The following is a 55,937-nucleotide window of genomic DNA, read 5'->3' as shown; positions in this document are numbered from 1 at the left end:
GAAGGCTCAAGCAAGGCTAGAACCCGCGCCCTGTCCCTTGCCGAGTTCCAAGCCTATTGGACGCGCGTTAAGGAACTGCCGGAGCCGGGCCGCTCGGTAATGATGCTGCACGTTCTGACCGGCGGCCAACGCATTCAACAGCTATCCCGCGCCACCCTGCACGACATAGACCACGACACCGGAACGCTGACCCTGCTGGACTACAAGGGCCGTAGAAGCGAACCCCGCCGCCATGCTATCCCGTTGCTGCCGGAAGCCCTGGCCTGCATTGAACGGATAACCGGCGCTGGTGAATACGTATTCACTTGTGATGGCGGAAAGAGCCCGATTAATGGCCGGTACATATCCGAGCGCGTGGACAAGATCCGCGACGCCATGGCAAAAGCGGAAGAACTACCCGGCGGGCACTTCACCCCCGGCACCATACGGGCAACGATTGAAACCCGGCTGGCTGCAAAGCCTTACCGCGTGAGTTCTGACGTTCTGGGCCAATTACTTAGCCACGGCTTGGGTGGAGTTCAGGCCCGGCACTATCAGCACCACAATTTTAATGATGAAAAGCTGGAAGCCCTGCAAATGCTCTACCGCATGGTAGAAGGCCAGCCGGAGCCAGTGGCCCAGGTTATACCGTTCAACAGGGAGGCCAGCGCATGAACCCCCATGAACGGCTAACCATGGATCTGAACCTGACCGACTGCAAGAAAATCGAAGCCCTGGCGTTTGGCCTTGAGGATGCCAGCGGGTATCAGACCAGGCTGAATGCAGTACATAACCACGGGGTAACGCTAAAGGAGTTCCGGGAAACAGTGACTCGCCTGCATAACAGCCTAGCCAAGCTGGGGAGAGGCACCGCCGGGACAACCGCCAACCTGAAAAACGTAAAGCACTATCTGACGATGATCCCGGAGGACTACCGGGCACTACTGGACACCATCGACCGGGATTTGTATTTCAGTGTGCCATGGCACCCCGACAGAAGCCGTTTTGAGGGCATAGCGTTAGCCCTTGGGGATATGTCAGACGATGAGAGAAAGGCGCAAGCGGAGCGGCTCAGGGCTATAGCCGGGGCTGTTCTGGATGACATACGGGAGCCGGGACAAGGGGGCGCAAGAATGCAGGCCCGGCGGTACATGCTGGGCATTCAATGCCTGGCTAACCATTTTCAGGAAGCCATGCCGGAGCACCCCGTAACAGCAAAGCGGGACAGCCTGTTTTACCGTTACGTGCTGATCTGGATGGAATCAGCCGGTTACGCCACTGACCAGAGGCCAACGCCGGAGCGGCATATTCAAAACGCTATAGAGGATCTGGGCAACTGGGAAAAACTCTCCCTTTAACGTAGCCCTATGAAAACACTAGGAAAACGCATTCTGGCCCTGTCAACTATGAAGGAGCCAGAAAAATGCAGAGCCAAACCACCTTACCCCCGCAGCACACCGTAACCCTTCCCCAGCTATGGGATCAGAAAACCCTGGCCGCCTACCTTGGCAAGTCTACCGCCTGGTGTGAACGCGCCCGCTGGTGTGGTGATGGCCCCCGTTTCGTAAAGCTGGGCCGCCACGTCCGTTACCGCGCTGATGATGTGCTGGCGTGGATCGAAGAAAACGCCCGCACCTGTTCCGGGGAGGCTTGAACCATGAGAATCCCCGGCCGCTTCTACAACCACGCCGACCAAGCCGAATACGTGGCCCTCAGCCGCGTGGCTGACGTTGTTGGCGTCCCTGCTCACATTATCACCAACGCAATCAGCAACGGCACGTTGCCAGTCCGTGAGATATGCGGCTGTAAATGCGTGGCGGTAACGGATCTGTTCGAGTTTAAGGAGGGCGGGAACGATGGACGATAAAAGCAACGCCCTCGCCAGCGGGGAACTGGCAAAGGGCGCTAATCAGAGCGGGCAAGCTCAAACAGAGTATAACCCAACTGCTCACAAAACGAACAGCCGCACATTCAACCCTGAAACCGCCTTCCTGATCCCGGAGGATCTGAAAAGCCGCCCTCAGTGGATTCTATGGCGTTACGTTCTCCGGCCTGGTGAAAGCAAGCCCGACAAGGTGCCAACGACGCGGAACGGCCAAAACCTGACCGGCTACACCGAAGGCAAGGGCCACATGGCCTTTCAGGAGGCCGTGAAGGCGTACCAGAGCAACCGGCAGGCCGCTGGTATCGGTTTTGTTGTCATGCCCTCAGATGGCCTTATAGGCGTTGATATGGACAACTGCCTGAACCCGGAAACCGGCGAGATGGCAGACTGGGCAAGCCAGCACGTTGAAGCCCTCAGCACCTACACCGAAATCAGCCCTTCCGGGACTGGTGTCCGCATGTTCGTGCGTGGCGAGTTGCCGCCCAACCATATCAAGAAACAAGGCAGTCGGGAGATATACACCCAGGGCCGTTTCCTGACGATTACCGGTCAGGCTATCGGCGAAGAGTGCCCAAAGTTACCGGAGCGCCGGGAGGCTATCAGCCAATACATTCAGGCAATGGAAAGCGACCGCGGCAATAGTCCGAAGCCTGACGCAACCAAACCCCCAGCGGGGGATGGGGCTATTCTGGACGGAAACCGGGACGTCACCCTGACCAGCTTGGCGGGCACACTACGCCGCGAGGGCTTCAAGGAAAACGAAATTGAAGCGGCCTTGCACGAAATCAACCGCACCCGCTGCAAACCCCCACTTGATGCTGCTCAGGTAAGCAAGATTGCCCGGAGCGTTGCCAGGTACGATGCCGCCAACGATTTCACCGAAGTGGCGGAGCATGATTCCCCGTTCGACCTGCAAGCGGCAAAGGTGGCGGATCTTCTGGCCACTGATCCGCCCCCTCGTCGTTGGCTGGTGTCTGACCGTGTGCCGCTGGGTATTGTCGGACTGCTGGCCGCCGCCGGCGGTACGGGTAAGAGTATGGCGGTTCTGCAATTGGCGGTTAGTGTCTGCACTGGCCTGGAATGGCTGGAAATGCCGATAGGTGAAGCCGGGGCGGTTCTGATGTTTAGTGCCGAGGATGACCGGGAGGAACTGCACCGCCGCCTAAAATCCGTGGTTGATATGTACGCCGATACCTTAGACCCGTTCGACAGTGCCGCCTTTGATCCCCACAAAGCCGCCATTGCCGAGCGCCTGCACGTATTCGACCGTGTGGGGATGGACAACCGCCTGACTGCCCGCATGAATGGCGAATTGCACCGAACCGCCTTTGCCCGCCGTGTGATCGAAGTGGCGGAGCAAGTGCCGGACTGCAAGCTGATCGTATTAGACCCCCTGGCACGTTTTGACGGTGGCGAACCCAACGACAACGCAGACAGCACCCGCCTAATTGAGTGTGCCGAGGAAATCCGCAAGGCCACCGGGGCAACCGTCCTGTTACCGCACCACGTAAGCAAAGCAAGCATGAAGGACAACGCCAGCGGTCAGGAAGCGGTAAGGGGCGGTTCCGGTCTGGTGGATGGCTCCCGCTGGGTAGGTCTGCTATCGACCATGCGCGCCGATACTGCCGAAAAGGAATACGGCATAGACCCAGAGGAAGCGGCCAAGTTGGTCAGGTTCACCACCCCGAAGGCGAACTATTCAGCGCCGTGGGAGGGCGTCTGGTTGCGCCGTATCACTGGCGGGGCGTTGGTGCCTACCATCGTTGAAAAGGCCGACAGCAAGCCCGAGAGGAAGTCAGAAGAACGGTATTCCTCATTCCTGATTATTGCGAAGGAGTTGATACGCAAGAAAGAGAAGGAAGGCGAGTATCTGAACGTGACCAAGCTCCGGGGCTATGGAGGCCAGGAAGGTATTTTCAGTATGGGCGTTGGATCCGTCAAAACCTGCATTGCCCGCGCCCTTGAGGAAGGCGAACTATTCAAGCGGGAGGACGGGACGTTAAGACTGTTTTAAGGCCGGACGGTCGGGACGGTGGGACGGTGGGACGCCGTCCCGGTTTTGCCGTCCTGTCCCGGTTCAGCCCTTGGGGCGCAAGGGATACAGCAAAAAGCCGGACGGTATGGGCAACCGTCCCGCCGTCCCGGTCAAACCCTTGGGGGACAAGGCCGGACGCCGGACGGTTTTTTACCCCCTAAAGGGGGGATGGACTGACCGTCCCGCCCCCTTACGGGTGGCGGTTTAATGCCGCCAGAGCCGTTGGAGCTATCAAAACGAGGCAACACCATGAACAACTTTTCAGGCTCAGTACTGCCCCTTCCGTCCTGGTGGATGGGTAAAGATGCAGAGGAAATCGGCAACCTACTGGTGGCCAATGCATTAAAGATCATTACCGAGGCACACGGGGAGGAATACGCCCGGACGTGGTTAAAGAGTTTCAGCGATACCGTGCAAAGCCAAGCAATCACGCAGGATGTTATCAACCGCCTGTTCAAGTAGGTGTAAGGCCAAGGAAGGCAACGGCAAACCTGCTGGGTTCCAACCCCGATACCCCCTGAAAAAGCCCTATTTTTACCGCCACAAAAGATATTATGTCCCTTGTGTGCCTTATTCAAAGTCCTGTTATATAACGCTTTATGATATCGGTTGATATACTGTGCAGCATGACGTGCATCATATAAGCCGATTACCGAAGGATTACCCGGACATTATGGCCGCAAAGCAGATCCCCGAAAAATACGCCCCCGGCTACCTGACTGAACTGGATGGCCGGTTAGCGGTTGCCCAGGTTATGCGGGAACGCTACCGGGCTTTTACGGATGATCTGGGGGGCGCTGACCGCTTGAGCTATGCCCAGCGTTCGTTAGTTGAGCGCGCCTTGTGGCTGGAATACTGGATGGCACAACAGGAAGAACAGTTGGCGCGTGGTAAGGAGTTCGACGTTGCCCGCTGGACTCAGGCCGCTAACAGCCTGCAAGGGATACTCAGCAAGCTGGGCCTAGACCGCCAGGCTAAGGACGTGCCAAACCTTCACGACTACCTGAAGCGGAAGGCGACAGCATGAACATACGGGAAGTAATGACAGATCCCGCCCTGTTCGGTGGCCAGTTCGGAGGTGACAGCTTCAAGGCATGGCGCGCCCTGCTGGCTGGCTTCTATGGTCTGCCGTTGTCCGATGATGAGCTACCCACATGGCAAGCCCTAACAGGCCGCCAGAGCGCCCCAGAAGCCGCACATGACGAGTTCTGGATGGTGATAGGCCGTAGGGGTGGCAAGTCACAAGCCGCCGCCCTGCTGGCTGTGTATGAAGCTGCATTCAGGGACTACAGCGACCGCCTGGCCCCCGGTGAAGTGGCTACCGTGATGCTGCTGGCCGCCGATCGAAAGCAAGCGCGCTCAGTGTTCCGCTATATATCCGGCCTGATTGAATCTAACCCCATGCTGGCCCGCATGGTGGTACGTGAGGACAAAGAAAGCATAGAGCTATCGAACCGCACGGCTATTGAAGTGCATACCGCCAGCTTCCGGGCCACACGGGGCTACTCAGTGGCCTGCTGCATTGCCGATGAAATAGCGTTCTGGCGGAGTGAGGACAGCGCGAACCCTGATTTTGAGATCCTGAACGCCATACGCCCGGCAATGGCCACCCTGGACGGCAAGCTGATTGCGCTATCCAGTCCCTACAGCCGCCGGGGTGCATTGTGGGACGCATACCGCCGATACCACGGCAAAGAGGGTGAAATTCTGGTAGCCCAGGCACCCAGCCGCACCATGAACCCGACCTTGCCCGCCCGCGTGGTACGGCAAGCGAAGGAACGGGACGCAGCCGCCGCTGCTGCCGAGTATGAAGCGCAATTCAGGACAGACATTGAAGCCTTCTTGCCTCGTGAGACGGTAGAGGCCGCCGCGCGCCTTGACCGGCTAGAGTTGCCGCCCGTTGCCGGTACGACTTACAGCGCGTTCGTTGATCCTGCTGGCGGTGGTGCTGATGAATTCTGTGTAGCCATTGGCCACCGGGAAGAAGAACGGTTGATTGTGGACGTTGTACGCGCCCGCAAAGGCACCCCGGCGGACATTGTGGCGGAGTATGCGAAGTTACTTAAAGAGTATGGCGTAACCCGCTGTCAGTCCGACAAATACGCGGGAAGCTGGCCCGCTGACGAGTTCAAGCGCCACGGCATTACCGTTGAACAATCGGCCAAGCCGAAAAGCGAGCTATACCGGGACGCCTTGGCAGTTTTCAACAGTGGCCAGGTGGAGTTACCCCCCGAAGAACGGCTAATCAGCCAGTTCGCCAGCCTTGAGCGCCGAACCGCCAGAGGTGGCCGGGACAGTATCGACCATGCCCCAGGCGGGCATGATGACCGCGCCAACGTGGTAGCCGGTCTGATGCAGGCCACCAAGGCCGTTACGGAATTCATTTTTGACTGTGGTGGTGACACATCCGAGCCCTTCACCATCTACGGTAACGAGCCCGCGCGAGGCGGGCTTGCCCCCGAATCATCCAACGCGAGGTTGGGCCGATTTGGTTCAGATTCCGGGCTCACTTTTTTTGATTGAACCAGAAAGGTGAACATTATGAGCGTTGAATTGAAGCAGTTGGCTACACAAATGGATGAAGCAAACCAGGGCCTGAAAGAGTTTAAAGGCGAACAGGTAAAGCGGATTGACCAACTTGAGCGCGATTTGAACGACCTGCACGCCTACCAGAAACACCCCGGCGCGGGCGCTGGCGGCGAATCCAAGGCGTATCAGGGTGATCCGCAGTTGAAATCCTTTTTCAATAAGGGCGAATTGCCTGCTGAAACCAAGGAAATCAGCATCGCCAACGATGGCCAGAACGTAACCGTTCGTTCTCAGTGGTCTGACCGGATTTTCTCGCTGATCCGCGAAAGCTCCCCGGTGCGCCAGGTTGCGAACGTGATGCAAACCAACAGCAACGAGCTAGAGGTTTTGATTGACCGCGGCGACGCCGGTTCTGACTGGGTAGGTGAACTGGATGCCCGCGCTAAGACTACAGCCGAGTATCTGACCCGCCAGAAGATCCCGGTATTCGAGCATTACGCCAATCCGGAAGTAACGCTTCACATGCTGGAAGATTCCCAGTTCGACGTTGAAGCATGGCTTCAACAGAAAGTCCGCAACCGCTTTGCCCGCCAGGAAGCCGCCGCGTTTATCGGTGGTGATGGTATCGGCAAGCCGCGCGGCCTGCTGGACTACGGCACCACACCGGAAGCTGATTTTGTTTGGGGCGCTGATCCTGATGCGTACACCATCGGGGCGACCTATTCCGGTGTAGCGGGTGATCTGACTGACCCTGACGTGCTGATGGATCTGGTGGACAGCCTGAAGGCTCCATACCTGCCCGGCGCTGGCTGGATGATGACGCGGGCTTTCCGCAACATTGTCCGCAAGCTGAAAGACACCCAGGATCGCTACCTGTTTGAAGCCAGCCTTCAATCTGGCGTCCCTGATCGTCTGCTCGGTTATCCGGTGTACCTGGCGGAAGATATGGACGCCCCCGCAGCCGATACCGTGGGCGCGTTTTTCGGCAACTTTGGCGAGGCGTACACCATCGTTGATCGCACCGGCATTACCGTACAGCGCGACGCAGTGACCGCCCCAGGCTGGGTGAAGTATTACACCCGCCGCCGTGTGGGTGGTGCGCTCACCAATCCGGAGGCGGTTAAGGCGCTGGTTCTGGGTACAGAGCCGGCGTAACAGAACGGTTCGGTGTCCGCAGATTTGCGGGCACTGTTCTACCGCAGGGTGGGCGGTAATATAAGCCACCACTGGTTTTAGTCGTGAGTCACCAGGTTCAAAAAGCAACCGCGACAGCCCGCAGCATACGTGAGATGCGTGGCGGGCATTCCTTCCCCCAGGAGGTGCAACGATGACCGCAATGACTCCCCACGTTGACCCCGACCTGATAGAAGCCCCGACCGAATCCGACTACCGCCTATTGTGGGTGGCTACGCTGGCTCAGTTGCTCAGGGATGGCCGCTGCTATTGGCGCGCGACGTCAAACAATGACTATGAACTAGAACAGGCGTTCGATGATCTGGTGAGGTGCGGGCCGATGACGCGGCATGTTTGCCGGTGGCTGGATGTTGAGCCGGGAGAGGTGACGCGGACGTTTATCAGGTGGTGTGAATCGAACTAGCCAGGCTAAGTAAGTGGTGCGGGTGGCCGGACTCGAACCGGCACGGCGTTACCGCCTTCAGATTTTAAGTCTGATGTGTCTACCAATTTCACCACACCCGCATTTTTCTCTAACCTGATGCACCAGTGATGCACCAGTTTTTTTGAACCCTTCAACTATCTGTTTTTATTCAGTTTTTCCGACACACCGACTTTATTTTAAGTCTCTTGTGTCTACCAATTTCACCACCGGAGCATCGGGGGAAAACTGAAGGCCGGAATTGTATAAGGCCCGGATGGCTAACGCAATTCCGCTTTCAGAATCGCTCAGTAATTAAACAATTTCCGGCAGGGACCCTGGTTATTCGGGCTTGGTTGCCCTGCCCTTGTAGATATAACCGGCAATTTTCGGTGCATTGGGCATATACAGATTCTCCAGCTCCTGAATCTCAAAGCCGGCGTGTTCAATCAATTCCGCGATGTGCCGGTTCAGGTGGCAGCCGCCGGCCAGCTTTCGCCATCCCGGTGTTATCCGGTGCTGCCATTTGCGCGTGGTGTCGTGTGGGGCTTCTCCGTGTTCCAGAAACAGCAGGTCGCCACCGGGCTTAAGTACCCGCTTCATCTGCAGCAAGGCCGTGTGCCAGTCCGGAATGGTGCACAGGGTAAAGGTAAGCAGAACGGTATCGACCGAATTGTCCTGCAGCGGAATCTTCTCACCCGGCAGATCCAGCCACTCTACCCGCACCGGTGACCGGCCCAGGTTCGGCAAGGCTTTGCGCCGCATGCCTTCCGATGGTTCCAGCCCGTACACCATCTCTACGTGGTCCTTGTTATAGAATTCCAGGTTAATACCCGAGCCCATTCCCACTTCCAGCACACGGCCGCGAGCCCTTGGCACAAGTTGGCTGCGCAGTTTCATTACCTGGCCCATGGAGCAGGCCTTGTCGATAATGTGGGGAAGAATCCGGTCTTCGTAGAAGCTCATAGGTTCACCGTCATTGTTTTATATCAAGGGTGCGACAAACTGCCCTATTTCTTTCTGCTACAATTCCCGTAGCATCATAATTAACTGCCGGTAATAACAACATAACAAAATCGCCTAAGGCAGCGGCCGGGCGGGTTAGCACCTGTCTGTTGTGACTTGTGAAAGTTACCGGAGGTTCCTGTGGAACTAGATCCCCTCATCCTATCGCGAATCCAGTTCGCGTTTGTCGTGTCATTTCACGCCATTTTCCCGGTATTTACCATCGGGCTTGCATCCTACATAGCCGTTCTGGAAGGCCTTGCCTTCAAAACCCGTAACCCGGTATGGACAAAGCTTTCCGGATTCTGGACAAAGGTCTTCGCCGTTGTCTTCGGGATGGGGGTGGTCTCCGGGATCGTGATGTCGTTCCAGTTCGGTACCAACTGGAGTAACTTCTCCCAGGCTTCTGCCAACTTCCTTGGCCCGATTCTGAGCTATGAGGTTATCACGGCCTTCTTCCTGGAAGCGGCGTTCCTCGGGGTTCTGCTATTCGGGCGCAACAAGGTTCCTGCGGGCGTTCACCTGTTTGCGGCCATTATGGTTGCCACCGGCACGTTCATTTCCTCGTTCTGGATACTGTCGGCCAACAGCTGGATGCAAACTCCGGCGGGCACTGAGCTGCGTGACGGCGTGTTCCATGTGGTGTCATGGAGCGAAGCCATCTTCAACCCGTCATTCCCCTACCGCTTCATGCACATGGGGCTGGCTTCATTCCTGACCGGCAGCTTTGTGGTAGCCGGTGTGAGTGCCTGGTACCTTCTCAAGGGCCGGGAGGTAGAAGCCAACCGCAAGGCGCTGTCCATGTGCCTGTGGCTGCTGCTGTTTATTGCCCCGGCCCAGTTGGTGGTCGGTGACTTCCATGGCCTGAACACACTGGAACACCAGCCTGCGAAAGTGGCTGCGATGGAGGGCAACTGGGAAACCTCTTCCAATGTGCCACTGTTGCTGTTCGCCATTCCGGACCAGGAAGCACAAACCAACCATTTTGAAATCGGCATCCCCAGCCTGGCCAGCATGATTCTCACCCACGAGTGGGATGGTGTGGTACCTGGCCTGAAGGATGTTCCCAGAGAAGAGCAGCCTCCGGTGGCGATTGTGTTCTGGTCGTTCCGGGTGATGGTTGGCCTGGGTATGCTGATGATCCTGTTCGCGGTAACCGGGCTGGTGCTTCGGGCCGGCGGCCGCTACTACAAGGCCCGCTGGTTCCTGCAGGGGCTGCGCGCCATGAGCATTGCGCCCTTCTTCGCGGTACTGACCGGCTGGTTCGTAACCGAAGTTGGCCGGGCTCCCTGGCTTGTATACGGCATTATGAACCAGGCTGATTCGGTAACACCCTCGCTGACCGGGGGCATGGCGCTGTTCACCCTCATCGGTTACATCCTGGTGTACGCAGCGGTATTCTCCGCCGGTGTTTACTACCTGATGCGGGTGTTGTTCGTCGGCCTGGAAGGCGATGAAGACGATACCGACCATGAAGCCGATCGCCCTGCCCGCCCGCTCTCGGCGGCCCATGTTCCGTTCGAGATCGAATCCGGCAAGGGTTCGGTTAACCACGCAAAACCCGTTAACGAAGGAGGGCAATCCTGATGGAACTGTTTGATCTGGCCCTCATCTGGGCGTTTATTATCGGCTTCGGCATCATCATGTATGTGCTGATGGACGGCTTCGACCTGGGCGTGGGCATTCTCTTTCCCTTCGCCCCCTCTGAAGAAGACCGCGACACCATGATGAACTCGGTGGCACCGGTTTGGGACGGCAACGAAACCTGGCTGGTACTGGGCGGTGCCGGGCTGCTGGCCGCCTTCCCGATGGTGTACACCATCTTCCTGCCTGCGCTCTACATTGGCGTGTTCCTGCTGCTGGCCGGGCTTATTTTCCGGGGTGTGGCGTTCGAATTCCGGTTCAAGGCGCGCACGTCCCGCTACCTGTGGAACTGGTCGTTTGCCGGCGGTTCCACCGTCGCCACCTTCGCCCAGGGGGCGGTGGTTGGTGCCTATATCCAGGGTTTCAACACGGTTGATGGCGTGTATGTGGGTGGCGCGCTGGACTGGCTTACCCCGTTCACTGTATTGACCGGCCTCGGCACTCTGGCAGGCTATGCCCTGCTCGGCTCCACCTGGCTGATCCTGAAAACCGAAGGCCGCCTGCAGGACTGGGCTTACCGGGTAACAACGCCGCTGCTGTTCGCCGTGCTGGCCATCTTCGCCATTATCAGCGTGTGGACACCGTTTGTGGACGACATGGTGCGTGAACGCTGGTTTGACCACATCGGTATCATCTGGATCCTTCCGGCCCTGACACTGTTGTGCGCCTTCCAGATCTGGCGCTCTGTGCGCAACCGCTTCGAAGGTATGCCCTTCGTAGCCACCATGGGACTGTTCATCACCACCTATCTGGGGCTTGTGGTCAGCCGCTGGCCCTATATGGTGCCGCCCAACTACACCCTTTGGGATGCAGCGTCTGCCTATGAATCCCAGCTGTTCCTGCTGCTGGGCCTGTTGTTCGTAATTCCCATTGTGCTGGTATACACCGCCTGGACGTACTGGGTATTCCGCGGCAAGGTGCGGGCCGGCGAAGGGTATCACTGAGTGGCAGAACAGGCCCAGGCTGATGTCAAAGGCTGGCTGGCCGGGCTTGCCCGGACCAGCCAGCACTGGATAAACGCCACAGTAGTCGCCGGTACCCTGGCCGGGCTGGCCACCATCGTGCAGATGGTGTTACTGGCCTGGCTGGTTTATCAGGGGGTAATTGCCGGTGAGCCGGTCTCTGCCCTCACCCCCTGGTTTCTGGTTTTGGTGGGCATGCTCGTTGTGCGGGCAGTTTGCCAGGGCCTGCAAACACGCTTTGCGGCGCGCTGCAGCGAACAGGTACGCCGGCATGCCCGTCGCCAACTGAATGACCACTGGCAAGCTGCCGGCCCCGTAACTCTGTCGGAGGCCTCTGCCGCTTCCCTGGCCCGGGAATGGCTGGACCACGTGGAAGCCTTGCACGGTTATTTCGCCAGGTTCCTGCCCCAGATGATCCTGGCCACCGTTATCCCCCTGATGATTCTTGCGCTGGTGTTCTGGCTCGACTGGCTGGCCGGCATCTTTCTGTTGTTGTCCGCGCCCCTGATCCCTCTGTTCATGGCCCTTGTGGGTATTGGTGCAGAAAAGGTGAACCAGCAGCACTTCGAGACCATCAGCCGGCTGTCCGGGCAGTTTCTGGACAAGGTTCGGGGCCTGACAACCCTGCAGCTGTTCGGCCAGACCGCCCAGGCCAGCGATACCCTGTATCAACGCTCGGATCAGTACCGGCGTATCACCATGAAAACCCTGAAGGTGGCCTTTCTGTCGTCAGCGGTACTGGAGTTCTTTTCCTCCGTCGCCATTGCCGTCATCGCCATCTACATCGGTTTCGGGTTGCTGGGCTACATCACCTTTGGCCCCAGCGATCAGCTCACCCTGTTCTCCGGCCTGCTGATCCTGCTGCTGGCACCGGAGTTCTTTCAGCCATTACGGACGTTATCCCAGCATTATCACGACCGGGCCGCCGCCCTGGGCGCCGGAGCAGAGATTCTTGCCCGGCTTCAGGAGCCCGTTTCCGGCGCCGGAAATGTCCAGGCACAAACCGAACCCACCGCCACGGCGGACACAATCGCCCTGAGCGGCGTATCCCTGCGCTATTCCGATAGCCCTCCAGTGTTTGATCAGTTGAACATGCAGGCAAAGCGCGGTGAAGTGATCGCGCTCACAGGGCCGTCCGGTGGCGGAAAGTCATCGTTACTGCACCTGTTAGCGGGGTTTATCCGCCCCGATGCCGGCACAATATCGGTGTTCGGACAACCTGCGGGCTCATCCCCTTTCGGCTGGCTGGGCCAGAAAGGCTTCTGGATTCAAGGTTCCTGGGCGGACAATCTGAGGCTGACCAGCCCTGACGCATCGGATATAGCCATTGAGAATGCCCTGCGCATGGTCGGCCTTGCCGAGTTGCTCGACAGCCGGGAACAGGGCATCAACAGCCGTATTGGCGAAGATGCCCAGGGCTTGTCCGGCGGCCAGGCCCGACGGCTCAGTCTCGCCCGTATCTTTCTGGCGGATCATGAGCTGGTTCTGCTGGATGAGCCGACCGCCGGCCTGGACGCCACCAGCGAAATCTGTGTTCTGGAAGCTCTGCACAAGCTTTCCGAAGCCGGCAAGACCGTGATTTTCTCTACCCATCACCAGGCCCTGCTGGCACTGGCCAACCGGGTTCTGATCGTCTCCGGCGCAGAGGTGCGCAATGCGTGAACTCCGGCCCTGGTTACAGCTGATTCTTCGCCGCCGGGGTCGGCTGGTGGTGGGCGGTGCCCTGCTGCTGACAACACTGATTTCCGGCATTGCCTTGCTGGCCCTGTCCGGATGGTTCCTGACCGAAACCGCCCTGGTGGGCTTGCTGTTTGCGGCGGGCGTTCAGGCGTACATCAACCTTTATGTGCCCGGCAGCGGGATTCGATTCTTTGCGGTGTCCCGAACAGTTTCCCGATACCTGGAGCGGCTTTACAACCACAATACGGTGCTGAGCCTGCTTACCGATATTCGCGTAGCGCTGTTCAACCGGCTGGCGCAGGCGGGCAAACGCCAGCGAGGCGATAAAACCGGAGCCCAGTGGTTGTCCCGCCTGACTGCCGATGTAGACTCCCTGGACACCCTGTACCTGCGCGTGATTGCCCCTACCGCACTGGCGGCGCTGGTTACCCTGATGATTGTCGGCCTGGCCTGGCTGCTGTTCAGCGGCACCATTGCGCTGATACTGCTGGGTATTCTGGCAACAGCCTTCGGTCTCGCCACCTGGGGGCTGTATGTTCGCACCCGGGCGCTGTCGGGACAGTTAAACGAACGGCAGGAACAACTTCGCGGTCAGGTGATTGAACACCTCGAAGGCTTTGCAGAACTCACCGCAGCCGGCCGTGCGGGCAAACATTCGGGCCGGCTGATGCGCCACGCCTTTGCGCTTTCCCAAAGCCAGGCGGAGGTCGATGCCAGGGTGGGCTGGCACCTCTCGGTAACGGTGTTGCTGGTAAACCTGTCGGCGGTAATTGCCCTGTGGGCCGGCTTTGGCTTGTTTCAACAGGATCTCGTATCCGGGCCGGTTCTGGTGCTGCTGCCCATCGCCCTGCTTGGTCTGGGAGAAGTTTACGGCATGCTGCCTGAAGCCTTTGGAAAGTTTGGTGCAACACTGGCAGCCGCCAGGCGCCTCAATGAAGATGTACAACCCGCAGATGAACAGCCCGGCTTCCTGAAGAAGCCGGCCGGACAGGGCGGAAAAGAAAGCGCGCTGACCGCGAGCGACCTGGCCGTTGGCCACCCGGGGCAGTCTCCGGTTATCACCCACTTCTCGGTAGCGGTTGAACCCGGAGATCGCCTGGGCGTAGTGGGGGTGTCTGGCAGCGGCAAATCGTCCCTGGCAGATACCTTTGCCGGTTTGATTGCTCCCGTTGCAGGCTCTGTGGAGTCCCTGCCCTGCACCTACCTGACTCAAACCACGGTTGTGTTCGACGACACTGTCAAAGCCAACCTGTTGCTGGGTAATCCAGAAGCAACAGACGGCGAACTCTGGCATGTACTGGAGCTGGTGGAATTGGCCGAGCGCTTCAGCCGTGAGGTTGCAGGCCTGGATACCTGGCTGGGGAACGGCGGCAGCCGCTTGTCGGGCGGTGAGGCCCGGCGGCTGGTATTGGCCCGGGTATTGTTGAGTAAAGCACCGCTGGTGATTCTGGATGAACCCTTTACCGGCGTGGATGCCGATACCCGGGGCCGCATAGCCCCCCGGATTGATCAGTGGCTGGACGGGCGCGCAGTGATTTCATTGGGCCACGGGCCGGAGGCATTGCTGCCATCCGGCCACATTCTGCATTTGAACTAGCGGCTCAGCGGGTTTCGAGCAGCTCGAAAGTCAGCCCCGCCGTGGCAGTCAGGCGCTCAAGCAACTTGCCGTTAAGCGCAGAGGCCGGAGTCCAGAAACCACCGGGCACTTCGTCTTTCACATCAAAGGCCAGGCACATACCGGACTCACCCAGCATCTTGCCGGTAGAGCCGTAGCCCGGATCCCGGTCGCCCGTCACCTTGGTGATCAGGGTCTTGCCATCCTCTGTACGTCCGACAAAGCGGATGTCGTAGAAGCCTTTTTCCTGTGATTCCGGGCTTGGCCCCTCACCCGGCTTGGGCACCAGTTTTTCCACCACCCAACGAGTTGGCTTGATGGCCGATGCGGTAAAGAAGGCACCCAGGGCGGCCACAATGCCATAGGCCGTCAGGCGCCCCTTGGTGCCCTTGCCGGTCATGATGGCTTCGTCGTAGGTGAATTCCTTGCCGTAGCGGGCTTGTTGCAGGGCGTTGGAGCGATGAACCACCCGGGTATTGATGGCACCCATCACAAACGGTGCCAGCCAGGCATTGAAGGTTTTATCGAATTCCGCTGTTTTAAGGCTCGGCTGGCGCGTGCTGGAACGATGTTCCGGCGGGCAGATGGAGAACGGGTTAGCCAGCTCTTTCCGGAGCTTCGGGTCTGCCCCGGCCTCTTTGGCTACGTTGATCATGGAGGCTACAGTTCCGCCGGACAGCCCGCCCTTCGCCACTTTCACACGCATACGCACATCGCGACAGGGCTGGCCGAAGGTCTCTTCGGATTTCTGCTGCAGGAACCAGACGCCCATATCGGAAGGAATCGAGTCAAAACCGCAACAATGAACAATCCGGGCTCCGGTCTGCCTGGCCTGGTCTTCATAACGCTCGATCATCCGGCGAATCCACTGAACTTCGCCGGTCAGGTCGCAGTAATCGGTGCCGGTGGACACGCAGGCTTTCACCAGCGGCTCGCCATACAGCGCATAGGGCCCAACGGTAGAAATAATCACCCGGGTCTGTCGGCACATGGCGGCAAGGGCGTCGTCGTCAGAGGCATCTGCCAGAATAACCGGCAATGCAGAGGCGTTATCCCCCAGCTCAGCCTTCAGGCTGGCCAGTTTGCTCTCGGAACGGCCGGCAATGGCCCAACGGACTTCACCACCGGTGCCGTAAGTCTCCATCAGATACCGGGAAAGAATCTGGCCCACAAAGCTGGTGGCGCCAAATACGACCAGATCAAACTCTGCCTGTGTGGTGTTGGTCATTATTTATCCTTATTCAAACGGGTGTTGGGTTACGATGGTAACAGGTTTGAACACAGGTTCTACTTTCCTGTTTACGCTGTCCGGGGCGTCCTCCCGGCCAATCGTTTGTCATGCAGACTGGGGCACACTCTGTACATGCACACAAGACACCCGGGAGGTGCCCTTTGAACACGTTGCTTGCACTCACCAGCCTGATTCTTCTGGTGTTCAGCGCCCTGCTGCTCTGGCAATTCCTCGAGCAGAAGAAGATGATCGCCCAGATGCTGGAGAACGAAGGTATCCCAGAGACCAGCCAGGATCCGGAATTGATACTGACCCTTCGGGTGCTGGACCCGATTTCCCTGGCCAAGCGGGAATCCCGGACCGGCCGGCTGCTTGCGGATCGGTTACCGGTAATGACCCGGAAAATGGTCTATCAGGAAGTCATGAAAGAACTCGAAGTGGAACTCGAAGAGCGTGATATCGATGTCGAAATGCACATTGAATACCGCTGAGGAGACTCGGCCATGATCGCCCAGATTCTTGTTGCCCTGAGCCTTGCCGCCACCGCCGGCTGCCTGTTTGCCGGTTTTCGTGTATCCGGCGATAACCGCCGTGATCTGAGGATTCTTAACACCCACCGCATCAGTGCCCGCAGTGCCGTCCAGAAAAGCCGTATGGAACTGCTGGAAGTGCGTAACCGTGCGAAATTGCTGGAGGATACGGTCTCTGGCGGCGCCATGGCGGTCGAGAAAGTGCACAAGGCCATCGCCAACACCACGTTTGGCCTGATCGACATGTTTTCCAGCGATGAAGAGTTTCGCAACAGTACCAGGAAGGTCCAGCAAACCCATCACGAAAAAACCGAGCAGGTGTACAAGGCGGTCCGTACCACCAACCGGGCCCTGCATATCCTCGCGGATACCCTGATTATCGGTAAAGCCGAAAAACGCATTGTTTCAAAAACAAAAAAGGCACCCTGAGGTGCCTTTTTTGCTAAAGAGATCCGAAAGTTACAGAACTTTCTTCAGCTCTTCTTCGAACTGCGGAACTGCTTCAAACAGGTCCGCAACCAGGCCGTAATCAGCAACCTGGAAGATCGGCGCTTCTTCGTCCTTGTTGATCGCAACGATCACCTTGGAGTCAGACATACCCGCCAGGTGCTGGATGGCACCGGAGATACCAACCGCAACGTACAGCTGCGGAGCAACGATCTTACCGGTCTGACCAACCTGCATGTCGTTCGGTACGAAGCCGGCGTCAACCGCGGCACGGGATGCACCAACAGCGGCACCCATCAGATCAGCAACCTGCTCCAGCATCTTGAAGTTGTCGCCGTTCTGCATGCCACGACCACCGGAAATTACGATACCGGCAGAAGCCAGGTCCGGACGGTCAGACTTGGCCAGCTCTTCGCCCACGAAAGAAGACAGGCCGGCGTCTTTTACAACGTCCAGCTGTTCTACAGAAGCAGAACCGCCTTCAGCAGCAACCGGGTCGAACGCGGTCGGACGCACAGTGATCACCTTGATGCTGTCGCTGGCCTTTACGGTCGCGATGGCGTTACCGGCGTAGATCGGGCGAACGAAGGTGTCGTCAGACTCAACGCGGATAATGTCGGATACCTGGGCAACGTCCAGCAGCGCAGCAACGCGCGGCATGAAGTCTTTACCGGTGGTACCGGCAGAAGTCAGGATGTGGCTGTAGCCCTTACCCACTTCAGCAACCAGGTCACCCAGGTTCTCACCCAGGAAATGACCGTACGCGGCGTTGTCTGCAACCAGTACCTTGTTCACGCCTTCTGCCTTGGCAGCGGCTTCAGCGACGGCGCCTACGTTCTCACCGGCAACCAGCACGTCGATGTCGCCACCGATGGCCTTGGCAGCCGCTACAACGTTCAGAGTAGCCTGCTTCAGGCTGCTGTTGTCGTGTTCAGCAATTACCAGGATGCTCATTTAGATCACCTTCGCTTCGTTCTTCAGTTTATCCACCAGCTCAGCTACGTCTGCCACCTTGATACCAGCCTGGCGTGCAGCCGGGGCTTCGACCTTCAGGGTGGTCAGGCGCGGGGTGATTTCAACACCCAGATCGGCGGGGCTCATGGCGTCCAGCGGCTTCTTCTTGGCCTTCATGATGTTCGGCAGAGAAGCGTAACGCGGCTCGTTCAGACGCAGGTCAGTGGTAACAACCGCCGGCAGGTTCAGGGCAACTGTCATCAGACCGCCGTCTACTTCGCGTGTTACGTTAACCTTTTCACCGTCAACAACCACTTCGGAAGCGAAAGTGCCCTGGCCCATGCCAGTCAGAGCGGCCAGCATCTGGCCAGTCTGGTTGTTGTCGGAATCGATGGACTGTTTGCCCAGAATAACCAGCTTGGGCTCTTCTTTCTCGACAACCGCCTTCAGCAGCTTGGCCGCTTCCAGGGACTGTACTTCTTCGTCAGTCTCGATGTGGATACCACGGTCAGCACCCAGCGCCAGTGCAGTACGAATCTGCTCCTGGGAAGCCTTCGGGCCAATGGATACAACCACGATTTCACTGGCAACGCCCTTTTCCTTCAGACGAACCGCTTCTTCAACTGCGATTTCGCAGAACGGGTTCATTGCCATCTTGACGTTGGCGAGATCAACGCCGGTGTTGTCCGGCTTGACACGCACCTTCACGTTGTAGTCGATAACTCGTTTTACAGCGACCAGAACCTTCATAGATTCCTCGTTCTTCTACGATGGGTTTAATGAGTCTTCACAGTCAAAGGACCGGGTTGACCCGACCTGACAATGAGACGATACTAAAAATCGACTCAAAACACACGATATTTCGGTGTATACGTACAATGCCAAAGGTAAGGGCAGATTTCAAACAAACGTTTGTTTGATTCTTGAAATGCGCTATCCTTCGGGTTAATAACATTCATTAAAAGCTGTTTGAGGAGACCAACGTGGAACGCGAATCGATGGAATTTGATGTTCTGATCGTCGGCGGCGGCCCTGCTGGCCTGTCTGCAGCCTGCCGCGTCATGCAACTGGCGCAGGAAGCTGGCGAAGAACTGACTGTCTGTGTAGTAGAAAAAGGTTCTGAAATCGGGGCGCACATCCTCGCAGGTACCGTATTCGAGCCTACTGCCCTGAATGAACTCTTCCCGGACTGGAAAGAAAAAGGCGCCCCCCTGAATACGCCGGTTACCCGGGACGACATTTTCCTGATGAAGAGCCAGGAAAAAGCCACCAAGGTTCCCAACGCGTTTGTGCCCAAGAACATGCACAACCACGGCAACTACATTATCAGTCTGGGCAACCTGTGCCGCTGGCTGGCCGAACAGGCCGAGCAGCTGGGCGTAGAGGTTTACCCGGGCTTTGCCGCAGCTGAAACCATCGTTGAAGACGGCCAGGTGAAAGGTATCATCACCGGCGACATGGGCGTAGCCCGTGACGGTTCCCAGAAAGACGGCTACATGCCGGGCATGGAACTGCGCGCCAAGTACACCCTGTTCACCGAAGGCTGCCGTGGTCACCTCGGCAAGCAGCTGATCAAGGATTACAAGCTGGACGAAGGCAAGGATCCGCAGCACTACGGCATCGGCATCAAAGAGCTGTGGGACATCGATCCGGCCAAACACGAGCCGGGCCTGGTCGTGCACTCTACCGGCTGGCCGCTGAGCGAATCCGGCACGACGGGCGGTTCCTTCCTGTATCACCTGGAAAACGGCCAGGTCTACGTGGGCCTGATTACCGACCTGTCGTACAGCAACCCGCACGTCAGCCCGTTTGAAGAAATGCAGCGCCTGAAGCACCATCCGGAAATCAAGAAGTACCTGGAAGGCGGCAAGCGCGTAGCCTACGGCGCCCGTGCTATCTCCAAGGGCGGCTACAATGCCCTGCCGAAGATGAGCTTCCCCGGTGGCCTGCTGCTGGGCTGTGACGCCGGCACCCTGAACTTCTCCAAGATCAAGGGCTCCCACACCGCCATGAAGTCCGGCATGCTGGGCGCTGAAGCGGTCTTCGAAGCCCTGAAAGAAGGCAAGGCCGGTGAGGAAATCACCAGCTTCCAGCAGCGTTTTGAAGACAGCTGGCTTTACAAGGAACTGTACGACGAGCGCAACTTTGGCCCGTCTATCCATAAGTTCGGCAGCATGGTGGGTGGCGCAATCGCCTACATCGAGCAGAACATCCTGGGCCGCAGCCTGCCGATCACCTTCCACGACACGGTGCCCGACTACGCCACCATGAAGCCGGCCTCCGAGTGCAAGAAGATCACCTATCCGAAGCCGGACAACAAGCTGACCTTCGACCGCCTGTCCTCGGTGTTTATCTCCAACACCAACCACGAGGAAGACCAGCCGGTTCACCTGAAGCTGACCGATCCGGACATTCCGCTGAAGGACAACCTGCCCAAGTTCGACGAGCCCGCCCAGCGCTACTGCCCGGCCGGCGTGTACGAAGTGGTTGAAGCGGAAGACGGTAGCGGCAAGAAGTTCCAGATCAACGCCCAGAACTGTGTTCACTGCAAGACCTGTGACATCAAGGACCCTGCCCAGAACATCACCTGGGTAACGCCGGAAGGCGGTGGTGGTCCCAACTACCCGAATATGTAAGCGGGTGTACTGACCAGAAAATGCCGGAGCTCGTCTCCGGCTTTTTTGTGTCTTTTTTCGTGTTTTTTCGTGGATTTCGTGGCAAAAAACCAAAAAAAACGGCCCCCGCAGGAGCCGTTCTTTGATCAACCTTTCGGAAGAGATCAGTGCACGTGGCCGTGCTCTTGCTCTTCGTCGGTTGCTTCGCGAGCTTCTACTACTTCAACGTCGAAGTGCAGAGTCTGGCCAGCCAGCGGGTGGTTGGCGTCGATGGTGACGGTCTCGTCACTGACTTCAACAACGCGAACAACCTGGGGGCCGCCCGGAGTCTGGGCCTGGAACTGCATGCCCGGCTCGATGGTGTCGACGCCTTCGAAGGCAGAACGCGGAACCGGCTGGATCAGTTCTTCGTTAACTTCGCCGTAGCCTTCAGCAGGAGCTACAGAGACTTTAACCTGGTCGCCAGCGCTCTTTTCGTTCAGTGCGTTTTCCAGTCCACCGATAATGTTCTGTGCACCTTCCAGGTAAGACAGCGGCTCACGGCCTTCTACGCGGGAGGAATCGAGTTGCTCTCCCTGGTCGTTAGTGAGCGTGTAATGGATGGTGACAACACGAGGTTGGGCCATGTGATCTCCTTGCGTGTCGCAATGACTGTGTATTTAAGATGTAGGTAATCGAAAGTAATCTTGAACAGCCATACTGCACAGAGGGACTAACGACCACCGGGCCTCGTTAGAGAGCCAGGCTCGATAACAAGTAAGAAAAGACAGTTTAACAAGTGACAGACTGCGTTTTCTACCTCATTCATTGGGGTGGTCGGGGTCTTTTCAACCGCCCTGCCCGATTTTCCAGAATTTTCCGTGGCTAAAAACTCCCAGCACGGTTTCGCCGTTTACCGTTTGCTCTTCAACAAACTCTGCCAACTGGTAAAAGGCATTGGTCACCAACCGTGCTTCCACGCCGTGCCTGACGGCGACAACTGGCCGGGGCTCGTCGCTGTCGGGATAGGCCCCCACCTCAAGCGGATGGTCCGGGCCGATTTCCAGGGTTTCGCCCATATTGGTGGTCACCGAAATCACCTGGCTATCACCCTCTCCCGTGGCCTCTGCCGAGTGGGCCAGCAGCGGCGTGTCTTCTACCGCAATCCGCCACTTCTCAACCGGGGTGACCAGGTAGTAGGCGCCGTCCTGCTCTTTTCGCAAAATAGTGGAAAACAATCGCACGATCGCTTCCCGGCCGATGGGTTTGCCCTCGAACAGCCAGGAGCCATCCCGGGTGATCAGCAGGTCCATATCCCCCAGCAGCCCCGGGTTCCATTGGTCTAGCGGCGGTAAGGCCTTGCCACCGGCATTCTGTTCAACAGCGGAGGCCAGTTCATCAGGCTTTCGGGTCATAGTGATCTACTCCGTTTACAGTCCGCGCATCCACTCGGGGCGCAGCGCCGCCGCACCGGGATTGCTGATGGCCAGGTTGACCTGCTCCAGCATTCGCTGTTTGTCCCGGCCCAGAGTGCCCTTGAGCACCAGGTAGTTGGAGGCATGGTCACTGCGGAAAATGGTTTTCTCCAGTTCCAGGTGCTCGAGGAACAGGCGGATTTCCTCAAATAAACCTTGCTGGCTCAGGGGTACGAAATCATCACCAAAACCTTCCCGGAAACGCTCTTCGCCCTGAGGAAAGCTGACAACCAGTGTCGACAGGTAATCCGGCTGGGTTTCGTTGCACAGGGTGGCGGTGTTGATGGCGTGCTGGCGCGACAGGGTTTCACCACCCAGGCCGTTAAGCACCATCACAGAGCTGGTCAGGCCTGCCTCGCGAATCTTGGTCAGGGCGGAACGGGTGGATTCCCAGCTCTCACCCTTGTTGATACGTTTCAACACCTCATCGTCGCCGGATTCCATGCCCACGTACAGGATGCCAAGCCCGGCTTCGCGCAACTGCACCAGGTCTTCAACAGATTTCTTCGCCAGGTTCCGTGGCAGGCAGTAGCTTGAAACACGCTGGATGCCCGGAAAGGCGGCTTTCAGGTCGCTCAGGATTTCCAGCAACCGGCGGGTTGGCAGCACCATGGCATCGCCATCGGCCAGAAACACCCGGCGGACGTCACCGAAGGCCTCGGCAGCCTTTGCGATATCGGCCCGAATGTCCTCAGGCTTCCTGGCCCGGAATTTCTTCTGGGGCTGGGTGTACATTTCGCAAAAAGTACACTGGTTCCAGGAGCAGCCGTTGGTCACCGGCAGGATCAGGGACTTTGCCTCGCTCGGCGGGCGGAAGACGGGTTCGATATACTCGATCGGAAAGCTGTACATGGCGTCTCGAAACTTGCGAAATGGAATGACAGGGTAAAGGTCAGGGCAGAAACTGTTCTTTCAAGTCAGCGCAGCCCGGGCCCACCACCGGCATATCCAGCACCACGGCCTGGGCGGTCATAAAGGGAATGCCCTTGCGATGGCCGTCCACCAGCAAGGTAGACAGGCTGCCCACCAGGGGCATGTGGGACACCAGCATCAAACGGGAAACATCGGTTTCCAGTAAAGCGTCAAGGCAAAGCCCCGGATCATCGTCCGGGGTAATGAACGGCTTTTCGTCTACCGGGCAATTCAGCACTTCAGAGACAATCGCTGCGGTTTGCCGGGCCCTGGTGTAGGGGCTGCACCAGATCCGGTCCGGGCGCCAGGAGGATTTGCCGATTGCCGCGGCCACGACTGCAGCCCCGTGCCGGCCCACATCGGTGAGCTCCCGCTCCTGGTCCAGGGTGTGCCAGCCGGCTTCGCCATGGCGCATGATGATCAGTTGCATAAGCGCTCCTCGTTCGCAGAAGCCTTTACTGGGTGATGGTGCGGGGCAGAATAAATTCTACGTCAGAGTTCTGTACCGCCATCATCAGGCTGCTGATGACCGCGTTGATCGAAGCACCGTTGTACAGAATCTCGTAAAGCCCGCGCACCAGTGGCATGTAAATGCCGATGGATTCCGATTTCTCCCGCACCAGTTTCAGGGTGTAGATGCCCTCGGCCACCTGGCCCAGCTCTTTCACCGCTTCGTCCAGTTGCTTGCCCTTGCCCACCGCATAACCAATCCGGTAGTTCCGGCTTTTGTTCGATGTACAGGTGGCAATCAGGTCGCCAACACCCGCCAGCCCCATAAAGGTCATCGGGTTGGCCCCAAGGCTTACGGCAAAGCGGCTCATTTCCGCCAGCCCTCGGGTAATCAGCATGGCCCGGGCGTTTTCACCCATCTCCAGCGCCGAGGCCAGTCCGGCCACAATGGCGTAAATGTTCTTGAGGGCGCCGGCCAGCTCTACGCCATACACGTCTACGTTGGCGTATACCCGGAAATACTCGCACCCCAGCAGATCCTGCACCGTGCGGCGAACTTCCGGATCCTTGGCGGCAATGACCGTGGCGGTCAGCTCACGATTGACGATCTCGGCCGCCAGGTTCGGGCCGCTGAGCACACCGGAGCGACAGCGTGGAAGCTCCTCCATCAGGATTTCGCTCATCAGCTTGAAGCCGTGTTCTTCAATACCCTTGGTCAGGCTGACTACAATCTGCCCTTCCCGGAATGCGTCGGCATTCTCGCGGATCACAGAGCGGAAAGCCTTGGAAGGGATAGCGACCAATACCACTTCGGCCCTGGCAACCGCTTCGGCCAGGTCTGTGGTGGGCTGCACGTCGCCTTCAATGGTGACATCCGGCATGTAGCGCTTGTTCACACGGGTACGGCGAACTTCCTCCGCCTGGGCTTCATCGCGCATCCAGAAATGGACGGTGTGGCCGTTTTCGCCAAGAACCTTGGCCATGGCGGTACCAAAGCTACCGCCACCCAGCACTGCAACGTCGTAAGACTTCGCCCCGTCTTTCGGGGGAGTGGTGTTTTCAGGCATATCATTTCCGTTTTATTGCGTACGGGCAGCGCACCCGCGGCGTGCTGAAACCTAGCCGGTTTCTTCACACTCGAGGGCACGCACCAGATTCTTGAATTCTTCCCTGTTCTTGCTGTTCATACCCATCAGGATTTTATGGGCGTCCAGAACCTTGTCTCTCACCTGCTGCTCGCTGGCCTTGAGTACGGGAATTTCTTCGAGTTCTTCTATCCGGGAAGCGGGCTCGCGCACAATGATAAAGATCTTGTCGAAACCCATTGAGGTAATAATGCGGGTAATATCAGGGTTGGTCGAGATCAGAGTCGGCAGGAAGCGGCTCTGCTTTCGGGCGGCCAAGGCAATCTTGGCCAGCAGCCCGAGGGTGGTGCTGTCGATAATTTCGGTCTCTGTCAGATCGATAATTACCGTTTTGAATTGCGGGTTACCCGTGATGGTCTCAACCAGATTGTCCAGCGTCGAACACAGGTTCAGCCGGATTTCCCCAATAAACTTCAGGACGTAAATTCCCTGCTTTTCTGCTTGCAGGATCTTATAACCAGCCATTTTTCACACTGCCACTACGTCGACGACGTGTTATCTGGCCCGTCAAGGGCATCAGTTACCGAAACTATCGCGATATCGTCGGGCAACTCGGAGATGGTATCCAATCCCAGAGCCTCACTCAGCGATGCGATAGTGTGACTACCTCCAGACACGAGTTCAAGTAGTGTTCGTTCCTTTTCATCCAGCGATTTCGGAGCAATTACCTCCAGAATGCCGTCTGAAAACATCAACAACCTGAACGGCCGGTCCAGATGAACCTGATACACCTCCCATTCGGGATCTTCGAATAACCCCACCGGCAGGCCATTGCCTTCCAGAAACCGGGTTTCGCCGTCTTCAAACGACAAAATCGGCATCGGGAAATGTGCACCCACCGCATAACTCAGTATACGTTCAGATATGGAAATTATCCCCACAAACACGGTTACGTGTTTACCCAGGCCGGTATCGAGCAGTTCCGAGTTGATCCGCTCAAGAAAGCGCTCCGGGTGAAGGATGTCGTCGCTGGACTGCCGTTTGAGGTTGCGCTGCAAACGATTGGTCAGGTTTTTCAGCAAGACAGTGACAAAGGCAGAGCTGGCGCCGTGGCCGGAAACATCGGCGATGTATACCAGCACCTTGTCTTCGGAGATGCGGAAATAATCGAGAAAATCGCCGCTCAGGTAGAGCGAGGGTTTGATCTTGTGGTCGACCTGCAACCCGGAAATCTGCAAATCGTGGTCCGGAAGCATTCGCAGCTGGACTTTGCGCCCGGCGTTCTGGTCTGCCCTCAGCTCCGCAATACCGCTGCGCAGCTCCCGGTTGGTTTCTTCCAGTTCCTGTCTGTACAACTGGTTCAATCGGTTAACCCGCACCCGGTCGAACAGTTTGCCGATCACATCATCCAGTGCGCCTTTGTCGTCGTTGCAGGGCTTGAGCACCACATCGGCGGCACCGGCCCGCAGCGCCTGGATAACATCGGTACTGGAGTTGCTGGCCGTGCAGGTAACCACCGGAATAAAGCTTTCCGAGTCCGCCAGCCGGGTGGTGAGATCACGGATGGCGTCGGCGGGCAGGTCTGCAAAGATGACGTCCGGGAGTTTATCTTCGAACAAGCCGCGGGCGGACTGGATATCAGGATACCCGGTCACGTAGAAACCCCTCGCTTCAAGGTAGCGTGACAAATCGTTTCGAGCCTGTTCGTCGGCATCGATAATCAGTATGCGCTCGGTGCGCGAGTTCATGTTGATTGCCTTAAACTACCAGCGATAAAAGAGAAATTCGGATCATATCGCCTATTCTGGCATGCCCCTGTGATATAACAAGGTCGCTGTCATCATTTTGGGAGAATTGTAACCATGCGACGTGCCGTCAACGACCTGTTGGGAGCCTACGACAAGCTGATCATGGATCCGGTTCACGGGGGGATTCCCCTGTACCGCCATGAAATACAGGTTATTGACCACCCGCTGTTCCAGCGTTTACGCAACATTTGCCAGAACGACATTCTCAGCCTGGTGTTCCCCGGTGCCACTCACTCCCGGTTTCTGCACAGCATCGGTGTGATGCATGTGGGCACCCGGATGTTCCGCTCGATGATTGATGCCTACCTGCGGGAGCGGCAACTGAGCGAGCGCATGGACCTGAGCCTGAGCCAGCTTGATGCCATCGACTACCTTGCCAAGACCATCCGGCTGGGGTGCCTGCTGCACGACAGCGGCCATTCCAGCTTTTCCCACCAGTTTACCCAGGCCCGGCGCATCCGGGAGCTGATGTCCCGCCCCGGACGGTTTGCCGACCTCTGGCAGGGCGTGGATTACTCCCGCTATCACCAGGGCGAGCCGGACGAACTGGAGCATGAGCATTATTCTGTGCGGGTGGCGCACGAAGTGCTGACCTCGGTCGACCTGGAAAGCGCCGGCCTGGATGCGGTGGATGTGATCGGCATTATGGAGACCACAGACGTCACCCCCAGCGACACCTTCTGCCGCCACGCACGCACCTTCTGGGATTTCATCGCCGGCGACGATGCCGTTGCCGGGGCGATTCCGGAACGCGACGTACCCGGGCTGGTCATGGGACTGTTGTCGTCCATTGTATCGGGCGAGATTGATGCCGACCGGGCCGATTATATGCTGCGTGACGGCTTCCACAGCTCCGTCACCATCGGTGGCTTTAACCTGGACCACCTGCTCAGCAACCTGCGGTTTGGCTGGGACGTAACCGAACCCTGGATGGGGCTCGCCATTACCCAGAAAGGCCTGGGCGCGCTGGAAGACTTTGTGTACAGCCGTTACCAGATGTACCGCAAGGTCTATGCCCACAAGACCGCCCTGGGGTTTGACTGGCTGCTGCGCGAGGCGATTAACGAAGTCCTGGAAGACCCGGAAAGTTTTGAGTGGATCGATACCTGCCTGAGCGATATGAACTACTTCGCCGAACTGACCGACAGTTTCTTCTGGGAGGCGTTCCGGAAAGTGGCGAGACGGCAGCCGAAGAGCTATTCCTTCAGCATTGTGAACCGGGTGAAGCTCAAGCACCTGGACACCCGGGAGAACATGGCCAAGGCAGAGATCACCCAACACGGCAACTGGCTGGCCGGAGAGCTGGGCCTGAACCCGGTGGATGTGGTCACCTGCTCCATGCGGGCCCGGTTTTCCAACATCCAGGACAATTTCAACGGCATCAAGGTACTGGTGAAGAACCCCGTCAGCCGGGAGCGGTCGCTTCGAAAGATCACCGATGTCAGCGCGTTCTTCTCCAAGTTCGGTGATGGCACCATCACCCACTTCTACCACCGGCCGGAAGTCACCACCCGGGCCCCTTCCGACCTGATGGAATAATCAGCCCAGAGCTTCAACCAGGCGAGTGGCGCTCTCCCAGGCGCCCTCTACCCGGCCGCCATTGAGCCAGTCTCCTGCCAGGCCTACGCCCAGCGCGGGCTCCAGCAGATAGCCGGGCTGTTCCTGCTGCACCGAGCGGGCGTAAAGCCACCTGTGCGCTACGGCATCGGTCGCAGCGCCCTGATACCCGGTCAGTTCGTAAAAGGCAGCCAGCAGTTGCTCCGACACATTTTCAGCGGGCTCCTCTACGTGGGCCTGCGTCCATTCCGGCGTGGCATGCAGCACCCACCACTGGCCCTGATCGTTGCGCTCCGGTTTGGAGGAATTGTTAGCCACCCAGTAAAGCACGTCGGAATCCGGCCGCATGGCGTCGAAATCATAGCTGGGAGTTTCTTTAAAGTGTGCGGCCACCGCCCAGCAGGCCAGAATACTGTCTTCAGAATGGCCAAGGTTGCCAGCAAGCTCATTCAGCCCGCTGGCCTCCAGCAGATCCCGGGCCTGGGCCGGAGGCGCTGTGATGATCACCTGGTCGTAGCTGCCGTGGTCGTTGCCTTCGGTGCAGATCAAGCGCCATTGCTCCCCGACCCGCTCCAGTTTCGCAATCCGTACCTGCGCGGTTACCGGAACGTGTTCGGACAACGCCCGGGTAATGGCGGTCATTCGGGGTACGCCTACGTAGCGGGTTTCCTCGGGGAACGCCTGCCACTGTTTATCCTCGCCCTGAAAGCCGAAACGGCCCTGCCAGGGGCCAAAATTGTCGGCTCCGGCAAACGCCTTCAAAAACGCCAGAAACTCCGGGTGACGGGCCGTGAAATACTGGGCTCCGATGTCCGCCGAGCTTCCCGAAACCCGTTTAGACGACATACGGCCACCGGGGCCACGACTTTTCTCGAAGACCCTGACATGATGGCCCTTTCGGCCAAGCAGAATTCCTGCGGTAAGGCCCGCAAGGCCTGAACCAATAATCGCGATACTTCGTATTGATGGGGTGTCTGACGTTACATTGAGCATGGTTATTTATGACCCGAGTGAATTACTGGCTGACAAATATTCTGAGATGGTTCGATTCCGAAGCGGGATCAGATCACCTGGATACCTCGTCCCGAACCTTTAACTGGGTACGGGTACTCCCGTTTATTGCACTGCACCTGGCCTGCCTCCTGGTACTGGTGACCGGCACAAGCACCTTCGCGATGATGTTTGCCCTTGGATTTTTCCTGGTTCGGATGTTCGCTATCACGGGCTTCTATCACCGCTACTTTTCCCACAAATCCTTTAAAACCAGCCGGCCCGCGCAATTCGTGTTTGCCGTTCTGGGCGCCAGTGCCGCGCAGCGCGGCCCTCTCTGGTGGGCGGCGCACCACCGGCACCATCACCAGCATTCAGACCGCGAGGAAGACCTTCACTCCCCCCACCAGGGCGGATTCTGGTGGTCCCACGTGGGATGGTTTACCTGCGATGCCGGTTTTGCCATGAACGAGCGCCGGGTAAAGGACTGGCTCAAGTTCCCGGAACTGCGTTTTATCAATCGCTTCGACTCCCTGGTGCCTGCCGCCTTCGCAGTTGCCATTTACCTGCTGGGCGAAGCCCTGGCTGCCTGGGCGCCCGGGCTGGGCACCAACGGCCTGCAACTACTGGTGTGGGGCTTCTTTATCTCCACCGTGGTGCTGTTTCACGCCACCGTCTCTATTAATTCCCTGTCCCACGTGTGGGGCAAGCGCCGCTTTGAAACCAGCGATGACAGCCGCAACAACTTCTGGCTGGCATTGATCACGCTGGGCGAAGGCTGGCACAACAACCACCATCGCTGGCCGACGGCGGTTCGCCAGGGCTTCCGTTGGTATGAAATAGACATTACCTGGTACGGCCTGTGGGTATTGTCGAAACTGGGCATTATCTGGGACCTGAATCCGATCCCCGACCATATCCGTAAGGAAACCCTCGAACTCGACCGCAACCGTACCGGGAGGGCAAGCCAATGAGCCAACACCTTTCCAGCGTAGACACCAGCACACCGGTTGCTGAACTACCGGAAGTGCTTGAGCGCTTCTGCACACTGTACAACCAGCTCGACAAAGGCAACCTGAGCCAGCTCAAGGACGTGTACAGCCAGGATATCCACTTCCAGGATCCGTTCGGCCAGGTGTCCGGGTTGAACGAGCTTACCGAATACATGGCCGGGGCTTATGGCAACGTACTCCACTGCCAGTTCCGTTTCAGCTCGCCGGTTATCCAGCAGCAATGGTGCACCATCCCCTGGGTAATGGAGCTGCGCCACAAGCGCATCCGTAACGGCAAGACCGTGTTCGTAGACGGCATCAGTCACCTGGAAATCAGCAACGGCAAGGTGCGCTTCCATCGGGACTATTTCGATGCCGGGCAACTGCTTTATGAAAACCTGCCGGTGGTCGGTGGCGCCATCCGCTGGGTGAAGAGGCAGGCAGGATGAACAAACGACTGCAATCCGCATCGAACATCTGGCTTACCGGCGCCTCTTCCGGAATCGGCGAGGCCCTGGTGAATGAACTGGCAAAGCGCGGCCACAACCTGGTTATTACCGGCCGGCGGGCCGAGGCGCTGGACAAGCTGGCCAGCCAGCACCCGAACCGGATCACACCCGCCGTTGCCGACACCACCAGCCTGGACGATTTGTCTGCCATTCAGGGCGATCTCCAGCATTTTGGCGACCTGGACATGGCCATTCTGAACGCCGGCACCTGCGAGTACCTGGAAGTCGCCAACTACAACAGCCAGGTTATCGAGGCCAATATCACTACCAACGTGCTGGGCACCGCCCGCAGCCTGGACATCGCCCTGCCCGCATTGCGGGCCACCCGGGCAAAGGGCAAGCCAGCAACCCTGGTGATTGTCAGCTCCTCGGCCTGGTGGTTTCCGTTTGGCCGGGCCGAAGGTTATGGCGCATCCAAGGCCGCCCTGACCTACTTTGCCCATGCCCTGCGGGCAGACCTGGCTGCCGAAGGCATTGATGTGGTGGTGGTCTCACCGGGCTTTGTAAAAACGCCGTTGACCGATAGGAACGACTTTCCCATGCCGTTTATGGTGACCGCGGACGATGCCGCACAAAGGATTGCCAACGGGCTGGCCAAAGGCCGCAACGAGATTGCCTTCCCGCGGCGGTTTACCTGGCTGCTGAAAGTGCTGGGCGCCTTGCCTCAGGGCGTGGTGGATCGCATGGCAGCATCCATGGCCCGCAAAGCCGACCAGAATTCCTGACCAAACCTATTTTGTGAACAAACCGCTTAAGGAAAACCATCAATGAATCAGGACCGTCAGCGCATTGCAGTTATTGGCGCCGGTGTTTCAGGACTGACCGCCGCCTGGCTGCTCAGTGAACACCACGACGTAGAATTGTTCGAAGCCGCCGACTATGCCGGCGGCCACACCAACACCGAGCTGGTCCAGGCCGGGGGGCGTACCTGGCCGGTCAACACGGGCTTTATCGTCTTCAACGACTGGACCTACCCGAACTTCATCAAACTGATGGACCGGCTGGGCGTGGCCTCGGAAGTCAGCGATATGAGCTTCAGCGTGGACTGCCACACCAGCGGCCTGCAATACAACGGCACCAGCCTGAACACCCTGTTTGCCCAGCGAAAAAACGTCCTGAACCTGCATTTCCTGAAAATGATCCGGGAGATTCTGCGCTTCAACAAGGAAACCCGGGCAGACCTGGCCGCCGGTGACATTCCCGAAGGCGAAACCCTGGGCGAGTACCTGAACCGCAACCATTACAGCCGATACTTCCGCAACAACTACATCGTGCCCATGGGGGCGGCTATCTGGTCCGCGCCGGAAATCGTGCTGGAGCAGTTCCCGATCCGGTTTTTCCTGCAGTTCTTCAACAACCACGGCATGTTGTCGGTAGATGACCGGCCCACCTGGCGGGTCATTTCCGGCGGTTCCGCCAGCTATGTCACCCGTATGATGCAGAGACTGGGCGACAAAACCCACCTGAACAGCCCTGTCTCCGCCATCCAGCGGGATGACGACGGCGTAACGCTGGTTGTTAACGGGAAAAACCACCGCTTCGACCAGGTTATCCTGGCCTGCCACAGCAACCAGGCACTGGCCATGCTGAGCGACGCGAGTGACCAGGAGCGGGACATTCTGGGCGCCATCGGCTACCAGAAGAACGACGTGGTGCTGCACACCGATGCCAGCGTGCTGCCCTCCAACCGTCGGGCCTGGGCGGCCTGGAACTACATGATTCCCGAGCACAGCACCCATCCGGTATCTGTCACCTACAATATGAATATCCTGCAGAACTTCGACGACGCTCCGGAGACATTCTGCGTAACCCTGAACCGCAGCCGGGATATCGATCCGGGCAAAGTGATCAAGCGGTTCGAATACGACCACCCGGTGTTCACCCTGGAGGCTGTTGCCGCCCAGCAGCGCTATGACGAAATCGGCAACCATAACCGCACGCACTTCTGCGGTGCGTACTGGTTTAACGGCTTTCACGAAGACGGCGTGCGCAGCGCCCTGCGGGTGACACAGGCCTTTGGTGTGGAGCTTTGAGCATGGCCAGCCAGTGGCTAGAAGGCACTATAAGACATCGCCGTAAGTTGCCGGTACAGCATGATTTTCTGTACAACATTGGCATGCTGGCACTGGACCTTGAGGAGTGGTCTTCTGTCACTTCCGTCAGCCGCTTTTTTTCACTGGAACGGTTCAACTGGCTGGGGCTTTGCCGGAACGATTACCTGGACCCGCACATCCCGAACCTGCACCAGGCGGTCGTTCAACGGGTTCGGGAGGCCACCGGCTGGCAGCCGGACGGGCCGGTTCAGCTGATCACCCACCCGCGGTATCTGGGCTACGTGTTCAACCCGGTTAGCTTTTACCTGTGCTACGAAAAAGGCCAGGACCCGGCCCGGGGTGACGTGCCCCGGGTGATTCTGGCCCAGATTACCAATACCCCCTGGAAGGAACGCCACGTGTATTGCCTGGAATGCCGAAATCACGGGCCGGGCGATGCAAGCAACTGGCAAACCGAGCGTTTTTCCTTCAGCAAGCGTTTCCACGTGTCGCCGTTTAACGGCATGAACCAGCACTACCAGTGGCTGTTCAGCTTCCGGGGTCCGGAACTGCGGATCCACATGAACGTGGAACAGGAAGATCACAAACATTTTGATGCCACCCTGGTAGTCCAACGGCAGGTACTTGATCGTAAAACCCTGCATCGAAGCCTGCGACGTTTCCCCCTGGAAACTCTCAAAGGCACCGCCGGTATTTACTGGAACGCCCTGAAACTGAAACTCAAGGGCGCCCCCTTCTACACCCACCCGGACAAACTGGAGCCACAGGCACCGGAGTTCCGCCGGGGAGTGGAAGATCAGGGGGTCGATGTCAGTGAACCGGCCATCAACGCGTCAAATGAACAATCTTCAGGAAGGGTAAGCTCATGGAGAACCTGAATACCTCCGTCACCAGCCAGGATTCCAGCGTTGCCAACACCGGCACCATCAGCCGGGTTGCCCGCAAGCTGGTATGCCATCAGTTGTCCATGCTCGGGCACGGCAAACTGGTGGTACGTGAACGCGGTTACGACGACCAGGTATTCGGCGACAACGACCAGCGTTACCCGACCGCAGAACTGGTCATCCACAACCACAGCACCTGGCGGGACCTGGTCACCGGTGGCAGCGTGGGGGCGGCGGAATCCTACGTGGCTGGCGACTGGAGCTCTCCGGACCTGACCGCCCTGTTGCGCTTCTTCACCCGCAACCTGGACACCATGAACGCCTTCGAGGACAAGTTCAGCTGGATCAGCAAACCGGCCCTGAAGGCCCTGCACTGGCTGAACCGCAATACCCCGGAAGGTTCCCGCAAGAACATCAGCGCCCACTACGACCTGGGCAACGACCTGTTCCAGCTGTTCCTGGACCCCACCATGATGTATTCCTCCGCCATTTATCCGGGCGAGGAGTCCACACTGGAACAGGCTGCGGTTCACAAGCTGGATGTTATTTGCCGAAAGCTCGACCTGCAACCCGGCGACAAGGTGATGGAGATCGGTACCGGCTGGGGCGGCTTTGCCATCCACGCTGCCAAACATTACGGCTGCCACGTAACCACCACCACCATCTCGAAGGAACAGCTGGAGCTGGCCCGGGAGCGTGTGAAGGCTGAAGGGCTGGAAGATCGCATTACCCTGCTGTTCGATGATTACCGCGACCTCACCGGCCAGTTCGACAAGCTGGTGTCTATTGAAATGATTGAAGCGGTTGGTCCGCAGTTCCTCGACAGCTACCTGTCCCAGATCAGCAATTTGCTGAAGCCGGATGGCCTGGCCCTGGTGCAGGCGATCAATATGCCGGAACAGCGTTATGAGCGTGCCCTGAAGAACGTGGACTTTATCCAGCGTTATATCTTCCCGGGCAGCTTTATTCCTTCGTTTGGGGCGATCCTGCAGTCGATGGGCCGCGGGTCAGACCTGGTACTCACCCATAACGAAGACTTCGGCTTCCATTATGCCCGCACGCTTCGGGATTGGTGCGAACGCTTCATGGCCAAGCGCAGCGAGCTGGATGCCCTGGGTTACGACACCGCCTTCCAGCGCCTGTGGCACTTCTATTTCGCCTACTGCGAAGCAGGCTTCAGTGAGCGTGCCATTGGTGTGGCCCATTTGCTGATGGCCAAGCCCGCCAACAAGCGCGCCAACATCATCAGCCTATGATCACCTCGGAAACGGTCCGGAATGTCCTGAACTTCGTACTGTTCCAGGCCGGCTGGTTCGCTTGTGTGCTGTACCCGGGGCTGCCGGTGACAGCCCTGGCATTGGGGCTTTTCATGGTCCATATGCTGCTGGTGAGCCAGAAGCGCTTTTCGGAACTGCAGTTTATCGGGGTCGGTGTTGTACTTGGCGGGCTGCTGGACACGCTCTGGTTCCGGCTTGGCATTCTCGGCATCCCGGGTATCGAAGAAATTGCCGTTGTGCCACCCTGGCTGGTGGCTATTTGGGCCCTGTTCATGACCACCCTGTGTCACTCACTGGCGTGGATCGGCCAGCACCGATGGCTGCCGTTTGTGCTGGCACCGTTTGCCGGGGCACTGGCTTACTGGTCTGCCGCCAAGCTAGGCGCAGTCACACTGCCGGACACTGCCCTGTCGGTAGCGGCCATCGCGCTGGGCTGGCTGGTGATCTTCCCGCTGCTGCTGTTTATCCGGAAAAGTTTGTACACGGAGCTTGAGCCATGAAAGTGACAACAGCGCTTGTTGGCGCCCTGCTCGGTTGCAGCCATGCCGGTGCCGCTGTCTTCGAGTTCCATGGCAGCGCCCGGAGCCTTGATGACGACAGGCCGATCTACCAGGAACACCATGCCGTCAGCGGCACTTGTGAATCCGGCGTATTCGTTCCGGAGCAACACCAGGTCGATTACCTGAGGGCCAGCGACGACACGCCCTTTGCCAGCAAGCAACTGACTTACCGGCAATCTGTCCAGCTGCCGGAGGTGGATTTTCACCAGCCGGAGTTCAACGAGCGCCTGGAGATCAGCTACCCCGAAGCCAACACCCTGGACATCACCTGGCAGAAGCCTTCCAGCGAAACCGCCATGGTCGAGCTGCGCTTTGGCAGCAAACTGGTGGTGGATGCCGGCTTTGACCAGTTCGTACGCGCCAACTGGGCCGCGGTAACCAGCGGTCAGTCTGTGGAATTCGATTTCCTGGCACCCACACGGGGCGATTACTACGGCTTTGTGCTGGACCCCGGCCCGAAAAACCGGGTAGATGCCGACATTGTGGTGCATATCCGCCCCACCAGCCTGATGCTGAGAGTGCTGGTTGATCCGATTGTGCTCGGCTACAACCGCCAGGGCGCCCTGACCCACTACCTGGGGCTGACCAACATTCGCAAGAACGCAGATGCCAATCACACCGCTGCAATCAACTACCGGGTCATCCGATACCCTGAGTGTGAACTGACAGACTGACTGCGCCCCTTCAGCCACACGGCATACGCCATCCCTTATGGTAAACTTCCGGGCAAACTGATCCGGAGATTCCACGCCATGATGTTTGTGTCGTTTAACGTAAACAGTATCCGCACCCGCCTGCACCAGCTTGAAGCCGTGATTAAAGAGCTGAATCCCGACTTCATCGGCCTGCAGGAAACCAAGGTGACCGATGCGGAATTTCCGGAGGAAGCCATCCGCCAACTGGGCTACCACGTGCATTTCCATGGCCAGAAAACCCACTATGGCGTGGCACTGCTGTCGCGGATGGAACCGGAGCATGTGGTTAAAGGCTATCCGTCTGATGGCGAGGATTCCCAGCGCCGCCTGATTACTGGTCGTTTTACCGTAAATGGTGAGCCGCTGACGGTCATCAACGGTTACTTCCCCCAGGGCGAAAGCCGCGACCACCCGGTGAAGTTCCCGGCCAAGCAGAAATTCTACGCGGACCTGATGGCCTATCTGGACGACCTGAAACAGCAACCGGGCCATGTGGTGGTGATGGGCGATATGAACATCTCCCCCACCGACAAAGACATCGGCATCGGCCCGGACAACGCCAAGCGCTGGCTGCGTACCGGAAAATGCAGCTTCCTGCCGGAAGAACGGGAATGGCTGGGAGAAGTGGAAAAACGTGGCTATACCGACGTCTTCCGCCACCTGCACCCGGATGAAGCCGATACCTTCAGCTGGTTCGACTATCGCAGCAAAGGCTTCGAGCGGGAGCCGAAACGGGGCCTGCGTATCGACCTGATCATGGCCAGCGACAGCCTGCTGCCAAAAGCCAGGGCAGCCGGGGTGTCCTACGACATCCGTGCCATGGAGCGGCCATCCGACCACTGCCCGGTTTGGGCCAGCTTCGAGCTGTAAAGGCGCGCTACTGCCCTTATGAAAAAGGTCAAAACCAGAGACAGGATTCTCGACACCAGCCTGCAACTGTTCAACAGCCTGGGCGAACCCAATGTCACCACGCTGCTGATCTCCGACGAACTGGAGATCAGCCCGGGTAACCTGTATTACCACTTCAAGAGCAAGGGTGACATTGTCGAGGAGCTGTTCGACGGCTTTGAGGCCGAAATGCTCGACCTGCTGGCAGTACCGGAAGATGTGGAGATTTCACTGGACCAGTTCGGGTTCTTCCTGCACATGCTGTTTGAGGCAGTAGCCCGTTACCGGTTTATGTACCAGGACCTGGTCAATGTGCTGTCGCGCTACAGCCAGTTGCAGGTCCGTTTCCGGCGCATTCTCAAAAAGAAAACGACAGCGTTTCGTACCCTGTGCGAGAGTTTTCGCGGCCAGCAGACCATGGCCATTGAAGAGGCAGAACTGGAATCCCTGTGTGAACAGCTCACGCTGACCGTGTGCTACTGGAGCAGTTTCGACACGCTGTCACACCTGGATAACCGGGAGTCGGTGGATCCGGGCAAGGGGGTGTACCAGATGCTGCACCTGATACTGCCCTACATGGCGGCTGAGGAACAGGAACAGATCCGTCTCACCAGCCACACGTATCTGTAAAGCTTATTCTTCTTCGTCACGGGCCAGTGAGTCGGAATCGCGAAGGCGGGTCAGTTCAGATTCAAGAGCCGCAATACGATGTTCGAGGGCTTCGATTTCTTCCCGACGGTGAATACCCAGACGCCGGAGCGCGCCGGACACCCGCTGGTCAAACATGTGCTCGAGCTTGTCCCAGGTACCGGTTGCCCGCTCGCGAACTTCGCCAACCCGGTCTTCCACGGTACGGATCTGTTTGCCCACCACGCCACGGGTTTTCGATTCCAGTTGTTCGCCTTCCTGGACCAGGCGGTCGAAAAATTTACCGGCGTCTTCCTCGGCCTTGGTGTAGGCGCCCAGCCCGGCCAGCCAGATCTGACGGGCAGAGCCCTTGATTTTGTCTGCCAGCTGCGGATCATTCTCCGGCGAATTTTGGTCTTGGTCGGACATAGCTACCTCTTGAATGCGGGCAAAGGGTGTTCAGCGCCCATTGTATTACAGCCATACCGCGATTTCAGTGTTACCTTGGGCAGCCCTGAAACCCGCATGGGAAAAGGCCGCAGTATAAACACGGGGGCGATATGAAAAAATGTTTTCAAACGAAAGGGCCTCTGGCTTGAACTGCTCAAATTATGGTCAATACTTCTCGATACCGGTATCCGAGTTGATGCCGGTTTGTCTGGAAGTCTTTCATGGATACTACTCGCACGCCTCTGCCCGGCATCCCTTGCCGGGCTTTTTTTGTTATTATCACACCCCATTATATCCTTATTCCAAAACCAACCATTCAATCCGGAGATTCTGAATGATTGATATTGCGTGGAGCCAGTTTACCCCTGGCGCAGCCCTCACGGGCGGTATCCTTATCGGCCTGGCAGCGGCCAGCTTCCTGCTTCTGAACGGGCGTATTGCCGGCATCAGTGGAATTCTGGGCGGGCTACTCACCCCCGTTCGCACCGACATCCTGTGGCGCGTTGCCTTCCTGGGCGGCCTGATCGGCGCGCCAGCGGTCTGGGCCCTGTTCGCCCAGCTTCCGCCGGTTGAAATCAATGCCGGCTATCCGGCGCTCATCGTGGCCGGTTTGCTGGTGGGCATCGGCACCCGCTACGCGTCCGGCTGCACCAGCGGCCATGGCGTATGCGGGCTGTCCCGCTTGTCGCTGCGCTCGCTGGTTGCCACGCTGAGCTTTATGGCCACCGGTTTCATTACCGTCTTTGTTATTCGCCACCTGATCGGAGCCTGATGCCATGAAATACTCTTTCGCTTCGCTGTTCGCCGGCCTGGTCTTCGGTATGGGCCTGATTGTCTCCGGCATGGCCAACCCGGAAAAGGTACTGGGCTTTCTGGACATCGCCGGTCTGTGGGATCCTTCCCTTGCGTTTGTGATGGGGGGCGCCATCATCGTCGGGCTGGTGTCTTTCGCAGTCGCCCGTAAACGCACCCTGTCGTTCCTCGGCTTCAACATGAAGTTGCCGACCAATAACCGAATCGAGAAACGCATGGTTATCGGCAGTATGATGTTCGGCATCGGCTGGGGCATTGCCGGTTTCTGCCCGGGCCCCGGACTTGTGGCACTGGGCGCCGGCGAAATCAAGGGCGCCGTGTTCGTTGCTTCTATGGTGGCCGGCATGGTGCTGTTCGAGTTGTTCGAGCGCAATCGTGCCCGGGGCGACTCTGAAACCGATCGAGAATTCGCCGGCAGCGATGCCGCCTGACAGAACGTTGGAGAATGCTAGTGGAAATCAGAAAGATCGATGACAACATCTCCGTAGCACCGCAGATTGCAGTGCAGGATGTCGCAGAAATCGCCCGCCTGGGGTTTAAAACCCTGGTTGCCAACCGGCCAGACCGCGAAGAGCCGGGCCAGCCGTCCATGGCCGATATTGAAGCCGCTGCCGCCGAGCACGGGCTCAAGTGGGTCTACCTGCCAGTTGAGTCCGGCAACATTACCGATGCGGATGTCGACAACTTTGCCCCGATGATCCGGGATGCCGACAAACCCGTATTCGCTTTCTGTCGATCTGGCACCCGCTGTACCGTACTATGGGCCCTGAGCGCCGCCCGCGAGCTTGACCCACGGGAAATCCTGACCAGGGCCCACCGGGCCGGCTACGACATTACCGGCTTGATTCCGCGGCTTAAGCAGCAGGCAGACCAGCACTAACTACCCAACACCGGAAAGCTTCAATGCCATACAAAGGGACAGAGAACTTCAGCCACAAGCAGTCGGAGCGCCTTGGCGTTCTGGTAACCAACCTGGGCACCCCGGATGCCCCCACTACCCCGGCACTGCGCAGGTATCTCGGGGAATTTCTGTGGGACCCCCGGGTGGTTGAAGTTCCCCGCCCCATCTGGTGGCTGGTCCTGCATGGCATTATTCTGCGCATCCGTCCGAAGAGAAGTGCTGAAGCCTACGCCAGCGTGTGGGACAAAGACGGCTCACCCCTGCTGATCCACACCGCCAACCAGGCGGAGGGCATTCGCAAAGCCCTGCAAGCCCGATACGGCAACGACGTGGTGGTGGGCTTTGCCATGCGTTATGGCAACCCGTCTATTGCCCGCGTACTGGACGAGATGCAGGAGCAAGGTGTGCGCAAGCTGCTGGTGCTGCCACTTTACCCCCAGTATTCGGCCTCAACCACGGCCTCTACCTTTGATGCCATTGCTGCCGATTTCACCAAGCGACGCTGGTTGCCGGATTTCCGGTTTGTTTCCCACTACCATGACTTCCCTCCCTATATTGAAGCCATGGCGAAGCACATTGAGAGCCACTGGGCCGAGCACGGGCGCAAGCAAAAGCTGATCCTGTCCTACCACGGGGTGCCGCTCAAGTACCTGCAGAGGGGCGACCCGTACCATTGCGAGTGCCACAAGACTTCACGCCTGCTGGCTGAGCGACTGGCGCTCAAGCCCGATGAATACATGACCACCTTCCAGTCCCGCTTCGGGCGTGAAGAGTGGCTGCAGCCCTATACCGACGAAACCCTGAAATCCCTGCCGGGCAAAGGCGTGAAGAGTATTGATGTGTTCTGCCCCGGCTTCTCTTCCGATTGCCTGGAAACCATCGAGGAAATCAACGAAGAGAACCGCGAATACTTCATGGAAGCCGGCGGCGAAGGCTTTGCTTACATCCCCTGCCTGAACGCCACCCAGGGCCATATAGACGCCCTGGTGCAACTGGTAGAAGATAACCTGCAGGGCTGGGCCGCACCTGAAAGCCGACCGGAAGTACTCGAGCAGAGGGCCGCGCTGGCCAGCGAGCGCAAGCAGGCAACCTGGCCCGGCCGGGACGACCTCTGAGCGAGTCGATAGCATCAAGAGGGGGTACCATGAAGCTGAACTGTGATCTGGGCGAAAGCTATGGTGCCTGGCAAATGGGCCAGGACGACCTGGTTATGCCGCTGATTGATATGGCCAACGTGGCCTGTGGCTTTCACGCCGCAGACCCGATGGTGATCCGGCACACCCTGGTACTGGCAGCACAGCACAAGGTTGAAATCGGTGCCCACCCTTCCTATCACGACCTTCCAGGCTTTGGCCGACGCTCCATCTATCACACCCCGGATGAAATCGAAGCCCTGATGCTTTATCAGTTAGGGGCACTGGAAGGCATGTGCCGCAGCGAAGGCCTGGCCGTGAGCTATGTAAAACCCCACGGCGCCCTCAACAACGACATGATGAAGGATAAGGACACCCTGGCAGTGGTTATGAAAGCGGTACGGACCTTCCGTGAAGGCCTGCCGCTGATGATTCCGGTAACTCTGGGTTATCGGGAGCATCAGGCCCTGGCTGAGAACCTGGGTGTGCCGTTGCTGCTGGAAGCCTTTGCCGACCGCGCCTACGACGATCAGGGCCAACTGGTGTCCCGCCGCCAGGCCGATGCTGTGCACGAAGACCCGGAGTTGATCGTAAAGCAGGCCTTGTCTTTTGCCCACAATGGCGGAGTCACCAGCACTACCGGCAAATGGCTGGATTTACCCGCCGACAGCCTGTGCGTTCACGGCGACAACGAAGCCGCCCTTGAAGCCGTTCGCGCCATACGGACAGCACTCGGCAAAGCGGCATAAAGCCCGGCACCAGGAAACCGACGGAAGCCCCTGATTACTCAGCAGGGTGCGAATGACCGGTTACCCGGGTTGATTTGACGTTGGCGTCGTCTTCAAGGTCCGGCACCGCCTGGCAAAAGGTGCACTCTTCGGCATCCACTGCCGCCCCACCCGTTTCCACGTAACGAATGCGATGGCTGGCCTTGCCACGATTGGCAGACACGGCAAAGCGACGATTCTTGCGCTCGTTTTCGGTTTCAGGAGTTTGATGTTCGTCCATAGCGACCACCTGCTGTTTTCGGTAAACGGTTCAGCAATGAGTGTACGGCAAAATCGGAATTGATTGGTAAAGCGGAGGAAAATGCGTATTCGGGAAGGTGTGTCTGAGAGAAAAATGGCGGTGGGCCAGGGATTCGAACCCCGGGAAGGCTATTAACCTTCGGCGGTTTTCAAGACCGCTGCATTCAGCCACTCTGCCAGCCCACCGTCTTGTTGGATCGGCGATGACTCGCCTTTCCTCAGCTGCCTTGCGACAGCGGGTGGAATGATACCGGATTTGCCTGTGCTGTCAACGCCCTGTAGAAAAAACGATGTGAATTCCGGAGCTTCTGAACAATCCATAAACAAGATTACAGCGGTTTAATGGAATCCAGAAGGCGAATTACTGTCGTAAATGATTGAAAGTTGCGGATTCAACATTATGATGGGACACAGTATCCAGTTTCACTAAACGGAGATGACAATGGAAGACAGACGTTTCGGCGTTCAGAACAATCAGGCTGCCTACGACACGACCGGGGAAAGAAGCCAGGTCACTGCGGGTATCAGCGATGATGCCATGAAGGTGCTTCGCAACACTTACATGTTGCTGGGTATGACCCTCGCCTTCTCAGCCCTGACTGCGTTCCTGAACATGAACGGTACTCATCCGGGCTTCCTGATCACCATCGTGGGTTACATTGGCCTGCTGTTCGCTACCTATAAACTGAAGAACAGCCCCTGGGGCATCGTAACCACCTTCGCACTGACCGGCTTCATGGGTTACACCCTTGGTCCGATCATCGGCGCGTTCGTGGCCGCCGGCGCCTCCCAGATTGTGGCCCAGGCCCTGACGCTGACAGCAGTGGCCTTTGTTGGCCTGTCTGCGACAGCGATCATCACCAAGAAAGACTTCAGCTTCATGTCCAGCTTCCTCACCGCTGGCGCATTTGTGCTGATCGGTGCCATGCTGCTGGCGTTCTTCATGGAAAGCTCTGCCCTGCACCTGGCGGTGTCTGCAGGCTTCACCATCTTCGCCTCCATCATGATCCTGTTTGAAACCAGCCAGATCATCAAAGGCGGCGAGCGTAACTACATCATCGCCACCGTTGGTCTGTATGTATCCATCTACAACCTGTTTGTCAGCCTGCTGCACCTGCTGGCGGCATTCAGCGGCGAAGACTGATCTCCGGTCAGTCCCTCGCTTCCAGAAACCCCGGCCTTTGCCGGGGTTTCTGCTTTAGGTACACTTCAAATCCTCAAGATTCACTCCCGGGTGCAGGACGCCATGACGCCACTGAGCTATACCCTCGTAATCACCGGAGCCCCCTGGTCTTCCCAGGCCCCCCAGAGCGCCCTGGCCTTTGCCCGGGAACTGCTTGTTGCGGGCCACCGGATTGACCGGGTATTCCTGTATGGTGAGGGCGTATTGCTGGCCTCGGCGCTGGCGACGCCACCCTCTGACGAGGTGAACTGGCCGAAGCAGTGGGCCGGCTTCCTGGCTGACAACGCCATTCCCGCTACCGTTTGTATTGCCTCGGCGCTGCGCCGCGGAATCATTGATGATACCGAACAGGCCCGCTACGAACTGCCCGGCAACAACCTGCTGGAGCCGTTTGGCATTGCCGGCCTTGGTGAATGGGTGGAAGGTAATGTGAAATCGGACCGGGTTATCTATTTCCACGGGAGTAACTGACGGTGAGCACGCTGATCATAGTAGACCAACCCCCATATGGTAACTGGGCCGGGCGCGAGGCCCTGGACATGGTGTTCTCGCTGGCCGCCTTCGACCAGCCGGCGGCCCTGCTCTTTACCGGCGCCGGGGTCAACTGGCTGCGCAAGCAACAGGCTCCCGACGCCATTGGCCAGAAATCCGTGGAGAAAAACCTCTCGGCAGCGCCCATGTTCGGCGTGGAAGAAATCCTTGCAGACGCGGCGTCCTGCGAGCGCTTTGGGCTTGGGCCTGAGCAACGGGTTTCCGGTGTCACCCTCGCCGAAAACCTGCAAGACGTCATGAACGCCCACAGTAACGTGGCCTTTGCAGGCTGAGGCAGGAAGATAATGACAAGCACGCAGCCAGCAACCCCGACACTGCACATTCTGAACAAGCCACCGGGACACCCCCGCTTTGAATCCTGCCTCCAGGCGATCCAGGACGGCGATCAGCTGGTACTTACCGAAAACGCGGCACTTGCCCTGGCCGATTGCTCCGTTACCCTTCCTGACGCCTGTAAGGCCATGAAAGCGGATGTCGACGCCCGGGCGCTGAATGAGCAAACCCGGACAGGAACGATCGACTACGCCGAACTGGTACGCCTGACCGCCAAACATTCACGCATCATCAGCTGGTAAACCATGCCGATAACTGACATGCCGCCCCGCAATAACGAAGGTTTCCTGGAAGACGCCAATCAGTGGACACCGGAGGTGGGCCGCCAGATTGCCGCAGATGACCAAATAGAGCTATCAGAAAAGCACTGGGAAATCATAGAGTTTCTGAGGGGTTTTTATAAATCACATGAAATGTCGCCGCCATCAAACCGGCTGTTCGTAAAGGCGGTAAAGGAAGCACTGGGCGAAGAAAAAGGCAACAGCATCTACCTGATGCAGCTGTTCCCCGGCACACCGGCCAAAACCGCGTGCCGGATAGCAGGTTTGCCCCGCCCCACCAACTGCCTGTAGGCCTGAACTACAGTAATCAGATCAGCACAAACTGGATAAAGCCCGCAATTGCCCCGAACAAGCCACCGATCAGCATCAGCTGGATTTCCTCTTCCCGAAATGCCGGGCGCAGGATTTCCTGGAATTCTTCGGGTTTGAGGGCTTTCATCTGGCCCGCCAGCACACCGGCAACGACCGGGGCCCGCTCCTTGTTGAATGCCGGGTCAGAGAAGACATCCCGGGTAGCCAGTACCGCCTTGTCGTTCATGGCCCGCTTCAGGTCGGTATAACCGGACATACCCACGGTCACCTGCGCAGCCAGTCGCATGACCATGGAGTTATCCAGCATCGGGCGCAGGTGTTTCTGCAGAATGGAGCGGGTACGGGCGCCGTGGCGACCGTTAATCATGGCATCCGCCACCTTCTCCACGGTAATCAGTTCCTCGGCCACCAGCTGCGCCCAGATGTCGCTGATTTCGTCCTGTCGCTGCAAAAACAGGCCCTGAAACTTCCAGAACAGCATCCGGCGCGGCCTGAGCGGGGCAAAAATCAGGTTGATGGCCAGCCAGTTGGTGATAAAACCGATGGCAAAGCCACCCACCGGCAACACCCACGGCTGCGGATAGGATACCCAAAATGGCACCAGCAGAGCGCCCAGCAAGGCACCGATCAGCGCACCCCGGTTGATCACAGACTGCAATTCCACGGCACCGGCCTGTTTGAAAATGCGGTTCATCAGGTCCGGATGGTGTTGCAGTTCGCGGCTCAGCAGCGCTTTCAGGTCTACCAGGTCGTCCAGGTCGTCACCAAAGTCTTCCACCAGCTCCTCTATGCGCGATGGCAATTGCTGTCGCGCCCACTGGTAAATGCGGTCTTTCACAAACACCGGCAGATTGTCCCAAAGCACCGGCTGGACTTCGTACATCACTTCATCAATGTACTCGTCCATGCGCGGCGATACCTGGGTCAGAACCTGCTGGACAATGCGCTGGGGTTCGAGCTTCTGGTACACCGAGTTGAGGTCGCCGAAATGCTGCAGGGTGCGGTCGATGCAGATGTGGGCCATTTTCTCGGCTTTGCGGGGAATCACGCCCTGCCAGCCAACGACGCCGAAACCGATGAACTGAACCGGATAGAACGACATCTGAATAGCCAGCCAGTTAGTAAACCAGCCAACTACGGCAGCCATCACTGGCACGGATAGAAGTGTTAGGTCCGACAAGACTTACCCCGAGTAAATACCAAGTCATTCTGTTGATGGCGGGAATAATGAAACAGAAGGCACTCTCGGGCATTGGCCGTGTAGCCACGGCGGAGGGGTGTCTGTGGCAGACTGTCCAGGCTCGGGAAGTCAGCCTGCCACAGCAGTCGCTTACTGGTAGTAAGCGTTTTCGGTGTTGGTGTGGTCCGTTACGTCACGCACGGCGGTAATTTCCGGCACGCGTTCTTTCAGGGTTTTCTCGACACCCTGCTTGAGAGTCAGACTCACCGCTGAACAACCCTGGCAGCCACCGCCAAAACGCAGCACGGCCACAGACTCTTCAACAATCTCGACCAGCGATACATCGCCACCGTGAGCCGCCAGGTTGGGGTTGATCTCGGAGGCCAGTACGTAGTTCACCCGGTCCGGCAGCGGTGCATCGTCAGATACCTGGGGTACCTTGGCGTTCGGCGCCTTGATGGTCAGCTGGCCGCCCATCTGATCCTTGGAATAATCCACGTAGGCTTCTTCCAGGAAGGGTACCGAGTTGTGATCCAGGTACAGCGTAAACTTCTGCAGGTCTACCGTTTCGTCGGTGGGGACAATTTCGTTCGGCGGACAGTAGGCCAGGCAGGTTTCTGCGTTACGAGTGCCGGGCTGGGTCACAAAGATACGAACCCCCATACCTTCGACATCCTGCTTTTCGATCAGTTGTGCAAGATAGTCCCTTGCAGAATCAGTAACAGTTACCAGAGCCATGCTTCCTACCTGTTTTCAAATGTGACCTCCATTTTAGGAGAGTTCGCAGGAACTTAAAAGACCAAGTAAAATAGTCGGGCATTAATCGGGCTAATGAGTTTCCCTTATGACCCGGCTAACCGCCGCGCACGGCAAGGCACTTGATAATGATCATCCGTACTAAGACGAACTGCTCGCTTTTTGCTATGATCCCGCGCCATTAACCGTATTAGACGTTATTCACGACATCCGGAAGATTTCCCTATGACCGATCGCAACACCCGTCTGGACCAGCTTAAAAAGGCACTCAAGGAACGCATCATTGTTCTTGATGGCGCCATGGGCACCATGATCCAGAACCAGAAACTGGATGAAGCCGCGTTCCGTGGCGACCGGTTCAAAGACTACGATCGGGAAGTCCAGGGCAACAACGATCTGCTGAACCTTACCCAGCCTGCCCTGCTGCGCAATATCCACGCAGAATACCTGGATGCCGGCGCCGATATTATCGAAACCAACACCTTCAACTCCACCCGCCTGTCCCAGGCCGACTACGGCATGGAAGAGCTGGCAAGGGAGCTGAACGTGGCTTCGGCCAGGCTGGCCCGGGAAATCGCTGATGAATACACCGCGAAGAATCCCGACAAGCCCCGCTTTGTGGCCGGTGCCGTGGGCCCCACCTCCCGTACCGCGTCGCTGTCGCCGGATGTGAACAACCCGGGGTACCGCAACGTCGATTTCCAGACTCTGGTGGATAATTATTACGAGGCTGTGTCAGGCCTGGTGGAAGGCGGTTCTGACCTCATCCTGATTGAAACCATTTTCGACACCCTGAACGCCAAGGCAGCCATCTACGCTACCCAGCAGTTCTTCGAAGATTCCGGCATTGAACTGCCGATCATGATCTCCGGCACCATTACCGATGCTTCCGGCCGAACCCTGTCCGGCCAGACTACCGAGGCGTTCTACAATTCCGTGGCCCACGCCAAGCCGATTTCCATTGGCCTGAACTGCGCCCTGGGTGCGGATGCCCTTCGCCCCTATGTGGAAGAACTGTCCAACAAAGCGGAAACCTATGTCTCCGCTCACCCGAACGCCGGCCTGCCCAACGAGTTCGGTGAGTACGACCAGACCCCGGAAGAAATGGCCGAGATCATCGAAGGCTTCGCCAGAGACGGCTTCCTGAACATCATCGGCGGTTGCTGTGGTTCCCGCCCGGAACACATTGAAGCCATTGCCAACGCGGTCGCGAAATATCCGCCCCGGCAGATTCCCGATCGCCCGAAGGCCCTGCGCCTGGCCGGCCTGGAGCCATTTACCGGCGACGAAAACACCCTGTTTATCAACGTGGGTGAACGAACCAACGTGACCGGTTCCAAACGTTTCCTTCGCCTGATCAAGGAAGAGCAGTACGAAGAGGCCCTCAGCGTTGCCCGGGACCAGGTAGAAAACGGCGCCCAAATTATCGATATCAACATGGACGAGGGCATGCTGGACTCGAAGGAGGTGATGGTCACCTTCCTGAACCTGGTTGCCTCCGAGCCGGACATTTCCCGTGTGCCCATTATGATCGACTCCTCCAAGTGGGAAGTGATCGAAGCCGGCCTGCGCTGCATTCAGGGCAAGGCAGTGGTGAACTCCATCAGCCTGAAAGAAGGCGAAGAGGCGTTCATCAAGCGGGCAAAAGACTGCATGCGCTACGGCGCCGCGGTGGTGGTGATGGCCTTTGACGAAGACGGCCAGGCCGATACCTACGAGCGCAAGACCGAGATCTGCAAGCGCTCCTACGATGTACTGACCAGCATAGGCTTCAACCCGGGCGACATCATCTTCGACCCGAACATCTTTGCCATCGCTACCGGCATCGAGGAACACAACAACTACGCGGTGGATTTCATCAACGCCACCCGCTGGATCAGAGAGAACCTGCCCCACGCATCCATTTCCGGCGGCGTCAGCAACGTGTCCTTCTCGTTCCGCGGCAACGATGCCGTGCGTGAAGCCATCCACTCGGTGTTCCTGTACCACGCCATCAAGGCCGGCATGAACATGGGTATCGTAAACCCGGGCCAGCTGGTGATTTACGATGAAATCGAGCCGGACCTGAAGGAACTGGTGGAAGACGTGGTGCTGAACCGCCGCGAAGACTCCACCGACCGCCTGCTGGAAGCGGCCGAGAAGTTCAAGGGCAAAGGCGGCCAGGCTAAAGAAGAAGACCTGGCCTGGCGCGAATGGCCCGTTGAGAAGCGGCTTGAGCACGCACTGGTTAAAGGCATCACCAACTTCATCATCGAAGACACCGAAGCCTGTCGCCAGAATGCCAGCCATCCGATCGAGGTGATCGAAGGCCCGCTGATGGACGGCATGAACGTGGTCGGCGATCTGTTTGGCGATGGCAAGATGTTCCTGCCCCAGGTGGTGAAAAGCGCCCGGGTTATGAAGCAGGCGGTCGCCCACCTGATTCCGTACATCGAGGCGGAAAAAACCGAAGACCAGCAGGCCAAGGGCAAGATCCTGATGGCCACGGTGAAAGGCGATGTGCACGACATCGGCAAGAACATCGTGGGCGTGGTGCTGCAGTGCAACAACTACGAAGTGATCGACATGGGCGTGATGGTGCCCTGCGACAAGATCCTGGAAAAAGCAAAGGAAGAGAACGTCGACATCATCGGCCTGAGTGGCCTGATCACCCCGTCGCTGGACGAAATGGTGCACGTTGCCCGTGAAATGCAGCGGCTGGACTTCAAGATTCCGCTGATGATCGGTGGTGCCACCACCTCCAAGGCCCATACTGCGGTCAAGATTGAGCCTCACTACAAGAACGACATTGCCCTGTACGTGTCCGATGCCTCCCGTTGCGTCAACGTGGCGTCACAACTGCTGAGCAAGACCGCCAAGCCGGCCTTTGTGGAAGCAGCCCGCACCGAATACGACGAAATCCGTGAGCGCCGCAAGAACCGTGGCGACCGCACCAAGCTGGTATCCCTGAAAGAAGCCCGGGCACGGGCGCCGGAGATTGATTTCGAAAACTACCAGCCGCCCAAGCCGGCGTTTACCGGCGTGCGGGTGTTCGAAGACTATGACCTGAACGAACTGGCGGAATACATCGACTGGACGCCGTTCTTCATTTCCTGGGACATTGCCGGCAAGTACCCGGCGATTTTCGACGACCCCAAGCGTGGCGAAGCCGCCCGCAACCTGTTCGACGACGCCCAGAAACTGCTCAAGCAGATGATTGAAGAGAAGCGGATCAGTGCCCGTGGTGTGATCGGCTTCTGGCCGGCCAACCGCCGGGGCGACGACATCGTGGTGTACACCGACGAGACCCGCACCGAGGAACTCACCACCCTGCACCACCTGCGCCAGCAGGATGAGAAGGCCCCGGGCAAGCCGATGATGGCCCTGTCTGATTTCGTGGCCCCGGAAAGTTCGCACCTGGGTGACTATGTGGGCGGCTTTGCGGTCACCACCGGCATTGGCGTAGACGAACTCACCACCGAGTTCAAGAACGCCCACGACGACTATAGCGCCATCATGGTTCAGGCCCTGGCGGACCGCCTGGCAGAAGCCTTTGCCGAGCGCATGCACGAGCGGGTGCGCAAGGAGTTCTGGGGCTATGCTAACGACGAGCAAATGGCCAATGACGACCTGATCAAGGAACGCTATCGCGGTATCCGCCCGGCACCGGGCTACCCCGCCTGCCCGGACCACACGGAAAAAACCACCCTGTTCAAACTGCTGGATGCCACCGCCAACACCAGCCTCGAGCTGACGGAACATTTCGCCATGTTCCCGACCGCTGCGGTTTCCGGCTGGTATTTCGCGCACCCGGACTCCAAGTACTTTGCCGTGGGTAAAATTGGCGTGGACCAGGTTGAGGACTATGCTGAACGCAAGGGGCTGTCAAAAGCGGAAGCCGAACGCTGGCTGATGCCGAGCCTGGCCTATGATCCCGCAGAATAAATCAGGGCGGTAAACCATGACTGACGTTGCCAACAAAAACAAAAAGGACAACGAAGACCAAAAAACCGGTTCGCCGGGTGTTCTGAAAATCATGCAAAGCATCCTGGCCGGCGCCCTCGGTGTGCAATCAGACCGCCGGCGGCAGGAAGACTTCTCAAGCCACAGCCCCGCCCCCTACATTATCGCGGGGCTGCTGTTTACGGCCGCCTTCGTAGGCGGCCTGATCCTTGTTGTGAACCTGGTACTGGCCGGGCAGTAAGCTATTGGCCGGCTACCCAGAACACCGCAAACGACACCGTTAACATCACCAGCAGAACGGCGGCTACGGCATCGGCCTTGCTGTCTGAACCTGCAGATTTGCTCATGGTTACCCTCACCTCTCTTGGTTTGTTGTTATTCCCGGTGGTTCCACCTTCAGTTAAGCAGTTAATTGATATTCGTCCAGCCTCGGCAAACCTCGCTTATCGCCTGAATCGATAATGTTATGTTGAAATAATCATTTTGAGAATAAAAACACGGTGATATCCTGCCCGTCAGGAATAAGGCGCTCCACTTCGCGCCCGAAAATGCAGACACTCAGATGTAGCAGGCAGGACGTTACCCTATGTACGTTTACGATGAACACGACAAGCAAATCGCAGCCGAGCGCGTGGCCCAGTTCCGGGACCAGACCGAACGCGCACTGGCCGGTGAGCTTTCCGAAGAGGAGTTTCTTCCCCTTCGCCTCCAGAACGGCCTTTATGTTCAGCGTCATGCCCCAATGCTTCGCATCTGCGTACCCTACGGTATGCTGCGCTCCGAACAATTACGACGGCTGGCGCGGATTACGCGGGATTACGACCGTGGCTACGCACATGTAACCACCCGGACCAACATCCAGCTGAACTGGCCAAAACTGGAAGAGGTGCCGGATATCCTGGCCGAGTTGGCAGAGGTAGAGATGCACTCCAACCAGACCAGCGGCAATTGCATTCGTAACACCACCACAGACCAGTTCTCCGGCGTGCAGGCGGACGAAATTGCCGATCCGCGGCCCTACTGCGAAATCATCCGGCAGTGGTCTACCTTTCATCCGGAATTCGCCTTCCTGCCCCGCAAGTTCAAGATTGCAGTGAACGCTTCGGAGAAGACCGACAGGGCCGCCATCCAGATTCATGACATCGGCCTGCAACTGGTCCGGAATGAACAGGGTGAGCTGGGTTTCCGGGTACACGCCGGCGGCGGTCTCGGCCGCACCCCCATGGTTGGGCCCGTTATCCGGGAGTTCCTGCCGGAACTGGACCTGCTCACTTACCTCGAGGCCATCGTTCGGGTGTACAACCGCTATGGCCGCCGGGACAACAAGTTCAAGGCGCGTATCAAGATTCTGGTAAAAGCCCTGACACCGGCCGGGTTCGCCGAAAAGGTCGAGGCTGAATGGGCACAGATCAAGGATTCCCCCACCCGTCTCACCCCTGACGCGATCACAAAGTTTCAGGGCTACTTTACCGAGCCGGACTATCAAACACTGGAAAACGCCAGCGACCTGCTGGGCAAGCAACGTTTTGAGAACCGGGAATTCGACAAGTGGCTGACCCACAACGTGGACGAGCACAAGAAGCCCGGTTACGCTATCGTCACCCTGACCCTCAAGAAAACCGGCACACCTCCGGGCGATGTAACAGACGCCCAGCTGGAAGACATTGCAGACCTGGCCGATGAATACAGCTTCGGCGAAGTTCGGGCCACCCATGAACAGAACATTGTCCTCGCCGATGTCCGCCAGGACCGACTGTTCGAGCTTTGGCAGCGCATTACCCCGATGGGCTTTGCCACCGCCAACCTGCACACCCTGAACGACATCATCTGCTGCCCGGGTGGCGACTTCTGCGCCCTGGCCAATGCCAAGTCGATCCCCATCGCGGAAGCCATTCAGCGCCGCTTTGACAACCTGGATTTCCTGTACGACCTGGGCCCGATCGACCTGAACATCTCCGGCTGCATGAATGCCTGCGGCCATCACCATGTCGGCAATATCGGCATCCTGGGTGTCGACAAGAAGGGCGAAGAGTTCTATCAGGTAAGCCTTGGTGGTGCTTCCCATCACGACGCCGCCATCGGCAAGATCCTTGGGCCATCATTTGCCCGGGAAGAAATGCCCGATGTGGTTGCGAAGATTATTGACGTGTTTGTTGAGAAACGCACAGAAGAAGAGACTTTCCTGGATACCTATCGCCGGGTTGGTCTGGATCCTTTCAAGGAGCGGGTTTATGCCTGATGTCATTGCCGTTGACGGCACCCTTCGTAACGACAACTGGGCCGTGGTTGCCCGCCCGGAAGCCGGCGAATCGCTGGCCATTCCAGAGGGCCAGCCGGCACTGATCCCGGTGGATCTCTGGCTGGCCGGCGCTGAACACTATGCCGGGCGGAAAGATATCGGCGTATGGTTCGACAGCCATCACGAACCAGAACTGTTGGCCGACAAAGCCAACCAGCTGCCGGTAATAGCCGTTAACTTCCCACGCTTCGTGGATGGACGGGGCTACAGCATTGGCCGCTTGCTGCGGGAAAGGTACGGATACAGCGGCGAGCTGCGGGCCATAGGTGACGTGCTGCTTGATCAGCTCCAGTTTATGAAACGCTGCGGCTTCGATGCCTTTGTGCTTCGGGCTGACAAAGACGCCACCAAGGCAGCCCGCTGCCTGAACTTCTTCTCCCAGACCTACCAGGCGGCAGCCGACACAGACGTGCCGCTGTTCCGCCGCCGGGCTTCCTGAGGAAGCCCGTTACTGGATCTTCTGGTTACGGAACGCGCTCAGCACTTTCCAGACGGTGTGCTCGAGCGCGGCACTGGTGGCCAGCCCGAGTTTTTCCGGCAGTGTCCGCTTGCGCTGGAAAGATACCGACACGACATCCCCTCGGTCACACGCCTCGATCAGGTATTCGTCTGAGGTTTTGATCTCGTCAATCAGTTTGACCTCCAGCGCCCGCTTGCCAAACCAGATGTCACCGTTCGCTACCGCCTGGATATCCAGGTCAGGACGTCGCTCACTGACGTATTCCTTGAACAGGCCGTGAGTGTCTTCGAGGTCTTCCAGGAACTTCTGGCGGCCTTTGTCGGTGTTCTCACCAAACACGGTCAGGGTGCGTTTATGCTCACCGGCTGTCAGCACTTCGAAGTCCACGTCGTTCTTCTTCAGGAATCGGTGGAAGTTGGGCAGCTGTGCCACCACGCCTATGGAGCCAAGCACCGCAAAAGGAGAGGCAATAATTTTGTCTGCGACGCAGGCCATCATATAACCGCCACTGGCGGCCACCTTGTCGACACAGGCGGTCAGCGGAACTCCCTTGCTGCGGATGCGGTCCAGCTGCGCGGCAGCCAGGCCGTAGGCGTGTACCAGGCCGCCACCACTTTCAAGGCGCACCACTACTTCATCGGTTTTCGGGTCTGCCACACTGAGCACCGCAGACACTGAACGGCGCAGGGTATCGGTGTCGCTGGCCTTGATGTCGCCATCAAAGTCGATCACATAGATCCGGGACTTGCCAGGTTGCTCACCCTCACCTTCCTTACTGCTGCTTTTTGCGGCTTTTTTCTCGGCTTTGTCTTCTTTCTTTTTCTTCTTCGTCCAGCTTTTGTATTCCGCATCGGACATCAGGCGGGTCTGGATAGACTCTTTCAACTTGCGGTACTGATCGTTCAGCTTGCGGATTTTCAGCTCACCTTCACCTTCGTGGTCATCGCGATCACGATGGGCAGCCGAAAAGATAATAGAGGCAAGAATGATGGCCGCCACAACGAAGGTGGCAACCTTGGCAAGGAACAGGCCGTATTCGGTGAGAAATTCCAAAATGCAGTCTCCGGAAGTGTTTCGCAAAGCCAAGAGTGTACCCGCTCGGGCCAAGTGTGATAAGCCCGAAAGAAAATTAAAACAAGCGTTCGATCAAGCTTGACACACACTCTCTGTGCCCATAAAGTCGAATTGCGAAGTCACCATGACAAGACAACCACCAAAAAGGGTAAAACAATGTCTGTAGCTCAGGTATTTGAAAAGCTGGAACAGAACTTCAACGCAGACGCGGCACAGGGCCTGGACCTGGTCTTCCAATTCGATATCGAAGACGACAAGACCTACAACCTGGAAATCAACGACGGTACCTGCAAGATGAACGAAGGTGCCCACGATGATCCTTCCGTTACCCTGATCATGAACTCTGAAACCCTTCAGGGCATTGTTTCCGGCGAAACTGACGGCATGCAAGCATTCATGGCTGGTCAGCTGCGCGCCGAAGGCGACATGATGCTGGCTACCAAGCTGGGTGAACTGTTCAACATGGGTTAATCCCCTGTCGAACGTTCCACAAAAAAACCTGCGCAAGTCGCAGGTTTTTTTGTGGCTGGACAAAAGCCCGAAAAGCGGGCCGGCTGTTACAGCCCTACGTCATCCAGTGATGATTCCGCCAGCTTCAGAAGATCGGTGTTGCGATCTTCACGGCGGCCGATGCTTTCAATGTAGTATTCCAGCGAAGTCAGCGCATCCGCCAGGGCTTCCAGAACCTGGGAAACCGGTGCTTCGCGGGCATCCAGCAGGCGCTCCTGGATAGAAGCGGCAACGCGCGCGATCACATCCGCGGCCTGCGGATCGTTGACCATCACCAGGCCACCCCAGATGCTTCGCAATGTTCCGGGCAGGTTTGCCAGGTGCAGCTTGTCGTAGTCAGATTCAATAAACGCGGTAATCGCCCGCTTGGCCAGGGTCAGTGCACTGCGGGCTTCGTCTGCTACCACCCAGACCGCTTCCTGCAGGTAAATCGACTCTTCTGCTTTGCGCTCACTGGTAGCCAGGGCGTCGGTTTCAGAGGTAATGCCACGGGACACAATCTGCATCACCGCGTCTTCAACACCCAGTACCGAATCGGCCAGACGATACAATTCGTCTTCCTCCGGCAAGCGATCCTCTTTTTGCCACTGGCGAAGCTTGCCAGCTTCTTCACGGGCAACACCCGCCAGACGGTTCAGGTCGAGCATCACCAGCGTATTGGCCAGGCGTTCGAGAGACTCGGCAATGGACACCAGTTCAGCCAGGTCTGGCTCGATGCCCCGTTCGATGATATCCAGTTTGTCCTTGAGCTGGTTCAGCTCTTCCTGCAGCGCCTCCGACAGGGATTTCAGGACATCGGAACCCGGCCCGTACAGGCGGCGGGAATGGGCTTCCAGCAGGGCATCCGGGAAGTCAGACGGTGCTACCTGCCAGGCTGACAAGACTTCGGCGACTTCCGGGTTGCCGGAACCACTGCGGTACAGCAGGTAGACCAGGTCACGAATCAGGGAGTCAGGAGCGTCTTTTGCGGTAGCTACCTTGCCCACATACACCACTTCACGGGCGTATTTCTCAATACGCATCAGCAGCCGCTTGCGGGCCTTGTTGAACACCATCGCCCGGTCGAGCATGGTGTCCGCCACGGTGGCCAGCAAACACCACATCTGCCCCATGGGTGCGTCCTGGCACAACCTTGCAAAGCCCCGGGCCGAGCGGGCGATCAGCTTTTTACTGACCACTTCGTTCCTGTCACGGAGAACACCCAGCAGCGCCACCTGCAATGTCAGACGCATGCGCCGCGCAAGGATTTCGTATTCGTCTTCGCCACCTTCCAGCGGCTGCAT

General features: G+C 58.0%; 59 protein-coding genes and 2 tRNA genes (2 of these 61 running past the window's edge). 41 read left to right on the top strand and 20 right to left on the bottom strand.

The window, feature by feature from the left end:
• The 8 genes from AQ621_RS07450 to AQ621_RS07410 all read left to right on the top strand — a co-directional run.
• Positions 1–654, top strand: partial view of a tyrosine-type recombinase/integrase gene (locus AQ621_RS07450; protein WP_058340992.1) — the 3' portion only. The gene continues 633 nt to the left of window position 1, outside the view; only the last 654 of its 1,287 coding nucleotides appear in the window; its start codon lies beyond the left edge, outside the window; the stop codon is at positions 652–654.
• A complete protein-coding gene (locus AQ621_RS07445; RefSeq protein ID WP_058340917.1) occupies positions 651–1,337 on the top strand; it encodes a hypothetical protein in 687 nt (228 codons plus the stop codon). Before AQ621_RS07450 ends, AQ621_RS07445 begins: the two co-directional genes overlap by 4 nt.
• Positions 1,338–1,402: 65 nt before the next feature.
• Positions 1,403–1,633: a helix-turn-helix transcriptional regulator gene (locus AQ621_RS07440; protein ID WP_058340916.1), complete on the top strand. Its 231-nt coding sequence runs from the start codon at positions 1,403–1,405 to the stop codon at positions 1,631–1,633.
• A gap of 202 nt (positions 1,634–1,835) precedes the next feature.
• Complete coding sequence (locus AQ621_RS07430) at positions 1,836–3,878, top strand: AAA family ATPase (protein ID WP_145840256.1); 2,043 nt, start codon at positions 1,836–1,838, stop codon at positions 3,876–3,878.
• A gap of 270 nt (positions 3,879–4,148) precedes the next feature.
• Positions 4,149–4,361 (top strand): hypothetical protein, encoded by a 213-nt coding sequence (locus AQ621_RS07425; RefSeq protein ID WP_058340914.1) that lies wholly within the window; start codon positions 4,149–4,151, stop codon positions 4,359–4,361.
• Positions 4,362–4,572: 211 nt separating this feature from the next.
• Entirely contained in the window at positions 4,573–4,926 is a 354-nt protein-coding gene (locus tag AQ621_RS07420) for a hypothetical protein (protein WP_058340913.1), read from the top strand.
• On the top strand, positions 4,923–6,422 hold the full coding sequence (locus tag AQ621_RS07415) for a hypothetical protein (protein WP_201785322.1): 1,500 nt from the start codon (positions 4,923–4,925) through the stop codon (positions 6,420–6,422). Before AQ621_RS07420 ends, AQ621_RS07415 begins: the two co-directional genes overlap by 4 nt.
• 18 nt (positions 6,423–6,440) lie before the next feature.
• Complete coding sequence (locus AQ621_RS07410) at positions 6,441–7,583, top strand: phage major capsid protein (RefSeq protein WP_058340912.1); 1,143 nt, start codon at positions 6,441–6,443, stop codon at positions 7,581–7,583.
• 456 nt (positions 7,584–8,039) lie between these two features.
• On the opposite strand, the gene AQ621_RS07400 is transcribed toward AQ621_RS07410, so the two are convergent.
• Both AQ621_RS07400 and AQ621_RS07395 read right to left on the bottom strand, forming a co-directional pair.
• Positions 8,040–8,126 (bottom strand) — tRNA-Leu (locus tag AQ621_RS07400).
• Positions 8,127–8,364: 238 nt separating this feature from the next.
• Positions 8,365–8,988, bottom strand: coding sequence for a class I SAM-dependent methyltransferase (locus tag AQ621_RS07395; protein ID WP_058340910.1), 624 nt, complete (start codon positions 8,986–8,988; stop codon positions 8,365–8,367).
• A 180-nt stretch (positions 8,989–9,168) separates the two neighbouring features.
• Between AQ621_RS07395 and AQ621_RS07390 the strand changes: the two genes are divergently transcribed.
• Genes AQ621_RS07390 through cydC form a run of 4 tightly spaced genes read left to right on the top strand, consistent with a single transcriptional unit; the run spans position 9,169 to position 14,910 of the window.
• Positions 9,169–10,614: a cytochrome ubiquinol oxidase subunit I gene (locus AQ621_RS07390; RefSeq protein ID WP_058340909.1), complete on the top strand. Its 1,446-nt coding sequence runs from the start codon at positions 9,169–9,171 to the stop codon at positions 10,612–10,614.
• Positions 10,614–11,615 carry a cytochrome d ubiquinol oxidase subunit II gene (gene cydB / locus AQ621_RS07385; protein ID WP_022988228.1) on the top strand — a complete coding sequence of 334 codons (1,002 nt, stop codon included), beginning with the start codon at positions 10,614–10,616 and terminating at the stop codon, positions 11,613–11,615. Before AQ621_RS07390 ends, cydB begins: the two co-directional genes overlap by 1 nt.
• A complete protein-coding gene (gene cydD / locus AQ621_RS07380) occupies positions 11,616–13,295 on the top strand; it encodes a thiol reductant ABC exporter subunit CydD (RefSeq protein ID WP_058340908.1) in 1,680 nt (559 codons plus the stop codon).
• On the top strand, positions 13,288–14,910 hold the full coding sequence (gene cydC, locus AQ621_RS07375; protein ID WP_058340907.1) for a thiol reductant ABC exporter subunit CydC: 1,623 nt from the start codon (positions 13,288–13,290) through the stop codon (positions 14,908–14,910). Before cydD ends, cydC begins: the two co-directional genes overlap by 8 nt.
• Before the next feature lie 4 nt (positions 14,911–14,914).
• Here the strand turns inward: cydC and AQ621_RS07370 are convergent, their stop codons facing one another.
• Positions 14,915–16,156 carry a saccharopine dehydrogenase family protein gene (locus tag AQ621_RS07370; RefSeq protein WP_058340906.1) on the bottom strand — a complete coding sequence of 414 codons (1,242 nt, stop codon included), beginning with the start codon at positions 16,154–16,156 and terminating at the stop codon, positions 14,915–14,917.
• Between the two features lie 164 nt (positions 16,157–16,320).
• On the opposite strand from AQ621_RS07370, the gene AQ621_RS07365 reads away from it, so the two are divergent.
• A complete protein-coding gene (locus AQ621_RS07365; RefSeq protein WP_022988224.1) occupies positions 16,321–16,650 on the top strand; it encodes a hypothetical protein in 330 nt (109 codons plus the stop codon).
• A gap of 12 nt (positions 16,651–16,662) precedes the next feature.
• The gene (locus AQ621_RS07360; RefSeq protein ID WP_022988223.1) at positions 16,663–17,118 is read left to right on the top strand and encodes a hypothetical protein; all 456 of its coding nucleotides are present in this window, start codon (positions 16,663–16,665) and stop codon (positions 17,116–17,118) included.
• A gap of 30 nt (positions 17,119–17,148) precedes the next feature.
• On the opposite strand, the gene AQ621_RS07355 is transcribed toward AQ621_RS07360, so the two are convergent.
• Positions 17,149–18,090: an electron transfer flavoprotein subunit alpha/FixB family protein gene (locus AQ621_RS07355; protein WP_058340905.1), complete on the bottom strand. Its 942-nt coding sequence runs from the start codon at positions 18,088–18,090 to the stop codon at positions 17,149–17,151.
• Positions 18,091–18,840, bottom strand: coding sequence for an electron transfer flavoprotein subunit beta/FixA family protein (locus AQ621_RS07350; protein ID WP_058340904.1), 750 nt, complete (start codon positions 18,838–18,840; stop codon positions 18,091–18,093). It lies immediately after the preceding gene.
• A 233-nt stretch (positions 18,841–19,073) separates the two neighbouring features.
• Between AQ621_RS07350 and AQ621_RS07345 the strand changes: the two genes are divergently transcribed.
• Entirely contained in the window at positions 19,074–20,726 is a 1,653-nt protein-coding gene (locus AQ621_RS07345) for an electron transfer flavoprotein-ubiquinone oxidoreductase (RefSeq protein ID WP_058340903.1), read from the top strand.
• A 143-nt stretch (positions 20,727–20,869) separates the two neighbouring features.
• Here the strand turns inward: AQ621_RS07345 and AQ621_RS07340 are convergent, their stop codons facing one another.
• The 7 genes from AQ621_RS07340 to AQ621_RS07310 form a co-directional block, all read right to left on the bottom strand.
• Positions 20,870–21,331 (bottom strand): FKBP-type peptidyl-prolyl cis-trans isomerase, encoded by a 462-nt coding sequence (locus AQ621_RS07340; protein ID WP_058340902.1) that lies wholly within the window; start codon positions 21,329–21,331, stop codon positions 20,870–20,872.
• A gap of 201 nt (positions 21,332–21,532) precedes the next feature.
• Positions 21,533–22,099 carry a DUF1285 domain-containing protein gene (locus tag AQ621_RS07335; RefSeq protein ID WP_022988218.1) on the bottom strand — a complete coding sequence of 189 codons (567 nt, stop codon included), beginning with the start codon at positions 22,097–22,099 and terminating at the stop codon, positions 21,533–21,535.
• A gap of 15 nt (positions 22,100–22,114) precedes the next feature.
• Positions 22,115–23,011, bottom strand: a complete 897-nt coding sequence (locus AQ621_RS07330) for a radical SAM protein (protein WP_058340901.1) — start codon at positions 23,009–23,011, stop codon at positions 22,115–22,117.
• Between the two features lie 40 nt (positions 23,012–23,051).
• Positions 23,052–23,501: a phosphohistidine phosphatase SixA gene (gene sixA / locus AQ621_RS07325; protein ID WP_058340900.1), complete on the bottom strand. Its 450-nt coding sequence runs from the start codon at positions 23,499–23,501 to the stop codon at positions 23,052–23,054.
• Positions 23,502–23,526: 25 nt separating this feature from the next.
• The gene (locus AQ621_RS07320; RefSeq protein WP_058340899.1) at positions 23,527–24,588 is read right to left on the bottom strand and encodes an NAD(P)H-dependent glycerol-3-phosphate dehydrogenase; all 1,062 of its coding nucleotides are present in this window, start codon (positions 24,586–24,588) and stop codon (positions 23,527–23,529) included.
• A 51-nt stretch (positions 24,589–24,639) separates the two neighbouring features.
• A complete protein-coding gene (locus AQ621_RS07315; RefSeq protein WP_022988214.1) occupies positions 24,640–25,131 on the bottom strand; it encodes an STAS domain-containing protein in 492 nt (163 codons plus the stop codon).
• Positions 25,132–25,145: 14 nt separating this feature from the next.
• Complete coding sequence (locus AQ621_RS07310; RefSeq protein WP_058340898.1) at positions 25,146–26,354, bottom strand: PP2C family protein-serine/threonine phosphatase; 1,209 nt, start codon at positions 26,352–26,354, stop codon at positions 25,146–25,148.
• A gap of 114 nt (positions 26,355–26,468) precedes the next feature.
• Here AQ621_RS07310 and AQ621_RS07305 point away from each other — a divergent pair, with 114 nt between their 5' ends.
• Positions 26,469–27,953: an HD domain-containing protein gene (locus AQ621_RS07305; RefSeq protein WP_058340897.1), complete on the top strand. Its 1,485-nt coding sequence runs from the start codon at positions 26,469–26,471 to the stop codon at positions 27,951–27,953.
• Here the strand turns inward: AQ621_RS07305 and AQ621_RS07300 are convergent, their stop codons facing one another.
• A complete protein-coding gene (locus AQ621_RS07300) occupies positions 27,954–28,964 on the bottom strand; it encodes an NAD(P)/FAD-dependent oxidoreductase (RefSeq protein WP_058340896.1) in 1,011 nt (336 codons plus the stop codon).
• Positions 28,965–28,972: 8 nt separating this feature from the next.
• On the opposite strand from AQ621_RS07300, the gene AQ621_RS07295 reads away from it, so the two are divergent.
• From AQ621_RS07295 to AQ621_RS07250, 10 genes are all read left to right on the top strand, one after another.
• Positions 28,973–29,935, top strand: a complete 963-nt coding sequence (locus AQ621_RS07295; protein ID WP_058340895.1) for an acyl-CoA desaturase — start codon at positions 28,973–28,975, stop codon at positions 29,933–29,935.
• Positions 29,932–30,402: a nuclear transport factor 2 family protein gene (locus AQ621_RS07290; protein ID WP_058340894.1), complete on the top strand. Its 471-nt coding sequence runs from the start codon at positions 29,932–29,934 to the stop codon at positions 30,400–30,402. Before AQ621_RS07295 ends, AQ621_RS07290 begins: the two co-directional genes overlap by 4 nt.
• Positions 30,399–31,187, top strand: coding sequence for an SDR family NAD(P)-dependent oxidoreductase (locus tag AQ621_RS07285; protein ID WP_058340893.1), 789 nt, complete (start codon positions 30,399–30,401; stop codon positions 31,185–31,187). Before AQ621_RS07290 ends, AQ621_RS07285 begins: the two co-directional genes overlap by 4 nt.
• A gap of 42 nt (positions 31,188–31,229) precedes the next feature.
• The gene (locus AQ621_RS07280) at positions 31,230–32,495 is read left to right on the top strand and encodes an NAD(P)/FAD-dependent oxidoreductase (protein WP_058340892.1); all 1,266 of its coding nucleotides are present in this window, start codon (positions 31,230–31,232) and stop codon (positions 32,493–32,495) included.
• Positions 32,496–32,497: 2 nt separating this feature from the next.
• The gene (locus tag AQ621_RS07275) at positions 32,498–33,394 is read left to right on the top strand and encodes a DUF1365 domain-containing protein (RefSeq protein ID WP_058340891.1); all 897 of its coding nucleotides are present in this window, start codon (positions 32,498–32,500) and stop codon (positions 33,392–33,394) included.
• Positions 33,382–34,656 (top strand): SAM-dependent methyltransferase, encoded by a 1,275-nt coding sequence (locus tag AQ621_RS07270; RefSeq protein WP_058340890.1) that lies wholly within the window; start codon positions 33,382–33,384, stop codon positions 34,654–34,656. The genes AQ621_RS07275 and AQ621_RS07270 overlap by 13 nt, the downstream gene beginning before the upstream one ends.
• A complete protein-coding gene (locus AQ621_RS07265; RefSeq protein WP_022988204.1) occupies positions 34,653–35,177 on the top strand; it encodes a DUF2878 domain-containing protein in 525 nt (174 codons plus the stop codon). Before AQ621_RS07270 ends, AQ621_RS07265 begins: the two co-directional genes overlap by 4 nt.
• Positions 35,174–35,911 (top strand): hypothetical protein, encoded by a 738-nt coding sequence (locus tag AQ621_RS07260; protein ID WP_058340889.1) that lies wholly within the window; start codon positions 35,174–35,176, stop codon positions 35,909–35,911. The genes AQ621_RS07265 and AQ621_RS07260 overlap by 4 nt, the downstream gene beginning before the upstream one ends.
• A 78-nt stretch (positions 35,912–35,989) precedes the next feature.
• Entirely contained in the window at positions 35,990–36,802 is an 813-nt protein-coding gene (gene xthA / locus AQ621_RS07255) for an exodeoxyribonuclease III (RefSeq protein WP_058340888.1), read from the top strand.
• An 18-nt stretch (positions 36,803–36,820) separates the two neighbouring features.
• Complete coding sequence (locus AQ621_RS07250; protein ID WP_022988201.1) at positions 36,821–37,450, top strand: TetR/AcrR family transcriptional regulator; 630 nt, start codon at positions 36,821–36,823, stop codon at positions 37,448–37,450.
• Positions 37,451–37,453: 3 nt separating this feature from the next.
• Here the strand turns inward: AQ621_RS07250 and AQ621_RS07245 are convergent, their stop codons facing one another.
• Complete coding sequence (locus AQ621_RS07245; RefSeq protein WP_058340887.1) at positions 37,454–37,876, bottom strand: phasin family protein; 423 nt, start codon at positions 37,874–37,876, stop codon at positions 37,454–37,456.
• A 355-nt stretch (positions 37,877–38,231) separates the two neighbouring features.
• Here AQ621_RS07245 and AQ621_RS07240 point away from each other — a divergent pair, with 355 nt between their 5' ends.
• Genes AQ621_RS07240 through AQ621_RS07220 form a run of 5 tightly spaced genes read left to right on the top strand, consistent with a single transcriptional unit; the run spans position 38,232 to position 41,493 of the window.
• The gene (locus AQ621_RS07240) at positions 38,232–38,669 is read left to right on the top strand and encodes a YeeE/YedE family protein (protein WP_058340886.1); all 438 of its coding nucleotides are present in this window, start codon (positions 38,232–38,234) and stop codon (positions 38,667–38,669) included.
• Between the two features lie 4 nt (positions 38,670–38,673).
• Positions 38,674–39,141 (top strand): YeeE/YedE family protein, encoded by a 468-nt coding sequence (locus tag AQ621_RS07235; protein WP_058340885.1) that lies wholly within the window; start codon positions 38,674–38,676, stop codon positions 39,139–39,141.
• A gap of 20 nt (positions 39,142–39,161) precedes the next feature.
• A complete protein-coding gene (locus AQ621_RS07230; RefSeq protein WP_036219100.1) occupies positions 39,162–39,590 on the top strand; it encodes a protein tyrosine phosphatase family protein in 429 nt (142 codons plus the stop codon).
• Positions 39,591–39,613: 23 nt separating this feature from the next.
• Complete coding sequence (gene hemH / locus AQ621_RS07225) at positions 39,614–40,726, top strand: ferrochelatase (protein ID WP_058340884.1); 1,113 nt, start codon at positions 39,614–39,616, stop codon at positions 40,724–40,726.
• A 29-nt stretch (positions 40,727–40,755) separates the two neighbouring features.
• Complete coding sequence (locus AQ621_RS07220) at positions 40,756–41,493, top strand: 5-oxoprolinase subunit PxpA (RefSeq protein WP_058340883.1); 738 nt, start codon at positions 40,756–40,758, stop codon at positions 41,491–41,493.
• A gap of 34 nt (positions 41,494–41,527) precedes the next feature.
• On the opposite strand, the gene AQ621_RS07215 is transcribed toward AQ621_RS07220, so the two are convergent.
• Positions 41,528–41,752, bottom strand: a complete 225-nt coding sequence (locus AQ621_RS07215; protein WP_022988194.1) for a hypothetical protein — start codon at positions 41,750–41,752, stop codon at positions 41,528–41,530.
• A 115-nt stretch (positions 41,753–41,867) separates the two neighbouring features.
• Positions 41,868–41,958 (bottom strand) — tRNA-Ser (locus AQ621_RS07210).
• A 256-nt stretch (positions 41,959–42,214) separates the two neighbouring features.
• Between AQ621_RS07210 and AQ621_RS07205 the strand changes: the two genes are divergently transcribed.
• The 5 genes from AQ621_RS07205 to AQ621_RS07185 all read left to right on the top strand — a co-directional run bounded on the left by AQ621_RS07205 (position 42,215) and on the right by AQ621_RS07185 (position 44,412).
• Positions 42,215–42,916: a Bax inhibitor-1/YccA family protein gene (locus AQ621_RS07205; protein ID WP_058340882.1), complete on the top strand. Its 702-nt coding sequence runs from the start codon at positions 42,215–42,217 to the stop codon at positions 42,914–42,916.
• Positions 42,917–43,018: 102 nt separating this feature from the next.
• Positions 43,019–43,426 (top strand): sulfurtransferase complex subunit TusD, encoded by a 408-nt coding sequence (gene tusD / locus AQ621_RS07200; RefSeq protein WP_058340881.1) that lies wholly within the window; start codon positions 43,019–43,021, stop codon positions 43,424–43,426.
• Between the two features lie 2 nt (positions 43,427–43,428).
• Positions 43,429–43,779 (top strand): DsrE family protein, encoded by a 351-nt coding sequence (locus AQ621_RS07195; RefSeq protein WP_058340880.1) that lies wholly within the window; start codon positions 43,429–43,431, stop codon positions 43,777–43,779.
• A gap of 12 nt (positions 43,780–43,791) precedes the next feature.
• Positions 43,792–44,082 carry a sulfurtransferase complex subunit TusB gene (gene tusB, locus AQ621_RS07190; protein WP_058340879.1) on the top strand — a complete coding sequence of 97 codons (291 nt, stop codon included), beginning with the start codon at positions 43,792–43,794 and terminating at the stop codon, positions 44,080–44,082.
• A gap of 3 nt (positions 44,083–44,085) precedes the next feature.
• Positions 44,086–44,412 (top strand): TusE/DsrC/DsvC family sulfur relay protein, encoded by a 327-nt coding sequence (locus AQ621_RS07185; protein WP_058340878.1) that lies wholly within the window; start codon positions 44,086–44,088, stop codon positions 44,410–44,412.
• Positions 44,413–44,428: 16 nt separating this feature from the next.
• On the opposite strand, the gene AQ621_RS07180 is transcribed toward AQ621_RS07185, so the two are convergent.
• Together AQ621_RS07180 and nfuA are read right to left on the bottom strand one after the other, a co-directional pair.
• Positions 44,429–45,580 (bottom strand): DUF445 domain-containing protein, encoded by a 1,152-nt coding sequence (locus tag AQ621_RS07180; RefSeq protein WP_058340877.1) that lies wholly within the window; start codon positions 45,578–45,580, stop codon positions 44,429–44,431.
• A 183-nt stretch (positions 45,581–45,763) separates the two neighbouring features.
• Positions 45,764–46,351, bottom strand: a complete 588-nt coding sequence (gene nfuA, locus AQ621_RS07175) for a Fe-S biogenesis protein NfuA (RefSeq protein ID WP_058340876.1) — start codon at positions 46,349–46,351, stop codon at positions 45,764–45,766.
• Positions 46,352–46,594: 243 nt separating this feature from the next.
• Between nfuA and metH the strand changes: the two genes are divergently transcribed.
• The 4 genes from metH (at position 46,595) to AQ621_RS07155 (ending at position 53,049) form a co-directional block, all read left to right on the top strand.
• The gene (gene metH / locus AQ621_RS07170; RefSeq protein WP_058340875.1) at positions 46,595–50,293 is read left to right on the top strand and encodes a methionine synthase; all 3,699 of its coding nucleotides are present in this window, start codon (positions 46,595–46,597) and stop codon (positions 50,291–50,293) included.
• A gap of 16 nt (positions 50,294–50,309) precedes the next feature.
• Positions 50,310–50,552, top strand: a complete 243-nt coding sequence (locus AQ621_RS07165; RefSeq protein ID WP_058340874.1) for a DUF2970 domain-containing protein — start codon at positions 50,310–50,312, stop codon at positions 50,550–50,552.
• A 345-nt stretch (positions 50,553–50,897) separates the two neighbouring features.
• Positions 50,898–52,550 carry a nitrite/sulfite reductase gene (locus tag AQ621_RS07160; protein WP_058340873.1) on the top strand — a complete coding sequence of 551 codons (1,653 nt, stop codon included), beginning with the start codon at positions 50,898–50,900 and terminating at the stop codon, positions 52,548–52,550.
• Positions 52,543–53,049, top strand: coding sequence for a DUF934 domain-containing protein (locus tag AQ621_RS07155; RefSeq protein ID WP_058340872.1), 507 nt, complete (start codon positions 52,543–52,545; stop codon positions 53,047–53,049). Before AQ621_RS07160 ends, AQ621_RS07155 begins: the two co-directional genes overlap by 8 nt.
• A 9-nt stretch (positions 53,050–53,058) precedes the next feature.
• On the opposite strand, the gene sohB is transcribed toward AQ621_RS07155, so the two are convergent.
• Positions 53,059–54,123: a protease SohB gene (gene sohB / locus AQ621_RS07150; protein WP_058340871.1), complete on the bottom strand. Its 1,065-nt coding sequence runs from the start codon at positions 54,121–54,123 to the stop codon at positions 53,059–53,061.
• Positions 54,124–54,300: 177 nt separating this feature from the next.
• On the opposite strand from sohB, the gene AQ621_RS07145 reads away from it, so the two are divergent.
• On the top strand, positions 54,301–54,615 hold the full coding sequence (locus AQ621_RS07145) for an SCP2 sterol-binding domain-containing protein (RefSeq protein WP_058340870.1): 315 nt from the start codon (positions 54,301–54,303) through the stop codon (positions 54,613–54,615).
• 86 nt (positions 54,616–54,701) lie between these two features.
• Here the strand turns inward: AQ621_RS07145 and AQ621_RS07140 are convergent, their stop codons facing one another.
• Positions 54,702–55,937 carry the 3' portion of a FimL-related protein gene (locus AQ621_RS07140; protein WP_058340869.1) on the bottom strand. 471 nt of this gene lie beyond the right edge of the window, so the window shows 1,236 of its 1,707 coding nt (coding positions 472–1,707); its start codon lies beyond the right edge, outside the window; its stop codon occupies positions 54,702–54,704.

This window comes from Marinobacter sp. P4B1, assembly GCF_001447135.1.
In the GTDB taxonomy this organism is placed as follows: Bacteria; Pseudomonadota; Gammaproteobacteria; order Pseudomonadales; family Oleiphilaceae; genus Marinobacter; species Marinobacter vinifirmus.
This window is presented reverse-complemented; position numbering and strand designations above follow the sequence as displayed.

Bases quoted from the DNA above. Each gene is read 5' to 3' on its own strand.
- AQ621_RS07445 (WP_058340917.1), top strand. From the start codon at position 651: ATGAACCCCCATGAACGGCTAACCATGGATCTGAACCTGACCGACTGC.
- AQ621_RS07440 (WP_058340916.1), top strand. From the start codon at position 1,403: ATGCAGAGCCAAACCACCTTACCCCCGCAGCACACCGTAACCCTTCCC.
- AQ621_RS07430 (WP_145840256.1), top strand. From the start codon at position 1,836: ATGGACGATAAAAGCAACGCCCTCGCCAGCGGGGAACTGGCAAAGGGC.
- AQ621_RS07425 (WP_058340914.1), top strand. From the start codon at position 4,149: ATGAACAACTTTTCAGGCTCAGTACTGCCCCTTCCGTCCTGGTGGATG.
- AQ621_RS07420 (WP_058340913.1), top strand. From the start codon at position 4,573: ATGGCCGCAAAGCAGATCCCCGAAAAATACGCCCCCGGCTACCTGACT.
- AQ621_RS07415 (WP_201785322.1), top strand. From the start codon at position 4,923: ATGAACATACGGGAAGTAATGACAGATCCCGCCCTGTTCGGTGGCCAG.
- AQ621_RS07410 (WP_058340912.1), top strand. From the start codon at position 6,441: ATGAGCGTTGAATTGAAGCAGTTGGCTACACAAATGGATGAAGCAAAC.
- AQ621_RS07395 (WP_058340910.1), bottom strand. From the start codon at position 8,988: ATGAGCTTCTACGAAGACCGGATTCTTCCCCACATTATCGACAAGGCC.
- cydB (WP_022988228.1), top strand. From the start codon at position 10,614: ATGGAACTGTTTGATCTGGCCCTCATCTGGGCGTTTATTATCGGCTTC.
- cydC (WP_058340907.1), top strand. From the start codon at position 13,288: ATGCGTGAACTCCGGCCCTGGTTACAGCTGATTCTTCGCCGCCGGGGT.
- AQ621_RS07370 (WP_058340906.1), bottom strand. From the start codon at position 16,156: ATGACCAACACCACACAGGCAGAGTTTGATCTGGTCGTATTTGGCGCC.
- AQ621_RS07360 (WP_022988223.1), top strand. From the start codon at position 16,663: ATGATCGCCCAGATTCTTGTTGCCCTGAGCCTTGCCGCCACCGCCGGC.
- AQ621_RS07355 (WP_058340905.1), bottom strand. From the start codon at position 18,090: ATGAGCATCCTGGTAATTGCTGAACACGACAACAGCAGCCTGAAGCAG.
- AQ621_RS07350 (WP_058340904.1), bottom strand. From the start codon at position 18,840: ATGAAGGTTCTGGTCGCTGTAAAACGAGTTATCGACTACAACGTGAAG.
- AQ621_RS07340 (WP_058340902.1), bottom strand. From the start codon at position 21,331: ATGGCCCAACCTCGTGTTGTCACCATCCATTACACGCTCACTAACGAC.
- AQ621_RS07335 (WP_022988218.1), bottom strand. From the start codon at position 22,099: ATGACCCGAAAGCCTGATGAACTGGCCTCCGCTGTTGAACAGAATGCC.
- AQ621_RS07330 (WP_058340901.1), bottom strand. From the start codon at position 23,011: ATGTACAGCTTTCCGATCGAGTATATCGAACCCGTCTTCCGCCCGCCG.
- sixA (WP_058340900.1), bottom strand. From the start codon at position 23,501: ATGCAACTGATCATCATGCGCCATGGCGAAGCCGGCTGGCACACCCTG.
- AQ621_RS07320 (WP_058340899.1), bottom strand. From the start codon at position 24,588: ATGCCTGAAAACACCACTCCCCCGAAAGACGGGGCGAAGTCTTACGAC.
- AQ621_RS07315 (WP_022988214.1), bottom strand. From the start codon at position 25,131: ATGGCTGGTTATAAGATCCTGCAAGCAGAAAAGCAGGGAATTTACGTC.
- AQ621_RS07310 (WP_058340898.1), bottom strand. From the start codon at position 26,354: ATGAACTCGCGCACCGAGCGCATACTGATTATCGATGCCGACGAACAG.
- AQ621_RS07305 (WP_058340897.1), top strand. From the start codon at position 26,469: ATGCGACGTGCCGTCAACGACCTGTTGGGAGCCTACGACAAGCTGATC.
- AQ621_RS07300 (WP_058340896.1), bottom strand. From the start codon at position 28,964: ATGCTCAATGTAACGTCAGACACCCCATCAATACGAAGTATCGCGATT.
- AQ621_RS07295 (WP_058340895.1), top strand. From the start codon at position 28,973: ATGACCCGAGTGAATTACTGGCTGACAAATATTCTGAGATGGTTCGAT.
- AQ621_RS07290 (WP_058340894.1), top strand. From the start codon at position 29,932: ATGAGCCAACACCTTTCCAGCGTAGACACCAGCACACCGGTTGCTGAA.
- AQ621_RS07285 (WP_058340893.1), top strand. From the start codon at position 30,399: ATGAACAAACGACTGCAATCCGCATCGAACATCTGGCTTACCGGCGCC.
- AQ621_RS07280 (WP_058340892.1), top strand. From the start codon at position 31,230: ATGAATCAGGACCGTCAGCGCATTGCAGTTATTGGCGCCGGTGTTTCA.
- AQ621_RS07275 (WP_058340891.1), top strand. From the start codon at position 32,498: ATGGCCAGCCAGTGGCTAGAAGGCACTATAAGACATCGCCGTAAGTTG.
- AQ621_RS07270 (WP_058340890.1), top strand. From the start codon at position 33,382: ATGGAGAACCTGAATACCTCCGTCACCAGCCAGGATTCCAGCGTTGCC.
- AQ621_RS07265 (WP_022988204.1), top strand. From the start codon at position 34,653: ATGATCACCTCGGAAACGGTCCGGAATGTCCTGAACTTCGTACTGTTC.
- AQ621_RS07260 (WP_058340889.1), top strand. From the start codon at position 35,174: ATGAAAGTGACAACAGCGCTTGTTGGCGCCCTGCTCGGTTGCAGCCAT.
- xthA (WP_058340888.1), top strand. From the start codon at position 35,990: ATGATGTTTGTGTCGTTTAACGTAAACAGTATCCGCACCCGCCTGCAC.
- AQ621_RS07250 (WP_022988201.1), top strand. From the start codon at position 36,821: ATGAAAAAGGTCAAAACCAGAGACAGGATTCTCGACACCAGCCTGCAA.
- AQ621_RS07245 (WP_058340887.1), bottom strand. From the start codon at position 37,876: ATGTCCGACCAAGACCAAAATTCGCCGGAGAATGATCCGCAGCTGGCA.
- AQ621_RS07240 (WP_058340886.1), top strand. From the start codon at position 38,232: ATGATTGATATTGCGTGGAGCCAGTTTACCCCTGGCGCAGCCCTCACG.
- AQ621_RS07235 (WP_058340885.1), top strand. From the start codon at position 38,674: ATGAAATACTCTTTCGCTTCGCTGTTCGCCGGCCTGGTCTTCGGTATG.
- hemH (WP_058340884.1), top strand. From the start codon at position 39,614: ATGCCATACAAAGGGACAGAGAACTTCAGCCACAAGCAGTCGGAGCGC.
- AQ621_RS07220 (WP_058340883.1), top strand. From the start codon at position 40,756: ATGAAGCTGAACTGTGATCTGGGCGAAAGCTATGGTGCCTGGCAAATG.
- AQ621_RS07215 (WP_022988194.1), bottom strand. From the start codon at position 41,752: ATGGACGAACATCAAACTCCTGAAACCGAAAACGAGCGCAAGAATCGT.
- AQ621_RS07205 (WP_058340882.1), top strand. From the start codon at position 42,215: ATGGAAGACAGACGTTTCGGCGTTCAGAACAATCAGGCTGCCTACGAC.
- tusD (WP_058340881.1), top strand. From the start codon at position 43,019: ATGACGCCACTGAGCTATACCCTCGTAATCACCGGAGCCCCCTGGTCT.
- tusB (WP_058340879.1), top strand. From the start codon at position 43,792: ATGACAAGCACGCAGCCAGCAACCCCGACACTGCACATTCTGAACAAG.
- AQ621_RS07185 (WP_058340878.1), top strand. From the start codon at position 44,086: ATGCCGATAACTGACATGCCGCCCCGCAATAACGAAGGTTTCCTGGAA.
- AQ621_RS07180 (WP_058340877.1), bottom strand. From the start codon at position 45,580: ATGGCTGCCGTAGTTGGCTGGTTTACTAACTGGCTGGCTATTCAGATG.
- nfuA (WP_058340876.1), bottom strand. From the start codon at position 46,351: ATGGCTCTGGTAACTGTTACTGATTCTGCAAGGGACTATCTTGCACAA.
- metH (WP_058340875.1), top strand. From the start codon at position 46,595: ATGACCGATCGCAACACCCGTCTGGACCAGCTTAAAAAGGCACTCAAG.
- AQ621_RS07165 (WP_058340874.1), top strand. From the start codon at position 50,310: ATGACTGACGTTGCCAACAAAAACAAAAAGGACAACGAAGACCAAAAA.
- AQ621_RS07160 (WP_058340873.1), top strand. From the start codon at position 50,898: ATGTACGTTTACGATGAACACGACAAGCAAATCGCAGCCGAGCGCGTG.
- AQ621_RS07155 (WP_058340872.1), top strand. From the start codon at position 52,543: ATGCCTGATGTCATTGCCGTTGACGGCACCCTTCGTAACGACAACTGG.
- AQ621_RS07145 (WP_058340870.1), top strand. From the start codon at position 54,301: ATGTCTGTAGCTCAGGTATTTGAAAAGCTGGAACAGAACTTCAACGCA.